Genomic DNA, 54,304 nt, shown 5'->3' with positions numbered 1-54,304 from the left:
GATCGAGGCACTGGGCGAAGACATCGACGAGGCCTTCCTCATCAAGCACGATGCCGTGCTGGCCGCGCGCCCCGCGCGCTGGCTGGAAGTGGCGCTGATCGACGCGCAGGCCGCCAGCGTGTTGGACCTGCGCCCCGTGCTGCCAGCGCAGGCGGCAACGCCGGGTGCTGCGGGTGCCTCCGACGTGGTGCGCGCCGAAGACCATGTGCCCAACCGCGCCGCGCGCAAGCCCATCGACACGCCCGCGCTGCTGCAGCTGGCGCAGCGCGCGCAGGAGCTGGAGCGCCTCTTGGCCACCGAAGGCGAGATGCCCGGCCTGCTCGCGGGGCTGGAGGGCCGTTTCCTCACCGCTGCGTACGGCGGCGACCCGATCCGCAACCCCGAGAGCCTGCCCACGGGCCGCAACCTCACGGGGCTGGACCCGAGCCGCCTGCCCACGCGCCAGGCCTATGCCGTGGCGCAGACGCTGTTCAACGACTGGTTCAAGGACTACCAGGCGCGCCATGGCGGGCAGGTGCCGCAGCGCATGGCGTTGTCGCTGTGGGCGGGCGAAACACTGCGCCACCAGGGGATCATGGAAGCGCAGGCCCTCGTGGCGTTGGGCATGCGCCCGGTGTGGGACGACTCGGGCCGCCCGGTGCGTGTGGAGACCATTGCCGCCGACGAGCTCAAGCGCCCGCGCGTCGATGTGCTCATGAGCATCACCGGCTCGTACCGCGACCAGTTCCCCGCGCTGATGGCACTGCTCGACCGCGCCGTGGCCCAGGCCGCCACGGCCGAGCCCGGCAATGTGATTGCGCGCAATACCGAGCAGATCGGCCAGGAGCTGCGCAAGCAGGGTGTGCCGCGCGCACAGGCCGAGCAACTGGCGCGCGTGCGCTCGTTCGGCAACGCGGTGGGCGACTACGGCACCGGCCTGTCCGACGCGGTGCAGAGCGACGGCCTGCAAACCAACGATGCGCGCCTGGGCCAGATGTTCCTCGAACGCATGAGCCAGCCCTATCTGGAGGGCGAGCCGGTGACGGGGGTTGCTGGCGGCGCGGCCGCGAAGGCGCTGGGGGCCCACCTGCGCCGCACCGACGCCGCCATCCTGTCGCGCAGCTCGAACCTGTACGCCATGGTCAGCTCGGACGACCCGTTCCAGTACCTGGGTGGCCTGTCGGCCGCAGCCCGTGTGGCCGGTCGGCCGCAGGGGCTGGAGCTGCATGTGGCCCAGCTGCAGGATGTGAGCGAGCCCACCACCGAAACTGCACAGCGCGCCATTGCGCTGGAGATGCAGTCGCGCTACCTGCACCCGGGCTGGCTCAAGGCGCAGAAGGCCGAGGGCTATTCGGGCACGCTGCAGGTGCTCAAGGCCGTGCAGTTCGCCTGGGGCTGGCAGGCCGTGGCGCCCGACACGGTGCGCAGCGACCATTGGCAGAGTTTCTACGACGTGCTGGCGCGCGACAAGCACCAGCTGGGCCTGCCCGAGTGGCTCAAAGAGCATCCGCAGGCCTATGCCCAGTCGCTGGAGCGCCTGGTGCAGGCGCAGCGCCAGGGCTATTGGCAGGCCGATGCCGACACGCAAAAACAGCTCGCGCAGATGTACCAGGAGCTCACGCGCGCCGCGCCGCTGGCCGCCGAGCTGCCTAGCGTGCGCCGCTGGGTAGAGCAGGCCGCGCAGGGTTTGCCTGCGGCGGACTCCGCGCCCGTCGGTTTGGCCGTGGCCACTCCACAGTTGCCAGCGGCCCCGGCCCCGGCCCCGGCGCCGCAGCCTGCACCGCCTGCTGCCGACCTGCCTGCACCGCCCGCCCAGGCCGAGGCCCCGCCCGCCGCACCCACCGTGCCCGCCCTGGGCGTGCTGCTGGAGCGCCAGCCCGAGCGCGAAGCCCCCGACACCGCCCAAGAGCCCAGCCCCGTGGAGCGCATGGCCGGCATCGTGGCCCTGCTGGTGATGGCCCTGGTGGTGCTGGCGGGCGCTGCGTGGCAGGCGCGTCGTCCGTTCTCAATCTCCGCTGCGCCCGGCCTGGCCCGCGCGTGAATCGCCCCTTCTAGAAAGCACCCACACCATGCAGATCGAAACCCCACCCACCGAGAAGCGCTACGAAAAACCCGAGGGCGAGCGCCGCGGCATCGTCATCGTCAACACCGGCGACGGCAAGGGGAAAAGCACGGCGGCCTTTGGGCTGGCGCTGCGTGCCCACGGCCGGGGCAAGGCTGTGAAGATCTTCCAGTTCATGAAAGTGCCCACGGCGCGTTTTGGCGAGCACCGCATGTTCGAGCAACTCGGCCTGCCCATCGAGGGCCTGGGCGACGGCTTCAGCTGGAAGAGCAAGGACCTGGAGCACTCGGCGCAGCTGGCGCGCGACGGCTGGGAGAAGGCGCGCGCCGCCATCCTGTCGGGTGAACATTTTCTGGTGGTGCTCGACGAGATCACCTATCCGCTGATCTACGGCTGGCTGCCGCTCGAAGGCGTGCTGCAGACGCTGCGCGACCGGCCCAAGGAGGTGCATGTGTGCCTCACCGGCCGCCGCTGCCCGCCCGAGATCATCGAGCTGGCCGACACGGTGACCGAGATGCAGATGGTCAAGCACGCGTTCAAGGCGGGCATTCCCGCGCAGCGCGGCATCGAGGACTGAAACCTGTAATTCCCGCAGCTGCTTTGGGGGCCCGTCCTTCCACCCCTGTTTTTCTTTTGTTCGTCCTCTTCATGCGCAAACACCTCACCCCCCTGTCGCTGGCCGTGCTCGCCTGCACCACGCAGACCGCCATGGCCCAGGCCACCGCCGAGTTGCCGACCGTCCAGGTCACGGACACGTTGTCCGCGCCCGGCAGCACGCTCTCGCTTGATGCGCCCAGCGCCACGGGCTCGCGCCTGGGCCTCACCGCGCGGGAGACACCGGCCAGCGTGAGCAGCCTGGGTGCGGGCGACATTGCAGAGCGCAGCCTGACCCGCGCCCAGGACGTGGCCGTGCGCATGCCCGGCATCACCGAGGCTCCGGCCCCTGGCAACGGCGGCACCAGCCTGGTGGCGCGGGGCTTTGCGGGCCATAGCTCGGTGGCGCAGATGGTGGATGGCACGCGCCTCATCGTCGCCTCGGGCACCATCACCTACCCGTTCTCGACCTGGCCCATGGAGTCGGTCGAGGTGCTGCGCGGCCCGGCCTCGGTGCTCTATGGCGATGGCGCCATTGGCGCGGCCGTGAACTACGTGACCAAACGCCCGGTCTTCAGTGCCCCGCAGCGCGAAGCGTTCTTGAGCGTGGGCTCCTTCGGCACGGTGCAGGGCGGCGTGGGCCTGCGCGGCCCCATCAACGACGTGCTGGCCTACTCGGTCTATCTCGATGCGGAAAAAAGCGACGGCTACCGCGCGCTGATGGACGTGCAGCGCCACAATTACGCCCTGGCCCTGGCCGTGCGCGCCAGCCGCGACGTGAACATCACCTTGTCGCTCGACGGTGGTGTGAACGACGACGCGCGCTACTTTGGCACGCCGCTGCGCAATGGGGTGCTGGACGACCGCCTGCGCCGCACCAACTTCAACGTGGCCGACTCGGTGGTGAAGTACGACGACCGCATCCTGCGCGCCAAGGTCGACTACCAGGCCGCCGCGGGCGTGCACCTTCGCAACGAGACCTACCACCTGGCCACCGACCGCCACTGGCGCAATGCCGAGGCCTACAGCTTCAACGCCGCAGGCACGGCCGTGAACCGCAGCGACTACCTGGAGATCCTGCACGACCAGGAGCAGACTGGCAACCGCTTCGACGCCACGTTCGACGGCTACCTGGGTGGCATGAAGAACCGCTTCATCGTGGGCCTGGACTGGTACCGCACAGAGCTTGTGCACACCAACAATTCGCCCTACGGCGGCGCGAGCACGGTGGACCCGTTCAACTTCACGCCCGGCGGCTTCATCAGCCCTGTGCTCACCATCCCCGGCCGGCGTTCCAAGCTGCGGGCCTCGGCCCTGTTCGCGGAGAACGCCCTCGACCTCACGCCGGAGTGGAAGCTGGTGGCGGGCCTGCGCAGCGACCACATGGAGCTGGACAACACCGACCTGCGCACTGGAGTGAACCTGGTCAAGAAGTATTCACCCGTCACCGGCCGCATAGGCGCGGTGTGGTCGCCCAGCGATGCGCTCTCGCTCTATGGCCAGTTCGGCACCGGCACCGATCCTCTGAGTGGCGCACTGTCGCTGCCCGGCGGCGGCAACACCCTCGATCTGACCCGAGGCCGCCAGGTGGAAGTGGGTGCCAAGGGCGCCGTGCCTGCACTGCGCGGCGAGTGGACGGTAGCGCTCTACCAGATCGAAAAGCGCAACCTGCTCTCGCGCGATGCCAGCAACCCCAACATCACCCAGCAGATCGGCCGGCAATCGTCTACCGGCATCGAGCTGGCCTTTGCGGCCGAGCCCGTGCGCGGCTGGACCGTCGATGCGAACGCTGCCTTCCTGCGGGCGCGGTATGACAACTTCAAGGAGTTGGTCTCGGGCGCCTTGGTCTCGCGTGACGGCAACACGCCCACGGGCGTGCCCGAGCGCACGGCCAGCATCTGGACGGCCTACCGTTTCCTGCCCCAATGGCAGGCTGGTTTTGGCGCTCGCTATGTGGGAGAGCGCCAGGGCAACACCGCCAACACCGCTCAGCTGCCGTCGTATGTGGTGCTGGATGCCTCGCTGGCCTACGACTATTCGCGCAACCTCAAGCTCGGCCTGGCCGTGAAGAACCTGGCCGACCGCGACTACGCACTGGCCGGCACGGCCACCGCGCGCTGGCTGCTGGGCGCGCCGCGCACCGTGCAGCTGACCGCGCGCGCCACGTTCTGATCTTGGTGAGTCGAGCGAGGAACGGCGCATGGTGAAGAAGCTCGTCATCTTTGTGCACAAGTGGCTGGGCGTGGTGCTGGCGCTGTTCTTCCTCATGTGGTTCGTGAGCGGGGTGGTGCTGTACTTCGTGCCGTTCCCCAGCCTGACGCAGGCCGAGCGGCTGGCGGCCTTGCCGCCGCTGCAGCTGCCTGCCGATTGCTGTCTGGCCGCACCCGATGCCGCCCAGCGCGCGGGCTTGCGCCCGACCGGTGGCGGCGAGGCGCGGCTGGGCATGCTGGGCGATGCGCCTGTGTGGCGCATGCTGGCGGCGTCAGAGGCGGGCGCGGCCCTGCGCTGGCACACGGTGGATGCCCGCACCGGGGCCGTGGTGCCACCACTCAGCGATGCGCAAGCCGCCACCGTGGCCGAGGCCTTCAGCGGGCGCCGTGCCATGGGCACCGAATGGGTGGAGCGGGACCAGTGGACGGTGCCCCAGGGCCTGGATGCGCACCGCCCCCTGGTCAAGGTGCTGCTCGACGGCGACGATGGCCTGGAGCTGTATGTGTCAACCGGCGCCGCTGAGGTGGTGCGCGACACGCGCCGCGCAGAACGCTTCTGGAACTGGCTGGGCGCCGTGCCGCACTGGATCTACCCCACGGTGCTGCGGCAGTTCCCCAAGGCCTGGCACCACGTGGTGGTGTGGCTCTCGATCCCTGGTGTGCTGTTGGCCGCCACGGGCATTGCGCTGGGTATCTGGCAGCTGTTCCTGAACCGGCGGCGCTGGATTCCCTATCAGAAGTTCTGGATGCGCTGGCACCACATCCTGGGCCTGGTGGCGGCGGTGTTCACGCTCACCTGGATGTTCTCGGGGCTGATGTCGATGAACCCCTTTGGCGTGTTTACCGGCCGCGCGGTCGACCCACAGGCGCGCACGCAATGGGCGGGGGAGGCTCCGCGCATGGTGCGCGGCCCGGCCGAGGCCGTGGCGCTGGCGGCGGCCGAGGGGCTGGTGCCGCTGGAGGTGGACACCTTGCGCATGGCCGGCCAGGCCTGGTACCGGGTGCGGGGCCAGGGGGAGGGCGTGGTGCAACGCCTGGTGCGTGCCGACGGGCCCGAGGCCACCGTGGCGCAGGCCGTGCCCGATGCAGCGGTACTGGCTGCCCTGCAGGGCCTGCGCCCGGGCATGCCAGCGCCGAGCATTGAACAAGTCACCCAGTACGACGGCCTGTACTATGCGCGCCACCATGACGCATCCACTTCCTTCCACCGTCCGCTGCCCGTCTGGCGTGCCCACTGGGCTGAGGACGAAGTGACGGTGTACGCCGACGCTGCCTCCGCCCGCATTGTGATGCGTGCCGACGCCTCCACGCCCTGGCAGCGGTTGCTCTACAACGGACTGCACAGCCTCGACTTCGCTCCGCTGCTGGCGCGTCCGGCATTGCGTACCACGCTGATCGTGGGACTGTCGCTGCTGGGGGTGGCGCTGTGTATCACCTCCTGTGTGGTGGCCTGGCGTGTGCTGGTGCCGCGTCGGCGGCGGGCTGCACGGTCGTCATCGGCCACCGTGCGGGCAGCGGAGGGCGCATGGACAGCCTGAGGGCCGTGCTTTTCCCCGGTACGGGTGCGGCCCTGTTCCACGTGCTCTTGTGGTGCCCGTTGCTGGCGCTGGCGGTGGATTGGTGGCTGGGCGAGCCGCCCGTGGCCTGGCACCCCGTGGTGTGGATGGGCAAAGCGCTGCAGTGGTGGGGTGACCGGCTGGCGCCCACGGCGCCTGTGGCCCGTGATATCAAGCTTTTTTGGCGTTCAGCGCTTATCTGGTGTGCGTTAGCAGCTATTGTTTTGATAGTTTCGTGGGTGGCGCAGCATCTGGTGCTGATGTTCCACGAGTTCCTGGCAGTGGCATTGCTGGCGTTGCTCCTCAAGCCGCTGCTGGCCTGGCGCATGTTGCACGACGAGGTGCTGGCGGTGGAGGTGGCACTGGGCCAGTCGCTGCCCGCCGGGCGCGCGCAGCTGGCCCGCTTGGTGAGCCGTGATGTGAGTGCCCTCACCGCTGTGCAGGTGCGCGAGTCGGCCATCGAGTCGCTGGCCGAGAACCTCAACGACTCGGTGGTGGCGCCGCTGTTCTGGTTTGCGCTGCTGGGTCTTCCGGGCGCCGCGCTGTACCGGTTTGCCAACACGGCCGATGCCATGTGGGGCTACCCCGGCATGCGCGGTGGGCGCTATTGGCAATGGGCGGGCAAGTGGGCTGCGCGGGCGGACGATGTGTTGTCATGGGTGCCCGCGCGCATCACGGCCTTGCTGCTGGCGGTGGTGGCCCAGGGCCTGCCGTTTTCAGCGCTGGTGCGACAGGCGCGCAAGACGCCATCCCCCAACAGCGGCTGGCCCATGGCGGCCATGGCACTGGCGTTGGGCGTGCGCCTGGCCAAGCCGGGTGTGTACACGCTGCACAGCAACGGCCGCCGGGCCGGGCCACTCGATACGCGGCGCGCGGCGCGCCTGGGCACCCAGGTGGTTCTGGCCATGGTGCCGGTGGTGGTGGCCATCCAGCTCCTGGTGCTGGTGGCTTTTGCATGGGTGCACGCATGACATCCCCGGTTTCTTTTCCCGTGTCGGTGCCTTTGCACGGTGGGCCGGACGCTGCAGGCATCCCGGTGTTTGATTTTTCGACCAACAGCAATGCGTGCGGGCCCTGCCCTGAGGCACTGCACGCCCTGCAGGTGGCCGACGCTACGCGGTACCCCGACCCGGCTTACACCGCGCTGCGCGAGGCCCTGGGTGCTTTTCACGGCGTGGCGCCGGGCCGCATCGTGCTGGCGGCCAGTGCCAGCGAGTTCATCCACCGCATCACCGCACTCGCCGCACAGCAGGGCGCGGTGCAGGTGGCCGTGCCGCCGCACAGTTATGGCGACTATGCCCAGGCTGCACAGGTGCGTGGGCTGGATGTGCTGCGGGGCGGTGGCGCTGCGGTGGGGTTGCAATGGGCGTGCGAGCCGTCCAGCCCTTTGGGGCTGGAAGATCCCGCAGTACGCGGTTGGCGAGAAGGCGAAGCTGCCAGTGTTTTACGGGTGCTTGATTGCGCCTATGTTCCCTTGTGGCTAGACCCCGATGGCGCGTGGGGCGGTGCACCGTCGCCGCGCCTGCCATCAGCCAGCTGGCAGCTCTGGACCCCCAACAAGGCGCTAGGGCTGACGGGCGTGCGTGCGGCCTATGCCGTCGCACCGGCAGGGGGTGAGGACGCAGTGCAGGCATTGACGGCCCTGGCGCCTTCCTGGCCCGTGGGTGCCCATGGCGTAGCCTTGCTGCAGGCGTGGACAAGTCCAATGGTGCAGCAGTGGCTGGTGCTCAGCCTGGCCACCCTGCGCGACTGGAAGGCACGCCAGCAGGCCCTGTGTACCGACCTTGGCTGGGCCGTGCAGGCAGGCAGCCTGGCCAACTATTTCTGCGCGCAGCCCGCCACAGCCACACTGCAGGGCGATCTGGCGGCGCTGCGCGCCAGTGGCATCAAGCTGCGGGATGCGACCTCGTTCGGGCTGCCCGGTACCGTGCGCCTGGGGGTGCTGCCACCTGATGCACAAGATGCGCTGCACGCCGCATGGCAAGCGCTGCAGGGCCGTAACATCCCGAACAGAGTTTCAACCGGTTCAGGGGAGACCTCGTGAGAATCATCACTGTCAACCGCTACGTCACGCCGCTGCGTGAAGGTGGCTCCATGCCTGCCATCGTCGAGGGCGACGACCTGGGCACCTATGTGCTCAAGTTCCGTGGCGCGGGGCAGGGCGTGCGCGCCCTGCTGGCCGAAATCATCGCGGGCGGCATTGCCCACGCGCTGGGTCTGCCCGTGCCGGAGATCGTGCTGGCGCAGCTCGACACAGCCCTGGCGCAGACCGAGCCCGACCCCGAGATCCAGGACCTGGTGCGTGCCAGCGGCGGCCTGAACGTGGGGCTGGACTACCTCTCGGGCGCGCTCAACTTCGACCCTGCGGTGGATGTTGTGTCCGATGACTTTGCCTCGCGCCTTGTGTGGTTCGATGCGCTGGTGGGCAATGTGGACCGAACCGCGCGCAACACCAACCTGCTCATGTGGCACCGCAAGCCCTGGCTCATCGACCACGGCGCTGCGCTGACCTTTCACCATGCCTGGAACGGCGTGGTGGCCCAGCCTGCAAAACCCTTCGCCCCGATTGCCGACCATGTGCTGCTGGCCCAGGCCACGGCGCTGGCGCAGGTGGATGCCGAGCTGGCGGCGCGCCTTACACCCGAGGTGGTCACGGGCATCCTGGCCGAAGTGCCTGATGAGTTTCTGGCGTTGGCCGGGGCCGAGCATGCCGAAGGCCCGCTGTCGGCGCCCGCAAGCCACCGCCAGGCCTATGTGGACTACTTCTGCGCGCGCCTGGCCGGGCGTGAAACATGGGTGAATGCGGTGAAGGGAGCCGTCGATGCATGTGCCTGAGGTGTATGACTACGCCATCGTGCGCGTGGTGCCGCGCGTGGAGCGCGAGGAGTTCATCAACGCGGGGGTGATCCTCTCGTGCCAGCGCACTGGCTTTCTGCAGGCCGCCATCGCGCTCGACGAGGCGCGCCTGCTGGCCATGGACCCGCACGCCGATATCGACACCGTGCGCCGCCATCTGGCGGCCATTGTGGCCATCTGCGCGGGTGATGAAGGCTGTGGCCCGATTGCGCGCCTGCCGTACCGCCAGCGCTTCCACTGGCTCACCGCCCGGCGCAGCGCCATCATCCAGACATCCCCCGTGCACACCGGCCGCTGCACCGATGCGGCGGCAGCGCTCGAACACATCATGGACCGCATGGTCCGCCCACTGCCTTGACTGAATACTCTGCTTCCAAACTGGCCCGCTGCGTGATGGTGCTGGGCACCACCAGCGGAGCTGGCAAAAGCTGGCTCACCACCGCGCTGTGCCGCTACTACAGCAACCTGGGCCTCAAGGTTGCGCCGTTCAAGGCGCAGAACATGAGCAACAACGCGCGCGTGGTATCGGGCCCGGGCGGCAGTCTGGGAGAGATCGGCAGCGCCCAGTATTTCCAGGCGCTTGCAGCCCGCGCCGAGCCCGAGGTGCGCATGAACCCGTTGCTGCTCAAGCCCGAGGCCGACACGCACAGCCAGGTCGTGCTGATGGGCCAGGTGAGCGCAGAGTTGACCGCCATGCCCTGGCGCGGCCGCAGCGAAAAGGTGTGGCCGCAGATTGCCGCTGCGCTGGATGCGCTGCGCGCTGAAAACGATGTGGTCGTGATCGAAGGGGCGGGCTCGCCCGCCGAGATCAACCTGCATGCCAGCGACATCGTGAACATGCGCGTGGCCCGCCATGCCAATGCGCGCTGCCTGCTGGTGACCGACATTGACCGGGGCGGTGCCTTTGCCCACCTGTATGGCACGTGGGCGCTGCTGCCCGAGGACGAGCGTGTGCTGATCCATGGTTTTGTGCTGAATAAGTTTCGGGGCGATGCCAGCCTGCTGGCGCCTGCGCCGCAGATGCTGCAGGACCTCACCGGCGTGCCCACCGTGGCCACCATCCCCATGCAATGGCGCCATGGTCTGCCCGAAGAGGATGGCGTGTTTGACGACCGCACGCTGTCGGTGGGCACGGTGCACACCACGGTGGCCGTGGTGGCTTACCCGCGCATCAGCAACCTCGACGAATTCCAGCCCCTCAAGAACGTGCCCGGCGTGCGCCTGCTGTGGGCGCGCAGCGCGGCCGACCTGGGGGGGCTGAAACCCTCCGACTGGGTGGTGCTGCCGGGCTCCAAATCCACCGCCGCCGACCTGGCCTGGCTGCGCGCGCAGGGCTTGGACCAGGCCATTGCCCACCACGCAGGGCAGGGCGGCACGGTGCTGGGCATGTGTGGTGGCCTGCAGATGCTGGGCGAGGCGCTGATCGACACGGCGGGCATCGACGGCAATGCGCCGGGCCTGGGCCTGTTGCCCCTGGTCACCACCTTCGAGGTCGCCAAGACCGTGCAGCGCACCCAGGCGCAGTTTGGTGGGGTGCAAGGGGCCTGGGCCGCGCTGGCGGGTGTGCCTGTCACCGGTTACGAAATCCACCACGGCCAGACGGCCCAGCACCCGGCCATGGCCGCCAAGGGTGATGTGGCGCGCGAGGTCATCCCCAGCATTGCGTGGCAAAACCCGGCTGGCAATGTGCTGGGCGTGTATCTGCATGGCCTGCTCGAAGACCCCGCCGCGTTGCAGGCCCTGTTTGGCCGTGCGGGCGCGGCGCCCGTGCCCACGCTCGATGTGGTGTTTGAAGGCCTGGCCCGCATGGCGGAAGCCAGCTTTGCCCCCGGTGCGCTGCAGGGTTTGATCGCGCCAGATCCGGCCACTGCCTGAGCGCTGGTGCCTTCGGCCTTCAGCCCTTCCCGTTTCTTTTTTCTTTTCGCTATCTCACACACCATGCAATCACTGGCCCAGTTCACCTTCCCCGCCATCGCTGACATCACCGATGCCCCCCTGACCGCCCGTTTGCAGCACCTGCTGGACAACAAGACCAAACCACTCGGTTCGCTGGGGCGGCTGGAAGCGCTGGCCCTGCGCATCGGCCAAGTGCTGGGCACTGAGGCCCCCGTGCTCACGCAACCGCAGATGCTGGTGTGTGCGGGCGACCACGGCCTGGCGGCCAAGGGTGTCTCGGCCTTCCCCAGCGACGTGACCTGGCAGATGGTGGAGAACTTTCTGGCCGGTGGTGCCGCAGTGAGCGTGCTGGCCCGCCAGCACGGGCTGCAACTCACGGTGGTGGACTGTGGTGTGGCGCGCACCATTGCCGCGCGCGACACGGCACCCGGTGCACCGCGCCTGCTGGTGCGCAATGTGGCGCCGGGCACCCAGGATGCTTCGGTCGGCCCTGCCATGGCGCCTGAACAATGTGCACAGGCCTTGCTCAACGGCATGGAGGTGGTGCGCGGCCTGCCGGGCAATGCGTTGCTGCTGGGCGAAATGGGCATTGGCAACACCTCGGTGGCCTCGCTGTTGCTGGCGCGGTTGGCCGGGCTGCCCCTGGCCGAGGTGACCGGTGCCGGCACGGGCCTGGATGCGGCCGGTATCGAGCGCAAACGCGCCGTGCTGCAGCAGGCGCTGGACGCGAATGCCGACGCCACCACACCGCTGGCCGCACTGGCCGCGTTGGGCGGCTATGAGGTGGCGACCTTGGTGGGCGCGGTGCTGCAGGCTGCCACGGAGCGCCGCGTGATTGTGGTGGACGGCTTCATCACCAGCGCCGCCGTGCTGGTGGCCAGCTGCTTGCAGCCTGCGGTGCTGCAGCGCTGCGTGTTTGCCCACCGCTCGGGCGAGCGGGGGCACACCCTGATGCTGGCACAGATGCAAGCCGAACCCCTGCTGGACCTGGGGCTGCGCCTGGGTGAAGGCTCGGGTGCTGCGCTGGCTTGGCCGCTGCTGCAGTCGGCCTGTGCGGTGCTGGCCGAGATGGCGAGTTTTGAATCGGCCGGTGTGGCCACTCAGACAGTCTGACCCTACCGGGCATCGCCGCGCTTTTAGGCCACGCTGGTTTGGTTGCGGCCCTGTGCCTTGGCGCGGTACAGCGCCGCATCGGCACGCGACAGCATGGCATCCAGCGTTTCGTGCGATCCCGTCCAGCTGGTGAGCCCAATGCTCACCTGGCAGTCCAGCGCATGTCCGGTGGCCAGCGTGGCGTGGATGCGCTGGGCTACGCCCATGGCAGCTGCCGTGTCCGCGCCTGGCAGCAGCACCAGAAACTCCTCACCCCCGTACCGCCCCAGCCGGTCTGCGCGGCGCAGCACCTGACGGGTGCACTCTGCAAAGTGCACCAGCACGGCGTCACCGTGCTGGTGGCCTCGGGTGTCGTTCACGGCCTTGAAGTTGTCCAGGTCCACCATCATGAGGGACGGGCCGTTGCCGTAGCGCTGCGCCCGCTCCAGCTCGTCCTCGCAGCGTTGCAGCAGGGCACGGCGGTTCAGCGTGTTGGTCAGGGAGTCGTGGGTGGCCAGGTGTTCAAGCTCGGTGCGCAGGCGGTCGGTGGCCATGAGCACCGCCCCGATGGACAGCATGAGCACTGTGATCACATAGGCCCCGATATACAGCGTCTGGAACAGTGAGGGCTCCATCAGGTCTGCACCGGCATTCCCGGTCACGATCGAGACCAGCCGCATGGCCAGCACCACCATGTGCAAGGCCAGCACCACCTCCACCAGCCGCACCGGAAAGTTGCGCCCCCCGTGGCGCAGCATGAAGCGCATCTGTGCGAAGTAGATCATCCCCATGACCACCGTGAAGAAACCGACCCGCAGCGCATAGTGAGGCACCCAGTAGGTGAGCACAATGAACACGAGGGTGGTGCCCACCATCAGCCAGTTCCAGTGGCGCCACGTGGTTGGCTGCCCCATGAAGCTTCGCGTGCCCATGTAGTAGGTCACCGTGCCCAACACCAACAACTGGTTGGCCAGCACCAGGCTGAGCCAGTCCGGGATGGCGCCACGCGCGCCGAACAACACGGTGGACGCGAGCCACAGCAGCGGCGCTGCAGCCCAAGCCCCCACGCCCCGGATCGACGGCGGGTAATAGCGCCGCATGAAAAGCAGCACGATGGCCATGATGGCGGACATGAAGCCCGCCATGGCGATCATGGAGCGTGGGTCGAGGTTCATGCGGCGGGAAGGGGAGGTGGCGCGCCTACGTAAGAAATTGTTTCTTGAGCCCAAGGCCAGTATAGCCACGCACCTGCTCCCGGCGGTACGGTGATTTACTGCACCACAAAGACTGCTGTGCGGACCCTTGGGGTGCAGGCGCATCGTCCTGTTGGTGCAGCCGTGCACGGTACTGGTGCATTTTGTATGCAAAGCAGAAAATGCATTGTGTACAAAGTTGGCATGAGGTTTGCATACATCCTCCCCATGCAAGCTCCAACCCCTGCGCAGACCCCTGCCGCCATCGAGATCATTGCGCTGACCAAACGCTATGCCCACGGCAAACCGGCGGTCGATGCCATCAACCTGCGCATTGCCAGCGGCAGCTACTGCTGCCTGCTGGGCCCTTCGGGCTGCGGCAAGAGCACGACCTTGCGCATGATCGCCGGGCACGAGTCGGTGACCAGCGGCGACATCCTGCTGGAGAACCGCAACATCACCGACCTGCCCGCCGCGGCGCGCGGCACGGCCATGATGTTCCAGAGCTTCGCGCTGTTCCCGCACCTCTCGGCCCTGGACAACGTGGCCTTCAGCCTGAAGATGAAGGGCGTGGCCAAGGCCGAGCGCCAGGCCAAGGCCCGGGATCTGCTCGAGCGCGTGGCCATGGGCCACCTGGCCGAGCGCAAGCCGGCCGAGCTCTCGGGCGGGCAGCAGCAGCGCGTGGCGCTGGCCCGCGCCCTGATCACCCAGCCGCGCGTGCTGCTGCTGGACGAACCCCTCTCGGCGCTCGACCCGTTCCTGCGCATCCAGATGCGCGCCGAGCTGCGCCGCTGGCAAAAGGAGCTGGGCCTGACCTTCATCCACGTGACCCACTCGCAGGAAGAGGCCATGGCCCTGGCCGACACCATGGTGGTGATGAACCACGGTGTGATCGAGCAGGTGGGCTCGCCGCACGAGGTCTACAACCGCCCTGCGAGCGAGTTCGTGGCGCGCTTCATGGGTGGCCACAACGTGATCGATATGCCCGAAGGCAAGGTCGGCGTGCGCACCGACCACCTGCAGGTGCTGCCGCAGGGCACGCCGCTGCCCTGGGGCGCCCTGCACATGCAGGCGGTGGTGACCGACGTGGAGTACCAGGGCACCTACGTGCTGCTGGGCCTGCAAAAGCAGGGCGTGGCGCTGTCGGCGAATTCCACGGCCGCGTATTCGGTGATGGTCTCCGAAGCCGCCTTTGCGGCCCAGCCCTACGCGGTGGGGCAGGGCGTGCAACTGCACTGGACGCCCGAGCAGGCCCACCCCCTCTACGCCCGTGCGGCGCCTGCGCCGGCACCCGTGGCGACGGCCACTGCGCAGGCCGTGCCGGCCTGAGCCCGTATTTATTTGTTGTCCGCTGTCTGTCTGTTCGTTTTCAACCCCTCCACTTTGCAAACCAAGGAGCTTTCCCATGTCCGACGACTCTCGTGCTGATTCCCCCGCTGTTGCCGCATCCGACACCACCGGCGGCGTGCAGCGCCGCTCGCTGCTCAAGGGCACGGCAGGCATCCTGGCCGCAGGCGTGTTCCCGGCCGTCCATTCGCAGGAGAAGATCGTGCTGCGTTACCTGGGCACGGCGGTGAACCAGGACAAGGCCATTGCCGAAAAATTCAAGGCCGACACCGGCATCGAGATCCAGTACGTGGCCGTGACCACCGACGACGTGACCAAGCGCGCCGTGACCGCGCCCAACAGCTTCGATCTGATCGACACCGAGTACTTCTCGCTCAAAAAGATCGTGCCCACCGGCAACCTCAAGGGCATCGACACCAAGCGCATCAAGAACGCCGACAAGATCACCACGCTGTTCACCAACGGCATGGTGGCCGGCAAGGCCGTGGGCGACCAGGGCACCGCGCCCAAGAAGGTGATCTACCTGGAGGGCGAGAAGTCCAAGAAGTTCGCGACCGCGCCCACGCAGTTCATGTCGCTGATCCCCACCGTGTACAACGCCGACACGCTGGGCATCCGCCCCGATTTGATCAAGCGCCCCATCAGCTCCTGGGCCGAGCTTCTGAACCCCGAGTTCAAGGGCAAGACCGCGATCCTGAACATTCCTTCGATCGGCATCATGGACGCCGCCATGGTGGTCGAGGCCATGGGCATCTACAAGTACCCCGACAAGGGCAACATGACCAAGAAGGAGATCGACCTCACGATCAAGACCCTGATCGAGGCCAAGAAGCAAGGGCAGTTCCGCGCGCTGTGGAAGGACTTCAACGAGTCGGTGAACCTGATGGCATCGGGCGAAGTGGTGATCCAGTCGATGTGGAGCCCCGCCGTCACCGCCGTGCGCACCAAGGGCATCGCCTGCAACTTCCAGCCGCTCAAGGAAGGCTACCGCGCCTGGGCCGCCGGCTTCGGCCTGCCGGCCACCCTGTCGGGCAAGAAGCTCGATGGCGCCTACGAGTTCATCAACTGGTTCCTGGACGGCTGGGCCGGTGCCTACCTGAACCGCCAGGGCTACTACAGCGCCGTGCTGGAGACCGCCAAGTCCAAGATGGAAGCCTACGAGTGGGCCTACTGGATGGAAGGCAAGCCCGCCACGCAGGACATCAAGAGCCCCAACGGCGACGTGCTGGCCAAGACCGGCGCGGTGCGCGACGGCGGCAGCTACGAGTCGCGCATGGGCGGCATCGCCTGCTGGAACGCGCTGATGGACGAAAACAACTACATGGTCCAGAAGTGGAACGAGTTCGTCGCGGCATAGGAAGCACCCCCTGAGGCGCTGCGCGCCTTCACCCCTCTCTCGAACCGCTGCGCAGTTCGGGAGGGGGACGCTCCCAGCGCGGCGGGGCGGCCCTTGCGCGGGAGCACTGGCCTTCGGCCGCGGCAGTTTCGACGGCTGTCGTCCGATGGATATCTGATTTGCAAACACCATGAGCACTACCAACACACCGACCTTGCCTGCTGCAGCCGTTCCCGGGCGCGGCATTGCCGCCTGGTGGCAGGCCGCGCCGTTCACGCTGGTGTTCGCGCTGTTCTTCCTGGTTCCACTGGCGCTGATCGTGATGGTCAGCTTCTGGGACTTCAACGAGTACGAGCTGTTGCCGGGCTTCACGTTCAAGAACTACGTGTCGATCTTCGCGGGCTGTGGCGATGCGTCGGAGGGCCTGTGCGTCACGCTCAAGACGTACTACTCGACGCTCAAGTTCAGTTTTCTGGTGTGGCTGATCACGCTGGTGATCGGCTTCACCGTGGCCTATTTCCTGGCCTTCCACGTGCGCTCCTCGGGCATGCAGACGCTGCTGTTCGTGCTGTGCACCATCCCCTTCTGGACCTCCAACGTGATCCGCATGATCTCGTGGGTGCCGCTGCTGGGGCGCAACGGCCTGGTGAACCAGAGCCTGGTGGGCATGGGGATGGTCGAGCAGCCGGTGGAGTGGCTGCTGTTCTCGGACTTTTCGGTGGTGCTGGCCTTCGTGCACCTGTACACCATGTTCATGATCGTACCCATCTTCAACAGCATGATGCGCATCGACCGCAGCCTCATCGAGGCCGCCAGCGACAGCGGCGCCAGCGGCTGGCAGACGCTTTGGAGCGTGATCATCCCGCTGTCGCGCACCGGCATCATCATCGGCTCCATCTTCGTGATCACCATCGTCATGGGCGACTTCGTGACCATCGGCGTGATGGGCGGGCAGCAGATCGCCTCCATCGGCAAGATCATCCAGGTGCAGACCTCGTACCTGCAGTTTCCGCTGGCGGCGGCCAACGCGGTGATCCTGTTGGCGGTGGTGCTGATGATCATCTGGGGCCTCACTCGTCTGGTCGATATCCGAAAGGAGCTGTGATGGCAAACCGCATCCGCGAATCCCGCCCCGCCAGCTTCTGGCTGCTGGCCATCGTGTTCAGCCTGTTCGTGTTGTTCATGTACGGGCCCATGTTCGTCATCTTCATCCTGAGCTTCCAGGGCCCCGAGGGCGGGCTGACCTTCCCCATGCGGGGGGTGTCGCTGCATTGGTTCTACAAGCTGGCCGAAGGCCTGGGCGTGGTGGACATCGGCGCGGCGCTGTGGCGCTCGCTGGGCCTGGGCCTGGCGGTGATGCTGTGTACGGTGGTGCTGTCGGTGCTGGCGGGCCTGGCCTTTCGCAAGCGGCTGGCGGGCGGCAACACGCTGTTCTTCATCGTCGTGGCCAGCCTCATCATGCCGTCCATCATCGTCTCGCTAGGCATCGGGCTGGAGTTCCGGCTCATCGACAACGGCATCAAGGCCGCCCTCGAATGGCTGGGCATGGAAAGCACGCTCGAAGGTTACGGCACCTCGCTGGGCCTGTTCACATCGGCCCTGGGCGCGCACCTGACCTGGACGTTGCCCTTCGGCCTGCTCATCATGTTCGCGGTGTTCAACCGCTTCAACCCCGCGTACGAAGAGGCGGCGCGCGACCTGGGCGCCACCCCCTGGCAGGGCTTCGCCCACGTGGTGCTGCCGCTGATCGCGCCCTCGGTCGTGGGCATCGGCATGTTCGGCTTCACGCTCAGTTGGGACGAGATCGCCCGCACCTCGCAGGCCATCGGCGACGTGAACACGCTGCCGCTGGAACTGCAGGGCCTGACCAGCACGGTGACCACGCCGTCCATCTACGCGCTGGGCACGCTGACCACGGTGGTGTCGTTCATCGTCATGGGCATCACGCTGGCGCTGGTGTGGGCTTTGGGCCGCAGGCGCAAAGGTCGTTCGGGGTAAAAACGGCACCCTTATGACGACCACCATTCCCAAGCCCCGGCGCGCACGCGCTGCGGCCGCCGAACCGACCGCTCAGCCCGAGGCCCCAGGCCAGCTCAGCGACAACGATATGTACGACCGCATGGTGTCGGCCATCCTCGACCACCGGCTACCACCCGGCACCAAGCTGGTGGAGGACAAGCTGGCGGCGGCCTTTGGCGTGTCGCGCACGCGCGTACGGCCCGTGCTGGTGCGGCTGGCCAATGAGCAAGTGGTCACGCTCACGCCCAACCGTGGCGCATCCATTGCCCAGCCCACGCCGCAGGAGGCGCTGGAAGTGTTCGAGGCCCGCCGCCTGCTGGAGCCACGTTTGGTGGAGCTGTTCATCGCCAACGCCACCGATGCCGATATCGCCGCGCTGCGCACCTGCATCGACGACGAAGAGGCCGCGCGCGCCAGTGGCGACATGCGGCGTGCCATCCGCCTGTCGGGCGACTTTCACCTACACATCGCGCAGGCCGCCGGGCACCAGACGCTCGGGCGCATCCTGCGCGAGCTGGTGTCGCGCACCTCGCTCATCCTCATGACCTACAGCCCTAGCCACGCACAGACCCGCGAAGAGGCCACGGCCTGCGGCTGCCGCGAGCACCGCGCGCTGATCGACGCCATCCGCCTGCGCGACGCGCGCGAGGCGCCCCGCCTCATGCTGGCGCATCTGGCGCGCATCGAAACGCAGCTGGAGTTCACCCCGCCGGCCAGCGATGTGCCCGATCTCGCGCAACTGCTGGGCGCCTGAATCCCGACACGTCGCCATGCGCCAGCTGCTCGTCATCAACCCCAACACCTCGGCCAGCGTCAGCGCCTTGCTCCAGCGGCATGTGCAGGCAGCCGCAGGCTCGCATGTGGCGGTGCGCACGGCCACGGCGCGTTTTGGCGCCCCCTATATCGCGTGCGAGGCCAGCTACGCGGTGGCGGCGCATGCGGCGCTCGATGCCTGGGCGCACGACCTGGCGCAGCCCCATTCCCGGCCCGATGCGGTGCTGATCGGCTGCTTTGGCGACCCGGGCCTGATGGCGCTGCGTGAAAGCAGCCCGGTGCTCGTGACCGGCCTGGCCGAAGCGTCTTTTATCGAAGCGGCGCGCCATGGCCGCTTTGCCATCGTGACCGGCGGCGAGCGCTGGGGGCCCATGCTGCAGCGCCTCGCGCAGGCGCTGGGCCACGCGCATGGGCTCGCGGGCATCCACACGGTGGCCCCGACAGGCGCCCAGCTGGCTGCAGACCCAGAGGCCGCGCGCGCGTTGCTGACCCAGGCCTGCCGCGATGTGGTGCGGCAGATGGGCGTGCAGGCGGTGATTCTGGGCGGAGCGGGGCTGGCCGGTATGGCCGCTGCCGTGCAGCCGCAGGTAGCGGTGCCGGTGATCGACAGTGTGGTGGCTGGTGCCACCTGGGCCCTGCGGGCTCACCCCGTGCCGCCAGAGCGCAAAGTGCCCGGCTTCGATGTGGCATGGGCGGGGGTGTCGGGGGAGATGGCGGCCTTGGGCACAGCCGGGGTTGTTTGACACTGCTGGGCAGACCACCTGGTCTACGACGGCGCTGGGAGGGCCGTTGGCTCTCAAGTTATACGTATTTTTGGCATCTGGCGCTTATCCAGTAAGCGCGAGTAGCTATAAAAATAGAAGCAGCCTGCGTTCAAGGCGCCAGCGTCTTCGGCTGGTAGTCGCAATACTCACTCACCACACACTCCCAGCAACGCGGCTTGCGTGCCTGGCACACATAGCGGCCCAGCAGGATGAGCCAGTGGTGCGAATCCACTGCGTAGGCTGCAGGCACGCGCTTCATCAGCTGCAGCTCCACCGCCAGCGGGTTCTTGCCCGGCGCCAGGCCTGTGCGGTTGCTCACGCGAAAGATGTGTGTGTCCACCGCCATGGTGGGCTCGCCGAAGGCCACATTCAGCACCACATTGGCCGTCTTGCGGCCCACGCCGGGCAGGGCTTCCAGTGCCTCGCGGGTGCGCGGCACCACGCTGCCGTGCTGCTCCACCAGGATCTGGCAGGTCTGCAACAGATGGCGGGCCTTGCTTTTGTACAGGCCAATGGTCTTGATGTAGCGCTCGAGCCCCTCAAGCCCCAGGTCCAGGATGGCCTGCGGCGTGCCCGCTACGGGGAAGAGTTTGCGTGTGGCCTTGTTCACGCCCACGTCGGTGGCTTGGGCCGACAGCAGCACGGCGGCCAGCAGCTCGAACGGGGTGGTGTATTCCAGCTCCGTGTTGGGCATCGGGTTGGCCGCCTTCAGGGTGGCGAAGAAGGGTTCGATCTGCGCGGTCTTCATGGGAAACGTGGGTTGGGTGCGAGTGGTAGGTGCGGCATTGTCCCGTGCTGCCCTGCAGAATTCCCAGGAACTTGCGCGCGGCGGCTAGCGGCGGCGCGCCAGCTCAGCGTCTGCGGTTACGCAGTGCGCTTCACCGCCAGGCACAGCCAGCAGGGAAACGCGCCCGTGGCAGGGTTGACGGCGAAGTGCTCGTCATAGACCTCGATGGCGGGCCGGGGGGCAACCTCCCAGCCTGCGGGGATCTGCCCCGGGGCCACCATGCCCGCCCAGGCCGCGCCGATCTCGGGCCCGGTGCCGACGAACTGCAAACAGGCGTAGTCGCCACCCGGAAAGTCCTGCACCAGGGCCTCGGTGCCCGTGCGCAGCCCGACGCCCACCTGCACGCAGGCATCATAGCGGCATTGCTCGGGCGGCGTGCACGCGGGGTTGTCGTGGCTGATGCCGTAGTACTTGGGGCGTGGCTCGCTCAGGCCGCGATCACTGCACCACTGGCCAAAGCGCTCCCAAAGCTGCGTGAGGGCCGGGCCGTAAGGGCCGGTCTGGCGCATGTAGGCGAGGCGCATGGCGGGCAACTGGCGGATTTCTAGGGGCATGGTGGTTTGCCTGAGAAGGATTGGGGGACGGTGGGGGACAGGGCTACAAGTCTAAGCCGCAGGAAACCTGCACGCCAATTAGCGACAATGCGAAATTCCTAGTCTGCCAACCACACCGCCGCCATGCAATTTGCCGACCGCCTGAACAACGTAGAAACCTCCGCCATCCGTGAGCTCTTCAAACTGCTGGGCAAGCCCGGCATCATCAGCTTTGCGGGCGGCTTTCCGGACAGCGCCATGTTCGATGTGGAAGGCATCCGTGCCGCCAGCAACGCAGCGCTGGATGAAGAACCCGGCGGCGCGCTGCAATACGGAGCGACCGAGGGCTACAACCCGTTGCGCGAGCAACTTGCCGCCTTCATGGCATCCAAGGGTGCCAAGGCAGTCGCCGCCGACAACCTCATCGTCACCACCGGCAGCCAGCAGGCGCTGGATCTTTTGGGCAAGACGCTCATCAGCCCCGGCGACAAGGTCATCGTGGAAGGCCCGACCTTCCTGGCCACCATCCAGTGTTTCCGCCTGTATGGCGCAGAACTGATCAGCGCCCCCATCGACGGCAACGGCGTGAAGACCGACGAGCTGGAAAAGCTCATCGTCGAGCACAAGCCCAAGTTCGTCTACCTGATTCCCACCTTCGGCAACCCCAGTGGCGCCATGCTGAGCGCCGAGCGCCGAAAGGCCGTGCTGGAGATGGCCGTCAAGCACAACACCCTGATCGTCGAGGACGACCCCTACGGCGACCTGTACTTCGGTGACGCGCCACCCCCCAGCCTGCTCAACCTGTCGGCCAGCGTGCCCGGCAGCCGCGAGCTGCTGGTTCACTGCGGGTCCTTGAGCAAGGTGCTCTCGCCCGGCCTGCGCGTGGGCTGGATGATCGCCCCGGCCGAGCTGCTGGCCAAAGCCACCATGTGCAAGCAGTTCAGCGACGCGCACACCAGCACCTTTGCGCAGGCCACCGCCGCCCAGTACCTCAAGGCCGGCCGCATGCCGGCCACGCTGGCCCATGTGCGCAAGGTGTACGGGGAACGCGCCCAGGCCATGGGCGACGCGCTGCGCAAGGAGCTGGGCGATGCCGTCGACTTTGTGCAGCCCCAGGGCGGCCTCTTTGTGTGGGCGCGCCTGACCGGCGCAAGCGGCAAGGTGGCCGACGGCAACGTGCTGGCCAAGCGCGCGATTGAAAAGGGTGTGGCCTTCGTGCCCGGCACGCCGTTCTTCTGCGCCAACCCAGACCACGCCACCTTCCGCCTGTCGTTTGCCACGGCCGATGTGGACAAGATCCGCGAAGGCGTGGCGCGGCTGGGCCAGGCGATCTGACGCATCAATGTCTGATACAAACGATCTTGCCAACGTTCTCCAGCGCCTCGAAAGCCTGGAGATCAAGGCCAGCTTTACCGAAGACCTGCTGGACCAGCTCAACATGACGATCTACCAGCAGCAGCAACTGATCGACCGGTTGACGCACGAGGTCATCCAGCTGCGCCAGCAGGCGCCCGAAGGTGGCTCGAACGGCCCGCGCAATCTGCGCGACGAGCTACCGCCGCATTACTGATCTGATTTTTCGATCTAGGCCTTCACGGCCCGCAACGCCGCGTCCGCCAGCTCTGCGCGGTACGTGGTGGGCGAGGGTAGGCCACCACCCAGACCTGAACGTTCGGACAGCCACGCCCTGCAATAACTCTGCACCGGCCCCATCACCAGCGATGGCATCAGCTCGCAAGGCAGGTCGCGCAGCGCGCCCGACTGGCGGTGGGGCTCGAACCAGGCCACCAGTGCCTGGTTGCGGCGCCGTGCCGCCTCGGCCAGGTCGGGCGTGCGTTGGCCGGCCGCCACGGCGCCGCGCGCCTGGAACAGAAAACGCGCCCGCTCAGGCTGCGCCACCACCCAGTCCAGATAGCCCGTAACCAGGGCCTGTACGCCCGCTTCGACGCCCTGGGCTGCGTCCAGCTGTGCCTGCACGCTGCGCGACTGGTCGTGAAAGATGTCGAAGAACAGCGCGGCCACGATGCCGTCGCGGTTGCCAAAGTGGTGATAAATGCTGCCAACGCTGGCCCCACAGCGGGCGCGCACACCGTCGATGGAAACGGCATCCACACCACCTTCGGCCGCGCAGGCGAGGGCGGCGTTCAGGATGTCCTGACGGCGGTCGGTGCTGGCTTCGGCGGGAACGGCGGAGGGGCTGGGGGTGATTCGGCTTGCCATGGAACGGGATTCTAGAATAAAGTTCTAGAAAAACCTTCTACTCCCTACGCAACACCATGTATTCCTCTGTCACCACCGCGCCCGTGCCTTCTGCACCCATGCCGCCCGCCCCCGGCGCCGCCCTGTATCCGCACCTGCTTGCCCCTTTGGACCTGGGCTTCACCACGATCAAGAACCGCGTGCTCATGGGCTCGATGCACACGGGGCTGGAGGACGGGCGCGACCTTTCGCGCATGGCGGCGTACTTCCGCGAGCGGGCCGAGGGGGACGTGGGGCTGATCGTGACCGGTGGTTTTGCGCCCAACATCGCGGGCTGGGCCAAGCCGTTTGCGGGCACGCTGGCGACCTCGGGTGCGGCCAAGCGCCACCGCGTGGTGACCGACGCGGTGCACGGCGCGGGCGGCAAGATTGCACTGCAGATCCTGCACACCGGCCGCTACGCCTACCACCCGCTGGCCGTGGCGCCCTCGCGCCTGCAGTCACCGATTTCGCCGTTCACGCCGTTTGCGCTGTCGGCGCGGGGTGTGGAGCGCCAGATCCGTGCCTTTGTGAACTGCGCCGTGAAAGCGCGCGAGGCCGGCTACGACGGCGTGGAGGTGATGGGCTCGGAGGGCTACTTCATCAACCAGTTCCTTTCGCAAACCACCAACCTGCGCACCGACGCCTGGGGCGGCGACTACAGCCACCGCATGCGCCTGCCGGTGGAGATCCTGGCCCGCATGCGCGAGGCCGTGGGGCCTGACTTCATCATCATCTACCGCCTGTCGATGATCGACCTGGTCCCTGGCGGCAGCGCCTGGGACGAGATCGTCACCCTGGGCAAGGCCGTGGCCACCGGTGGGGCCAACATCGTCAACACCGGCATCGGCTGGCATGAGGCGCGGGTGCCCACCATTGCCACCAGCGTGCCGCGCGCAGCGTTTGCCTGGGTCACGCAGAAGATGAAGGCCGAGTTCGCGGCCGCAGGCATTGCCACGCCGCTGGTCACGTCCAACCGCATCAACACGCCCGAGGTGGCCGAGCAGGTGCTGGCGGATGGCTGCGCCGACATGGTATCGATGGCGCGGCCGCTGCTGGCCGATGCTGCGTTTGTGAAGAAGGCTGTAGAGGGCCGGGCCGACCGCATCAATACCTGCATTGCTTGCAACCAGGCCTGCCTGGACCATGTGTTCCAGAACAAGACCAGCAGTTGCCTGGTGAACCCGCGTGCCTGCCATGAGACGGAGCTGGTCTACCGCCCGGTGTCGTCGCGCAAACGTGTGGCGGTGGTGGGCGCGGGGCCTGCGGGATTGACCGCTGCCACGGTCGCCGCCGAGCGCGGGCACGAGGTGCATCTGTTCGACGCGGCCCCGGCCATCGGCGGCCAGCTCAACATGGCCAAGGTGGTGCCGGGCAAGGAAGAGTTCCACGAAATGCTGCGCTACCTGGCCACGCGGGTGGAGGACACGGGCGTGCAACTGCACCTGAACCAGCGCGTGCAAGCCGCCGACCTGGCGGGCTTTGACGAGGTCATCGTCGCTACCGGCGTGGAGCCACGTGACCCGAAGATCCCTGGCCAGGACCACCCCAAGGTGCTGAGCTACATCGACGTGCTGCGCCACGGCAGGCCGGTGGGCGAGCGCGTGGCCATCATCGGCGCAGGTGGCATTGGCTTTGACGTGGCCGAATTCTTGACGCATGGTGACCATCCTTCCACCACGCTGGACCTCCCGGCCTGGAAGGCCGAATGGGGCATCACCGACCCGGCTGCGGCGCGCGGCGGCCTGGTACCCACGGGGCCACGCGCTACGCCACCCGCACGGCAGGTGACGCTGCTGCAGCGCAAGAAGGGCAAGCTTGGCGCGGGCCTGGGCAAGACCACGGGCTGGATCCACCGGACCACGCTGAAGATGAAAGAAGTGCAGATGGTGAGTGGCGTGAACTACGAGCGCATCGCCGACGAGGGGCTGCTGGTGTCATACGGCGACAAGCGCGAGGACCCCACTTGGATCGCTTGCGACACCGTGGTGTTGTGCGCTGGGCAGGTGCCCCTCTTCAGCCTGGCGCAGGATCTGGAGGCTGCGGGCCACAAGCCCCATCGGATTGGCGGCGCGCTGGAGGCCGGGGAGCTGGATGCCAAGCGCGCCATCGACCAGGCGGCGCGGTTGGCGGCCCGGCTCTGACAGGTAGGGCTACCTGGGCGTGTTGCGCTCCCGCACCAAGCGGATGTGCGCCATCAGGTTTGGGTAGAACATGCGCGAGCCGGGCGCCTTTGGGTCGCTGCCCAGCGCTTCCAGTTCGTCGCATAGTTCCAGGATGCGCGGGTTGCCCGCCGCCTCGGCGGTGGACAGAACGAACCGGTTGAACGGCTCGGTGTACAGGATCGATTCCGACAGCGGGCGCGTGCAGCGCACGGCATCGAGGCCCTGCACCGTGGCCAACTGGTCCAGCAGGGGGCCGAGCACGGTTTCGCAGCGCCGGGCCAGCAGGAGCACTGTCCTTGCAAGGCCCTGGGGTCCCCGCATCGCTAGCAAGCTGGCGCCATCGTCATCCGCTTCAATGATGAGCTCCGGGTCTGCGCGCAGCCAGTGCGCCAGCCGCAGCAGGGCGGTGTAGGGCAGGGGGCTATCGGCCGTGTCGTTGAAATACTCGGGCAGGCCGTGGTTGCGTATGCGCTCGGCCACTGTATCAAGGCGCGATGCCACCGTCAGCGACAGCGTGACGGTGTTTTGCGGCGTGGACCTGACGACCACCAGCAGCCAGTGCTTGCCGCCGGAGAAATCGCTGCAATACAGGTGCCCGACCCGGCTGGGCGACGGCGCGTCGGTCATGGTCGGCTCGTTGACGGGGTCGTGCACGAAGCCCTGGGATTGCATGAAGGGCCGCAGCGCGCGCAGCACTGCCGCATACACTCTGTCCAGAGTGGGCAGTACGGGCCATTCCACCTGGTCGCGCCGGGCCCGCCAGTCCAGCAAGCGGCGGTTCAACGTCAGGGCGAGGCGGTCGAAGTTGTGCCAGCTGCAGGCAATGCTGCAGGAGTCGTCCAGCTCGTGGCCGGTACGGCTGAATTCACCGGCAAAGACGGCGTCGTAGTCGTTGTCGAACTGCTCCCGGTAGTAGTGTTCGGTGAAGGCCCTGCCTTCCTCGTTCACATCATCTGTGCTGAACTTGCCGTCACACGCATCGAACAGAAAGTCTGCACAGGAGATGCGCCTCGCGCGCAGGTCATCCAGATAGTCATTGAGCCCTTCGCCACCTAATCTGCGCAAGGTGAGCCAAGCGACATACATCCCGATGCGCGTGCCTGCGGCCTCCTTGGGCAGATCAGTCTGGAAATCGATGAAGTAGTAATCCGCAGAGTCGAAGATCACGGAGGGCCGCTACAGGAATTTTCCTGCCGCAGTGTAGCGATGCCGAAGATGCTCAGGCGCTGGCCGACAGCCCCAGCGCATGGTACACGCGTGCTGCCGCATAGGCATCGTTGGCAGCGTACACCAGCTGCGATTCGGTCAGCAGGGGGTTGGCCCAGTTGGAGGTGGCAGCCTTTTTGGATTTGATGAAGCGCCGGTTGAACAGCACGGCCACCGCGCCCTTGACGCCCATCTCCTTGCGGTAGCCCTGCTGGCGGAACACGTGGTTAAGCTCCAGCACGCCTTCGGGCACTACGCCCAGCTTGGCCTGTATGCGCTTTTTGTCATCCCCCAGGCCAAAGCCCGCTTTGGTCACGCCGCGCAAAGCCAGCAACTCGGCCACGCGGGCGCGGCAGCCGGGGTCGTGCAGCTGGAATACCCAGGCCGTGTCGAGCGTGGCCAACTGCACGATGTGGGGTCCGTCGGATTCCTCGCCCTGCACGAAGGTGGGTTTGGATTCGGTATCAAATCCCCAGGCGCTGGCCGCCGCCAGGGCGTTGCAGGCCTTGTCGGCCTGCTCCGGGGTCGAGACGAGGGTGATGCGGTCCGTGCCCAGCCGCTCGAAAGGGTCCAGCAGGGCGATCTGGTCTTTGTCGGGGGTGGCGTGGTGGGCGGTGCGCGAAGGCGGGTGGGGGCGCCGGGGAGGGGGGGATGCCGTCATGGGCCCATTGTGCCGTGCCCGCTTGGGAGCCCTGCCGTGCCCCACGCCGGGGCAGGGGCGCATCCGCCTCTGTGGCAGCGCTCTCAACGCTGGGCCGTCTTGTGCAGGTGGGGCATGTCGGCAATGTGACCCAGGGCCTCTTGGCAGGCTGCTATGGTCAATGCCTGCCGTGCAGTCAGCCAGCCTACGCCAAACCAGGCCCTTGGGTCGGTGGCGGCAACCTGACCATACAGCGTACAGGCCACACGTTCGTCGCCCAGCCGGCCCATGGCCGTCAATGCGGGCTGCAGGCTGGCGAGGAAAGCGTGCCCCTCTGCGTCCAGCGCAGGCTCCACAAATTCCGTGAGGTAGCGCAAACGCTTGAGTCGTTTGCGCAGGCGGTGTTGTTCCTCCGCCGGCAGCGCTGCAAAGCCCTGGGCGCCTTCGCGCACCTTGGCATGCAGGCTGCGCATTCTTTTTTGCAGCAGGCGGCGGGCGTCCTTGGCATCCAGGGCCTCTCCCCCGGTCGCGGACGGGGCATCGAGGCCCCGGGCTGTGAACGCCATGAGGGAGATCAACGCCGCTTGGAACGCTGGTGTGCGCACGATGGCAGCGGCGCAGGGGCCGGGGGCTTCCTTCATCGCCGCACGCACCTCCAGCGCGGGTGCGCCTGCATCGCGCATCTCGGCAACGATGGGCTGCAGGGCCTGGCCCCGATCGCGCAGCTGGCCCAGGCGCTGGAACACCTCTACCAGCGTCGGCTCCCAGGCGGGGTCGAACGCGCCGGGGGCCAAAGGCGCCAACTCGCGCAAGGCCGTGCGCAGCCGGCGGATGCCGATGCGCAACTGGTGCACGTGCTCTTCATCGCCCCCGCCTTCCACGATCTCGCTGGCATTGCCCAATATTTGCTGGAGGCAGTGCGCCACCACAGTGCGCTGCAATTCGCGCCCCTGCAGAAAGTGCTTTCGGGGCACACTGGCCTTCATCGGGGCGGCCTTGGTGGCGGGCCGGGCCCATTGCGGGGCCAGCAAGCGTTCGCCACGCTCTGCCTTGGACACCGTGCTCAGAAACAGCCCATGCCGTGTGGCCCACCGGGTGGCGAGGGCCGCCAGGCCTGCCAGCGGCCCGGCTTTGAGCTCCAGCTCCAGCTCGCAAATGCGCGCCTCTTTCTGCTGCTGCGTGCCGCGATGGGCAATAACCCGTCCGGTGTCCAGGGCCAGCTCCACCACACCGCCCTTGAAGGCGATGTCCCGCGTCACGCGGTCCATCTCGGTGCCATAGGTTTCGGTCAGCGGGCCGGAGGCTGCCTGCAGCGCGTGAAGCAGCCGAGTGCCTGCCACGGTGCCGGCGTGGAGTTCAGGCTGCGGCTCCGGGGCAGGGCCGGTGGCGTGGGCTTGGCCCCGGTCCACGTTGTGCTCCTCGCGGTCCAGCGGGCCGTCGCCCAGGGCCTTGACGGTCTGCACCCACTGGTTGCCTTCGCGGCGCAGCCGAAAGGCAATGCCGCGCGACGACAGCGCTGCATCGGGCGTGTCGAAGTAGCGGGCCTCCATGCGGATTTGCGCATGTGTGCCCCGGCGCGCTGCGGCCTGCACTGCCGCCAGGCGCTCAGGGGGGATGCAGAACTTGAACTCGATTTCCATGAAGAATGCGCGCTGTGAGGGGGAGGGCAGAACCGGTCAATGAAGGATTATAAATATTTCAAATGAATGGCCGGAATGGCGATATTCATGGGTATTGGATTATTGCTGCGAAGGTGCGGACGATGAAATCAGGCTCATCCCCAGCGGGGTGCCATTTTTATCGCGAACGGAGGTAATCGCCTTGAACGCCGATGCCTGAACCCGGTCTGGTAAGCGCACAAAGTTGTTTTCATGGACGAGGGTGTCGCCGTTGAGAAACGACCAGATAATGAATTTGAGGGCCTGCGTGGTTTGCTCCGGGTTCTGGGTGACCTTGGGGAACACCACAAACGTGCCCATGGTGATGGGCCACACGGATTTGCCGGGCTTTTGCGTCAAGGTGTTGTTGAAGGTGCCAGTGGCCGGCCATTCGCTGTTGGCCAGCGCGGATTTGAACGCATCGATGGAGGGTTTCACAAAAACCCCCTCGGCATTCTTCATCTGCACCGATGCCAGGCCGTATTCGGCCACATACCCAAAATCCACATAGCCAATGGCGCCCACCGTGTCGCGCACGCTCTTGGCGACACCCTCACTGCCTTTGAACGCCAGAAATCCTTCGGGCCACTTGATGCTGGTTTTGGCCCCGTGGGCTGCCTTCCATTTCGGGCTGACCTTGCCCAGGTAATCGGTGAAGTTGTAGGTGGTGCCCGAGCCGTCGGCGCGCACCACCACCTTGATGGGCATGTCGGGCAGTGGCGTCTCGGGATTCAGCGCGGTGATCTCCGGGGCATTCCAGCGGCTGATCTCGCTCATAAAGATGCGGCTCAGCACTTCGCCAGTCAGTCGCAGCTGCGTGTTGTGCACCTTGGGCAGGTTGACGATGGGGCTGATACCGGTGATGGCCACGGGCAGGGCGAGCAAACCATGTTCGATGAGGTCCTTGTCGGGCGGGTAGACATCGGTGGCGCCGAAGCCCACGGCCTGTTGCTGGATTTTTTTCATGCCTGCGCTGGAGCCCACTGGGTCGTAGTCCACGCTGGAACCCGTGGCCTTGGCGTAGGCCTTGGCCCAGCTGCGGTAGATGGGCGCTGCGGCCGATGAGCCAGCGCCTGTCACGGCCTGTGCGCTGGCCTGGCCCAGTTGTAAAAGCGAAAGAGCCAGGGTGAATATGGCATAAATATATTTCATGTTTTTGGTGTATTGATTTTTATGAATAAAAATATATCAAGGAAATTTCAATCCCAGGCTGGTGCCGGTCAGCGCCAATCTGGGCGATTTCCGGTGCGAAGCATATCAAAGCGGAGGTGATTTTAACTATGGCAATGCGGTGGCAAGGTTTCTGCAATCGTCATTATTTTGTCATTTGAAACAATTAGTATCTTTCGTGGTGGGGTAGAACCTTGCGGGCAAGGCACAACCAGCAACCCTTGTTGTGGCGTAGGCCCCAGTCGCCACCCTGTGGACCTTCACGAGAGATTCAGATGCTTCAAAAAATCAAGATTGGCACCCGGCTTTTCCTGGCGTTTGCAGTGCTTTTGCTGCTGATTTCAGCCTTGGCCGCCGGGGGCATCAGCGGCGCCAAGCGCCTCACGGAGCGCAGTGCGGCGCTGTATGGCGACCGGACGGTGCCCTTGGGCGTGTTGGCGGAGATCAGCCACCTCACGCAGCGCAACCGGGTTCTGGTGATGGACATGCTGATGGACCCGGGCACCAGCAACCTGCAGGCCAGCCACGCCGCGTTGACCGCCAACGTTGAGCGCATCCACACGCTGTGGACGGCCTACTCCGGCAAGGCGCTGGGCACCGAGGAGCAAGGCCTGGCGCAGGCCTTTGCCGATGCCAATGCCAACTACCTGGACAAGGGGTTGATCCCTGCGGCCTCCGCACTGCTGGCCGGCAAGTACGACGATGGCTCGGAGCTCTACATCAACCAGATTCGGCCCAATGCGGCCAAGGTGCAGGACGCCATCGAGCAACTGGTGGCACTGCAGATCAACGTGGCGGCGGCGGAGTTTGCGGGCGCGCGGGAGATGAGCAACACCATTCACTGGTGGATGCTGGCGGCCACCGGCCTGGCCCTGGTGGTGGGGGCTGCGATGGCCTGGGTCATCACCCGCTCCATTTCGCGCCCCTTGCGCCAGGCGGTGGTGCTGGCCCGTACCGTGGCGGGCGGAGATCTGAGCGCGCAGATCGATGTGCGCGGCACGGATGAAACTGCGGAATTGCTGGGCGCCCTGCGGGAGATGAACCACCAGCTGGTGTGTGTGATCACCGAGGTGCGGGCCAGCACCGAGACGGTGGCGCAGGATGCTGTGCTGATTGCGGGGGGCACGGAAGACCTTGCGCGCCGCACCGAGGTGCAGGCGGCCAACTTGCAGGAGACGGCGGCTTCGATGGAGCAGCTCACCATCACCGTGCAGCACAACACCGACAATGCCCACCGCGCCACCGAGCTGGCCCAAGAGGCTGCCAAGGTGGCGAATGAGGGTGGCAGCGTGATGCGCGACGTGATTGCGACCATGCAGGAGATCAGCATGCAGTCGCAGAAGATCACGGACATCATCAAGGTGATCGACGACATCGCGTTCCAGACGAACCTGCTGGCCCTCAATGCGGCGGTGGAGGCTGCCCGTGCGGGTGAGCAAGGGCGCGGCTTTGCCGTGGTGGCGGGGGAGGTTCGTGGGCTGTCCCAGCGCAGCAGCACAGCCGCCCGTGAGATCCGGGGCCTGATTGGCGCCAGTGTGCGCGGTGTCGAGCGCGGGTCCCTCTTGGTAGGCCAGGCCGGCGAACGTGTAGCCCGCACCGTGCAACGGGTGGACCAGGTGATGGAGCTGATCAGCGAGATCAAGGATGCAGGGCAGGAGCAGGCCCGTGGCATCGCGCAGATCGGCGAGGCCGTGCGGCAACTGGACGCCGCCACGCAGAAAAATGCCGTGTTGGTGGATGACAGCTCGTCGGCATCCGCTGGCATGAAGAACCAGGTCCGGCGCCTGCTGGAAGTGATCCACCAGTTCAGGTTGGCGCCCGACGGCTCTGGGGGGGCCGCAGCGGCGCCGCACCGGAGTGGGCGGCAACTGCCTGCTCTGCAAGCGGGAGTGACATCCCCGAAGCAACTTTCCATGGCTGCGCGTTAGGGTGAAACACTGCACTGGCACGGCGCAGGTCACCAGACGTCTTCGTGGTGGAGCCACCATCCCATGAACCGCACGGATGTACTGATCGCCATTGCCGAGGTAGCGCGGACGGGTGGCGCTTCCGCGCCCGAAGACGCCATCTCGCAACTGGCCGTGATCATCGATGGCCTGGAGCTGTCGAGCCGTGGCTCCGAACAGGTGATGGAGATGCTGCTGCGAATTGGTGCCTGCCTGTGGAACCTTCAGCAGGACCGCATGCGCTTGTGATACGCCACCGCTATTCGCCCAGGGGTTCCAGCGAAGCGATCTGGTTGCGCCCCTGGTGCTTGGCCAGGTACAGCGCCTGGTCAGCGCGGTCGAGCATGTCGCGCAGGCTGCGGTCCGCCTGGCGGAAGGTGCTCAGGCCCAGGCTGGCCGTGATGCCGTAGGTGTGGCCTGTTTCATCGCCGAGCTGCAGGGCGCGAACGCCGTGCAGGATGCGCCTTGCCACTTCCAGGCCCTCGTCCATGCTGGTCAGCGGCAGCAACACGCCAAACTCTTCGCCGCCCAGGCGCCCCACGGCGTCACTGGCGCGCAGCTGGCTTTTGACGGCTTGGGAAAAGGCCACCAGGGCGCGGTCGCCTTCCAGATGGCCAAAGCGGTCGTTGATGGATTTGAAGTGGTCAAGGTCCATCATCAGCAGCGCGAGTGGCTCGCCGTTGCTGCGTGAGTGTTCATACACCGACTCGGCGCATTCCAGAAACGCGCGGCGGTTGGCCATGCCGGTGAGCATGTCGGTCGTGGCCAGGCGGTGCAGCTCGCGCTCCAGGTTCTTGCGCTGCGTCACGTCACGGTAGATGCCCTCGACCCCCGCAAAATTTCCGGTATGGTCGTACAGGGCATGGCTGCTGATGGAGATATCGATCACGGTGCCGTCACGCCGCACCATCTGGCCCGGAAAGTCCGATACCTCGCCGTTTTTCAGGATGGCGGCCTTGAATGCGTCGCGGTCGGAGCTCTGCGGGTAATAGGACTCGGCCGTGCGGCCTTCGATCTCGTGGGGCTCGTAGCCCAGTACCCGCCGCACGCCAGGGCCTACATGTTGCACCACGCCTTGGGCATTGGTGCGGTAGTAGACATCCTGCAGGTTCTCGAACAGGCGGCGGAAGTTCTGCTCACTCTCACGCAGCTGGGCCTCGATCTCGCTCTGGTGGGTCATGTCCAGGCCGCACATCAGCACGGCGGGGGCTCCCTCCCACTCAATGGCCACGCTGGTGATCAGCACCATGCGCAGATTGCCATGCACAGTGCGAATGCGGAACTCCGACGGCTTGTTGGGCTGGCCGGCCTGCGGGGGCTCGGCCACCTGCTGAACGCGGTTGCTGGAGCGTTGCAAGTCCACGGGGTGTACGAATTCGCCATACGGTCGCCCGATGAGGATGTCGGTGCTGTGGGCCTCCAGCAACTGCGCACTGGCCACATTGGCAAAGCGGATGGTGCCCTCCTGCGTGACGAGCAAAGCCGCTGGCAGCATTTGCAGCAGACGGAGGTCGTGGAACATCGGGCTTGGTGGTAACCAAAAGTAATGTTCCATTGTGGCACTTGGGTGCCTGGATTGGAATCCATGTCTGCGGCAGGCGGTACCATCGCCCATGAGAAAAACTTTCCAACTCCACGTTGAAGGCAAGAACCGCGACCGCGTTCTGGATGCCGTCAAGCACGAAATCCGCAAGTACATCAAGCGCGAACGGCGCCGCGACCTCCCCGAAGGCGCCGACTTCTGGGACTTTGACTGCCAGTTTGGCCGCACCAAAGAAGAGGCTGTGGTTGCACACCTGTCGGCCCTCACCGGCCTCATCAATGAGGTGGCGGCCGAAGGCGGTGCCCAGTTTTATGTCGAAGTCCTGGCCAAGCCCGCCAAGCGCAAGCCACGGCTGCCGGGCGAGGCGCAAGGCGCTGAGGGGGATGGCATGGACGAAGGCGACGAAGCGGCCTGAACCTGCCGGCACCTTGGCGGCCGCCCTGCACCGTTCTTCCAAAGGCTCCTTTCAGGAGCCTTTTTTGTGGGCGGTGGGGGCGGATTCCGCCGTGGCTGCTGCTGTGGCCGTTGCGGCGCGCAGCTTGTCTTTCTTGCTGGGCCGTTTGCCTTTGATGCCGCCGGTGCCCTGGGGATCGGTGGCCGATGCGGGCGGAGGGGCCTCGGTGGGTTCAAAGCCTGCAATCTGTTCGCGCGGCAGGCTCAGATGCTGGCGCTTTTCGATCAGGCGGAAATGCGCTTCGGCATCGGCCGTCACAAAGCTCACGGCCATACCACTCTCACCCGCGCGGCCCGTGCGGCCGATGCGGTGCACGTAGTCCACTGCCGAACGGGGCAGGTCGTAGTTGACCACGGCAGGCAGCTGCGCAATGTCGATGCCGCGTGCCGCCAGGTCGGTGGTCACCACCACCTGCCAGCGTTCGTCCTTGAACTCCTGCAGCACCTGTTTGCGCGCGCCCTGGCTCAGGCCTCCGTGAAAAGGCGTGGCAAAGATGCCCGCCTTGTAGAGCTTTTCGGCCACGTGCTCGGCCGCGTATTGCGTGGCCACAAACACCAGCACGCGCGACCAGCTGTGTTCCTTGACCAGGTGCCGCAGCAGCTGGGTGCGGCGCACCGCGTCCACCGCAATGGCGCGTTGCTCGATGGCGGGCTCGTAGCCTGGGGTGTGGGGCACCTCCACGCGCACCGGGTTTTTCAGCAGGCCATCCGCCAGCGCCTGCACGGCGGTGGGAAAGGTGGCTGAAAAGAACAGGTTCTGCCGCTGGGCGGGCAGTAGCGCCAGCACACGCGTCAACTCTTCGGCGAAGCCCAGGTCCAGCAGGCGGTCGGCCTCGTCGAGCACCAGGTGTGCCACTGCGGACAGTCGCAGCGCGTTGTGCTCCACCAGGTCCAACAGGCGGCCCGGGGTGGCCACCACGATGTCGGCGCCGCCGCGCAGGCCGAGCATCTGCGGGTTGATCGATACGCCGCCGAACACGATGGCCACCTTCAGCGGCTGCTGCAGGTGCTGGGCCAGGCTGCGCAGCACCTCGCCCACCTGGGCGGCCAGTTCGCGCGTGGGCACCAGCACCAGGGCGCGCACGCGGCGCGGGCCGCTGGTGGCGCTCAGCTGCAGCTGCTGCAGAAGGGGCAGCGCGAAAGCGGCGGTTTTGCCCGAACCCGTTTGTGCTGCGCCCAGCAGGTCAGCCCCTTGCAGGATGGCCGGGATGGCCCCCGCCTGGATGGGCGTGGGCGCTAAAAAGCCCGCTTTTTCGGCAGCGTGGACAAGGGCAGGGGACAGACCGAGGGAGGCAAAGGGCATGGGGGCGGCGCTGGAGCGGCGTTGAAAAGGCAACGCACGACAGCGCGAACGGGAAAAGATGGGGAGATTGTCGCCGCAGTTGCCACTGTGGCCTGCGCATGGGGCCAGCAGTTGCCGCGCCGCGGGCGCATCGCGGGGCGTTGGGCTCACTGGGATTGGTTTTCGTCCTGTGCGGTCGCCACCGATAATCGAGCCACCGGCGGTTCGCCGACCTTTCCCCATTTTTCTACACCCATGGCTCTGACCCTCGACTCCTCTGCCATCACCCACGGCATCCAGCTGGCGGTGGCCCCTGTGTTTTTGCTCACGGCCGTGTCCGGCATGATCGGTGCCGTTGCGGGCCGGCTGGCCCGCATCATCGATCGGGCCCGCGTGGTGGAAGACCGCGCCCGCGCCAACACCGAGCCCGAGTTTCTGGCCCGCGCCTACAACGAGCTGGCCGACCTGCGGCTGCGCGGGCGGTTGGCAAACGGCTGTATCGGGTTGCTCACGTTCTGCGCGTTCCTGATTGGCACCACCATCATCCTGCTGTTCCTGGGGGAGACGACCGACTTTCAGTCCAGCCGGTTCGCCGTGGGGGGCTTTCTGGCAGGCGTAGCGTCGTTTTTGCTGGCGCTGGTGTGTTTTCTGACCGAGACGCTGCTGGCCACCCGGTTGCTCAACTTTCACATGTTGCAGCAAGAGGTGGAAGGGAAAAAGCCATGAAGTCGTTTGCCGACCTGGGCGGCCTGGTGTATTCCACCGAGTCGGGCCGCATGTGCCCCGGCTGCCGCCAACCCGTGGCGCAGTGCACCTGCCAGCAGAACCAACCCCTGCCCACGGGCGATGGCATTGTGCGTATCTCGCGCGAAACCAAGGGCCGTGGCGGCAAGGCCGTGACCTTGGTCAAGGGCGTGCTGGTGGACGGGGCCGCGCTTGAGCAACTGGGCAAGCAGCTCAAGGCCGCCTGTGGCAGCGGCGGCACGGTGAAGGACGGCGTGATCGAAGTCCAGGGCGACCATGTGGAGCGCGTGATGGCCGCCCTGCAGAAGCTGGGCCACAAGGTCAAGCGCGCGGGCGGCTGATGCGCGGGCTGCGTGAGAAGGCCCGCAAGGAGGCACCGTGATGGACACCGAAAAACTCCAGCGTCTGGTCACCCTGCAGATGCCCTATGGCAAATACAAAGGCACGGTGTTGGCCGATTTGCCGGGCAACTACCTGAACTGGTTTGCGCGCGAGGGTTTTCCCAAAGGCGAGCTGGGCCAGTTGCTGGCGCTGATGCATGAGATTGACCACAATGGTTTGTCAGACCTGCTTAAACCGTTGCGTGGGGCGCGCGGGCTGGACAATTGATCGTTGGTTGCGCGGGGCGCGCGCCTGCGTGATGCACGATGCGCATCGGCCCGTGCCTTGGCCAGGGAACGCGGAGGATCTGCCAAGCCCGTGCAGGTCCTTGCACCAGCCACAAGCACCACGCGGGATGGGGCTGCGCGCCCGTCAGACCTTTTGTTGGCCTGTGTTGCTGTACAAGCCAGCGTAGTTGATCGCAATGAGTTGCGCGATGGCGAGAATATCGGCGCGCGAGTGGTCGGCTCCGGGAAACAGATCCTTCGCCAGGCTCTGGGCTTCTATCACCTGTTTCCTGGCGAGTTCGCTGGCGCGATAGAGCTCCCGCGCAAGGACGATGTCCGCGTTTTGGGTCATGCTGTTCTCCTGATTTTTTGAGAGCCTCAGTATGAACTCTCACCCGCGTTCGGGGCGTGGAGGCATGCCATTGGCGCCGCCGGTGGCGCGCTGCTGCCAGCTTCACAGTCTTGAGCTTTCGGGCCTCCAATGCAGTCTGCATGCCGCCATAATCGCATTCCATACCAACTCACCACTCCGAGGGAATACACATGAAGGGCAATATTGCTGCGATCGTTCTGGTCGTGCTGGGCGTGTTTTTTCTGCTGACCAATCTCGGGCTGATCAGCATCAGCCTGCGCGAACTGCTGCGGGTGTGGTGGCCTGTGGCGCTGATTGCGGTGGGCCTGGCGTTGTTTTTCACACCGGGGACCAAGGGCAAATAGGCCTTGGCACAGGCGCGAAGATGTCGACGGGGTAAAGCCCCCTTGCCTTTCAGCCGTCCCGAGGCTGCGGCCCGTGCTCGTTATCTTCGCTGCGGGTCGGCGCAAACGCCGGATCGCTGCCAAAGTAGCCCCGGAACAAATTGCGCGCAATCCCGTGTGCTGCCACTTGCAGGTCGCGCGCCACCTCGGGGGCAAACAGGCGGCTGGTGTGCTGCTGCCAGAGTCCCACCCAGGCGGCAAAGTGGGCGGGCGTGACGCCCTCCAGCGCCATGTGTTTGCCAAACACGTCGCCCTTGAAGCTGCGCGTGCCAAGTGCCACGGTGCTCCAGAAGTCCACCAGCCGCTGCAGGTGGGTGTCCCACTGGCCGTGCAGGGCCTTTTCAAACACAGGCCCCAGCAGCGGGTCCTGGCGCACATCTCCATAAAAACCATGCACCAGCCGCGTGATGCTTTCCACGCTGGGTGGTGCGTGTGCCCCAAGACCCTCGGGTGACGTGGTTTGCAGGTTCATGCCTGCAGTGTGCCCCCACCGCTGCAGGCGCAACCTGACGGACCACAACCCTGCGAGGGGGCCGCGCTGGCTTCAAACTGGGGGAACAGCACGTTGTTTTCGAGGTGGATGTGGTTGATGAGGTCATCGCCCAGCTGGGCAATGCCCGCATACAGCGCGCGCCAGGTATTGCAGGCGCCTTGGGGGGGCGTGGCGTCGTTGGTCAAGGCGTTGAGCTTGTCCAGTGCTTCGCCGTGGTCCACATGTTCGGCGCGCATCATGCCAATGGGTTGGCCCACAAACGGGTTGCTGCCGGCCTTGAGCATGGGGAACAGCACCTGTTCTTCCTTGAGCATGTGCGACAGCAGTTCTTCGTGCATTTCTTCGAGGTGGTCGGCCAGCCCGGCGGGCACATGCGGGTTGTCGCGGTGCACGGCTTCCACGCGGCGGGCCATGCGGATCAGTTCGGGCAATTGGGCCCGGTGCACCTCGTGGTAGCGGACCAGGATGTGGTCGATGAGCGCGCTGGGCGAGGCGGCTTCGGGCACGGCATCGCTGCGTTGCAGGGCTGCCAGTTCTGCCAGCACGGCGTTGGCATCCAGCCCCTTGTCGGCAGCCGCCTTGGCCAGGCTGACCTGGCCGCCGCAGCAAAAGTCGATCTTGAGCCGCCGGAACACGGCGGTGGCGCCCGGCAGTTGCACCGCGATCTGGCCGATCTGCTGCTCGGTGCTGAGGGGGGCGGGGGCGAGAGGGGCGGCTTCCAGATGATCAACGCGGGCGTTCATGGTGGTCCTTTAAAGATTCATTTGATGTGAATATTTTATCCAATAAAATTCCAACGAGATACATCTTTTAATTGACCTGGGGCAAATTCCATGCGCCTGACCCAATGGACGGACTACACGCTGCGCGTGCTCATGTACTGCGCGGCCACCGAAGGCCGCGAGCAGCCGGTGACCATCACCGAGGTGGCCGAGGGCTACGGCATTTCGCGCAGCCACCTGATGAAAATCGTGCAGCAGTTGTCTGCACAGGGCCTGCTGGAGACCACCCGCGGGCGGGGCGGCGGCATGCGGCTGATGCTGCCCGCTTCCGCCATTAACATCGGTGCGGTGGTGCGCGCCACCGAAACCGATTTCAACCTGGTGGAGTGTTTTGACCCTGCCACCAACCAGTGCCGCTTGAGCAGCCATTGCCGCCTCAAAGGCGTGCTCTGGCAGGCCATGCAGGCCTATCTGGCGGTGCTGGATGGCGTGACGCTGGAGGATCTGATGGCCCCCCCTGCTGGGCCTGCATCTGCGGGCGGGGGCGCTGTGCGTGCCCTGCTGCCCACCGTGGCGCTGCCACGCAACGGCGCCACGCCGCGCCGGCGCTTGCCGGTGGCGGGGTTGCCATCGGCAGCATCAGAAATTGAATAAAAATGGCTGCTAGCGCTTGATGGGTATGGGTTTTTAGCTATTTAATTTGTAGTTACCCACCGCCGGACGCGATGACCCCTGCAAAGGCCTGCCGATAGCGGGCGGGTGTCAGGCCCACGTGGCGGGCGAACTCGCGCGTGAAGTGGGGCTGGTCGGCAAAGCCGCAGGCGAACCCGATTTCTGCCAAGCCATGTGGGCTGTCCAGCAGCCACTGGGCCGCCAGACGCGCGCGTGCCTCGGTCACGATGTGGCGGCAGCTCAGGCCGCGTTCGGTCAGCGCCCGCTGCAGGCTGCGGCGGGCCAGGCCCGTGTGCTGGGCCAGTGCATCCACCGTGTGCTGCGCTGCCAGGTCCTGCAGCACATGGCGCGCCAGCTGGTGCGCCAGCGGCGGCCAGGGCAGGGCGTCGCACAGGTGGGTGGCGGGCTGGGGCTCCAGGGCGGGGGCGATGGGGGCCTTGCCTTCGTCTGTGTGCACTTCCCAACGCAAGGTCCAATGGCCCATCCGCCCTTGCGCGGCCAGCGGTGCCAGTTGCGCGTGCAGCTCGGTTGGCGCGGTGGCAGGGACTCCAATCCGCAGGTTCACGCGTTGAGCAGGGGCCTCGGGTGCACCGAGGTCCACTTGCAGCCCCCGGACGCCCATGGCGTGGCTGGCGCCCATCAGCACGCCGAGCACGGCGAGGCTTTCCGTGGGCAGGGGCGTTTCAAGCACATCAGGGCGCGCGTGGTGGTGCAGCGCCAGGGTGCCGGGTGCGCTGGCCAGGATGCTGACTTGGTGGCGCGAATGTACGTACCGCTCCAGCCGTTGCCAGCGTGTCAGCAGCTCGGGCACGCAGGTCGCGCCCAGCAGGGCGCGGTGCACGGGGTCGCCCGCGAGCAGGTCCACCCGCTGTGCCAGCTGCAGCAGTGTGCCCAGGCCGCCCTGGTGCAACACGGCTTCGACCACGCTGCGTTTGTAGACCAGCGGTACATGGCTGCCTTGCAGCCCGTCCATGCCTGGCGGCGGCGGGTCCAGGCCCTGCGCGCGCATGGCGCGCACCAGCAGGCGGACCATGGCGGCGCTGGCAAAGTCTTGCATGGGCGGATTGTGCCGTTGCTTGTTGGGGCGTTCAGCCCTGTGCGCCCAGGGCACGGAGTACATCCTCGCTGCGCACCGGCAGGCGGGTAAAGCGAACGCCGGTGGCGTCGCGCAGCGCGTTGGCCATGGCGCCGGTCCCGGCCACCATGGCGGTTTCTCCGGCGCCTGTGGGTGGCGCGCTGCTGTCGATCAGGTGCACATGCAGCAGGGGCACGTAGCCCATGCGTGGCAGCGGGTAGTCGGCAAAGCTGGCGGCGGCCACGCCCGAGCGGGCCACGGGCAACTGCTCGTGCAGCACCATGCCCAGGCACCACACGAGGTTGCCCTCGGTCTGCGCGCGCACGCCGTCGGGCTGCAGCACCAGGCCGCAGTCGTGCGCGCACCACAGCGCCACCACACGCACCTGGCCGGTGGCCCGCTGCACCTCCACGTCGGCCACGGCGGCGGCGTAGCTCACGCCCTTGTAGATGCCGCCTGCGATGCCGCGCCCGCGCAGGGTGGTGGCGTCGCTGGCGGGGCGCTCGGGCCAGCGGGCCTCGGCGGCGGCGCGGCGCAGCACCTGGGCCAGGCGCTCGTCGGTAGTGTGCAAAAGGCGCCAGGCCAGGGGGTCGGCCCCGGCGTGGCGCGCACATTCGTCCATGGCGCTTTCCACCACCAGGGTGTTGGGCCCCGCGCCCAGGCCGCGCCAGGGGCCGGTGTGCACGGGCAGGCGCTGGGCGGTGAACTCGATGCGCTGCTGGGGCACGTCGTATGGCATCTGCGCCCCGCGCGCCACGCCGCTGTCGCCCACCAGGTCGGCCAGGTTCTGCATCCACACCGGCATGGCGGCGGGTGTGAGCAGGATGTGGCTGCTGGCAAAGGCGTGCCACCAGTGCGTGATGCGCCCGCCTTGCACCCGTGCCCGCACACGGTGGCTGGAGGGCGGGCGCTGGAAGCCCTGGGCGAACTCCTGCGCACGGCTCCATTGCACCTTGACGGGTGCCCCTACAGCCTGGGCGAGCACGGCGGCCTCCAGCTCCACCGTGCACAGCGTGCGGCCGCCAAAGCCGCCGCCGATGCGGCAGGCCTGGACCTCGATGCGTTCCGCATCCAGGCCCAGCTGGCGAGCGAGCACGTCGCGCACGTAGAACAGGTCCTGCGTGCCCGCCCATACCTTCAGGGTGATGCCTTTGTCTGCAGCGGCCAGCCACTGCGCTGTGGCGCTGCGCGGCTCGATGGGGGCGTGGGCGGCCAGGGGGATGTCCATGCGCAGGTCCAGCGTCCATTCAGTGTCTGTGGGCAGCTCGTCCTTGCGCAGGCGGTGCTGCAGCGCGCCCCGGCGCAGGTGGGTGTCGATGTCGATGCGCTCGTCGATGGCCGCCTGCTCGAAGGCGCTGCCATCTTCCACCTGCCACTGCACGGCCAGGGCGGCCTCGATGCGGTCGAGCGCCGAGGGGGTGCGCGCCACGATGCCGAGGCCTAGGCTGCCCATCTGCGCGAGGCGCGGGTGCTGCACCACGGCCACGCAGGCCGGGTCGGCGCGGGCGGTTGCCGCGTCCCATGCCTGCGGGCGCGAGGTGATTTCGGCCGACACCGGTGCGCGCAGCACGCGGCCGTAGAGCAGGCCGGGCAGGCGCGTGTCGCCTGCAAACAGCGGCTGGCCGGTGACGAGGGCGTGCAGCTGACCGGGTGCGGGAGGCGTGGGCCGGTGCGTCCCTGTGGGCGGTTGCAGGCTGCGCAGTGCGCCGACCGGGATGTCGCGCGCCGCCAACGTGCCCATGGTCTGGCCTTGCGCCAGAGCCTCGCGCAGCGTGGCGCAGGCGCGTGCCAGGGGCAGTGCAAAGTCCTGCACGCTGGCGCTGCCCACGGTGGCGCGCACGCGGGCGATGTGGCGGGTGCTGGGCAGTTGCAGATGGACCTGCGCGGGAGGCACACCCAGCTCGGCGGCTGCCAAGCCCTGCAGTGCGGCACTGATCTGCTGGCCCATTTCGGCGCTGGGCAGCCACAGGGTGTAGCGGCCCTCTTTGTGGCGTATCCAGCCCAGCGCGTCATCGGCGGTGGATGTGGGGCGCTTGGGGATCACCGGCACCAGGCTGCAGCCCGCGAGCGTGACGGTGAGTACCCCGGCGCCTGCCGCTGCCAAAAACTGGCGGCGCTTCATGGCTTCGCACCCTCGGCAGCCTGGTGGATGGCCGCGCGCACCCGGTGCTGGGTGCCGCAGCGGCACAGGTGTGCCGACATGGCGGTGTCGATCTGCGCATCGGTGGGGCGGGGGGTGGCGCGCAACAGGGCCACGGCGCCCATGATCTGGCCGCTCTGGCAGTAGCCGCACTGGGGCACGCGCAGGTCCAGCCAGGCCTGTTGCACGGCGTGCAGCGTGCCGTCGGGCGCGGCCAGGCCTTCGATGGTGGTGATGGTGCGCCCTTGCAACCCGCGTGCCGTGTGCAGGCAGGCGCGCTGCGCCTGGCCGTCGATGAGCACGGTGCAGGCGCCACATTGGCCCATGCCGCAGCCAAAGCGGGTGCCCGTCAGGCCCAGGGGCTCGCGCAGCAGCCAGAGCAGGGGTTCGTCCTCCCAGCCGGGGGGCACCGGCTGGGTTTGTTGGTTCAGGGTGATGTGCATATGGCCTCCGTGGGTGTGACGGGGCCAGTGTGCAAAGGACGGGGGTGACGGGTCTTGAAGATTTGCGCCACACGCAGCGCGGCGCATTAGGGCATAGGGCGCCCGGTGGAGCAAAAAATAGTGGTAAAAATTGCCGTCTGCGCGCGTCCATAAAGCGCAAGCAGCTATTGTTTTGGAAGCAATGCTTTCCACTGCGGCATGGTCTGCGCCCACCACAGCCGCAGGCGCATGGCCCATTCGGGCGTGTAGCCCGAGGTGGCAAACCGCACCTGGCCGTGCGCGTCGATCACCACCAGCGCGGGCACGGAGCGCACGCCCCAACTGCGCGACAGGGTGGCCTGCGGGTCCACCGCCGTGGGCCAGGCCATGCTGCGCTGGCGCTGCACCTGCGCCACCCGCTCGGCGTTGCCCGACTGCATGGCCACGCCCAGCAGGGGCCAGTCGGAGGAGAGGCTGGCGATGCTGGGCTCTTCGAGCTTGCAGACTGCACACCATTCGGCCCAGAAATGCACGGCCACGGCCTGGCCGGGGTGCTGGGCGCGCCACTGGGCCAGGGTGGTGGGGGCGGTGGCGCCAGCGCTGGGGGCCATCACCAGCGCCACATCGGGCGCAGGGCCCTGGGGCAGGTCGCGCATGCGCCAGGTGTCTACCGCCACGATGGCGATCCAGGCGAGCGCGAGGGTCGCCAGGTGCTGCTTCCAGTTTTTGCGCAAGGACTGTGCAGCGCGTGAGGCGAGGGCCTTCAGCATGGCGGGGCCGTGGTGTTGCGAATCAGCGCAGCACTTCCAGCAGCCGGTCCAGCCCGCCCTGGTTGATGGCCACCTTGGCCTGCGCGCGCACGGCGGGCTTGGCGTGGTAAGCCACCGACAGGCCGGCCGCGCCCATCATGGGCAAGTCATTGGCGCCGTCGCCCACGGCAATCGCCTGCTGCGGCGAGATGCCCATGAGCGAAGCCACTTCCAGCAGCGTGCGGCGCTTTTCGGCGCCATCACAGATGTCGCCCCAGGCCTGGTCCACCATGCGGCCGGTGAGTTGGCCATCTTGCACTTCGAGCATGTTGGAGCGGGCGAAATCAATGCCCAGCCCGGCCTTCACGCGGTCGGCAAAAAAGGTGAAGCCGCCCGATACCAGCAGCGTGGTCAGGCCTGCGGCCTTGGCGGCGGCGATCAGCTCCTTGGCACCGGGGTTGAAGCGCAGGCGCTCGGTGAACACCTGTTCCATGTGCTGCACCGTCACGCCCTTGAGCAGGGCCACGCGCTGGCGCAGGCTCTCTTTGTAATCGGTGATCACGCCCTGCATGGCCGCTTCGGTGATGGCAGCCACCTCGGCCTTGCGGCCTGCGGCGTCGGCGATTTCGTCCACGCACTCAATGTTGATGAGGGTGGAGTCCATGTCAAACGCGATGAGCTTGTAGCTCGAGAGGGACAGCGGGGGCACGATGCCCTGGACAACAAGGCCGGGCGCGAATTCGGTAGCGTGGGTCATGGCAGAACGTGGGGTTCGTTTTTATCGGGGGTGCACAACCCGCAATGGTATCGCCCGCGCCGATTGCCACAGGCGGCGGCGGGCGAAGGTCGGCATCTGCGTCCGGGTGCCCGCTACCTGCCCTTCGGTCTGCAATGTGTGCCCTGCTACAGCACGCTGGGCGGGAGCTTCAGGCGCAGCTCCAGGCGCGAAGCCCGTTCGCTGATGGCGCGGATGCGCTGGGCTTTCTCGGCCTCGGACAGGTCCTTGCTGCGATTGACCTGCTGCCACGCCACGAACATGTCGATGTCGCCAGCGGTGATGAGCTGGGAGTTTCGGGATTTTCTGAAGGCTGAAAGGTTGTTGACCTGTTTCAAGACTTCCTCGTCCAGCGCGTTGTGCTTTCCGAAAGACGTAATGACCTGCTGAATCCTGCGGCGTAAATCCAGCGAAAGGGATGTCGACCAGATCAGCGGAGATTGTGGTATTACCGGCGATGTCCACAGGATATTCAGTTGACTGGCCAGGTCCGGATCTTTGGTCTTGAACATCTTGAGTTCTTCATCATTGGCGGTGGCCAGGTCCACCTTGCGTTGCGCGGCCAGGGTCAGATTGTCGATGTGGCTGCCGCGCCGCACCTCCTTGTAAAGGCTGGCCGGGTCGTTGATACCCCGCTTGACGAAGGCGTAGTACAGCGGCACCAGGTGGCCCGAGAAGCTCTTGGTCTCGCCATCGGCAAAGACCAGGCCCTTGCCGGGCTGCTGGGCCGCGTCCAGGGTCTTGAGGCCGCTGTCCTTGTGCGTCACGATGATGGCGTGGTAGCCGGTGCTGCCGGTGTCGGTCACCATCTGGGCAAAGACCTCGCCCACACCCCGCTCCACCACCGCCAGTGCTGCGGAGTTGCCCACCCAGGCCAGGTCGATCTCGCCATTGGCAAATGCGTTCGCCAACGCGGCTGAGTCGGGCGATACCCATGCCTTGAGGGTGATGGGCTGCCCCAGCTCCTGCGACACCCTTTTCACAAAGGATGTCCAGGCCGCCACAGCGGCGTCGGAGCCTCTGGGGGTGATCACTGCAAACACGAGTGGCGATTTGCGCGTGTCGCCTGTCGCAGCGGTGGCAGATGGCGACGATGGAGCGGCGTGGCCCCAAGGCGGCACCAACGGCAACAGCCCGCCGGCAACCAGCCAGCGTCTGCGGCTCCAATGCGCGTCGACATGCACCATTGAAAATCTCCTCAAGATTATTTTCTGAAATCCGGCACGCCGGATAATGACTGCTTTAAATCCGTTGATCAGGTTTTTGGCATTGGTGTGGAATATAGTGGCAGTGGCGCCATGCGCGCAAATCGGTGAGAACCCTTGGGTAATGGTTATCTTTCAATTGGCTTTCAATAATGCTTGGTATAAATACTGTGGTGGAGATATTGGCGATTATGGGATTAATGATTGCCGCTCAATGCCGGCGGCGAGGGGCTGAGCGATTCGGCCGGGCTTGAGATCGACGCTGCGGACAGCATGTTTGTCAGGTAGCCTCCGCGGTGGTCCATGGGGGCCAGCCCCTACCAACCAACAAGCTAACAAGCCCCGATGAAGACCATTGACGAAATGCTGAACCTGGATTTGCTGACGAGCGAGCAGCACGGGGAGATCAGTGCATGGATCGCACGCTCTGCATCGCCCGAAGAGATTCTTCAGATGCCCGCGCCGCTGTGGCAGGCCGTGGAGCGTGCCAGCCGGGTGATGGGCATCGACGAAGACCTGTTGCGCCCTCCGGCGCTGGATGCCGGCAGTCTGGCGCTGGGTTGACGCAGCCCGCCCTGTCGCCGGCGGGTTGACGCGCGCACCGGCGCCGCCTGCCACGGGGGTATTCGCCACGTGGCTGTGGCCGTTTGCGCGGTGCTTTCGGCGGCAGGGCGGAGGTTTAGGCAGCCGCCGTTTCTGCTGGGGCATCGGCCGCTGCGAACACCTCGCGCGCCGCTGCCAGCCCGTTGAGTGCCGCCGGGAATCCCGCGTAGACAGCCATCTGCATGATGACTTCCACAATTTCCTCGCGTGTGACGCCCACGTTCAGCGCCGCCTGCAGGTGCACTTTGAGTTGGGGTGCTGCGTTGCCGAGCGCCGTGAGCGCGGCAACCACCGCGATCTCGCGGCTGCGCAGGTCCAGCCCGGGGCGGGAATAGATGTCGCCGAAGGGGAACTCGATCAGATAGCGGGCGAAGTCGGGGGCAATGTCGGCCAGGCTGGCAATGACGTGCTCACCGGCTTGTCCGTCGATCTCGCGCAACTTGGCGAGGCCCTGGAGATAACGTGGATTGGTTTCGGGGGACATGGGTGCTTCCTTGGCTGGGTGACGGTTGTGGCGTGTGGCGAAGGGAAGCTTCCAGATCCCGGTAGTGCGCGATCTTGGCTTGAAGCGCCTGTGCGGACTGCTGCATGGCACTGATCGTGGCGAGCACTTGCGCGAGATGCTGCTCCAGCAGCTCGCGCCGCTCGGGGGTGGTTGTGTTCCCTTCGCTGCGCAGCCGCGCGAAGGCCTGCATCTGCCCGATGGGCATCTGGGTCTCGCGCAGGCGCAGCAGGAATCCGATCCATTCCATGTCCGAAGCCGCATAACGGCGCTGGCCACCGGGCGCACGCGCTACGGGCGCGATCAGGCCTGCGCGCTCGTAGTAGCGCAGGGTGTGCGCGGTCAGGCCGGTGCGTTTTGCGACTTCGGCAATGGTGAGGAGGGATGCCATGGGAACATTCTGAAAGTTGGAGCGCACTCTAAGTCAAGCGCTCATTGACGGCTTGTCCCGTCGCTGTCGACAAGTGTTGAGGGTGCACGGGGCCAGGTCTTCGTGACGGTGCAGGCAGCTGGCACAGCCGCTGCCCGGTGATTGCCGCCGCCAGAACAGGTTCTTACCGCAGCGCGGCTTCCAGGTCGCATGCCGCCCGCACACCCAGCGGCAGCACACACAGCGTGACGCCGTCGAGCGTGAGCACCAGGCCCAGCTGGCCGCCCATCTGCACCACGCCGCTGGTGGTGGTGGTGGTGGTGGTGCGTGGAGCCACCGCGTCGGGCACTGCCATCGCGTGGAACCCCGCCAGCGCGCTGATCGGCGGCTGGTTGAGCATGGCCCACAGCGTTTGTGGGTCTCGCCATTGCAGTGACTGCAGGTACCGCCGCAAAACCGTCTCTTCACCGGAGTCGATCTCGGGCTGCGGTGTGTCGCCCGACTGCCGCAGCCGCAGCAAGGCCCGCCGCAGTTGTTGGCGGCTGGCGGCCTCGGTCTTGCCGCTGGCCAGGGCGATCTCTGCATGGCTGGCCTCGAACACTTCGTGCAGCAGCACGGCGGCGCCCTCGGCCGGTGCCAGGTGGGCGGCCAGGTGGCGCAGCGCTCGGGTGGCTTCTTGCGCCAACGCTGCATCCTCTTCGGCAGAGGTGTGCGCGGGTTCAACGCCGTTGCGGGCATCGTTGGCCTCCGCCAGCCAGTGCTGCATCCACTGGCGCCGCCGCAGGCGGTCGATGGCCAGGTTGCGCACCACCGTGAGCAGCCAGGCCTGTGCGGCGTTGAGTTCGGTTGTGGCGCCCGCCTCCAGTGCGCGGACATAAGCGTCCTGCACGGCATCTTCTGCCTCTGCCGGGCCCAGCAGGCGGGTGGCGGCGCGCACCAGGCGGTGGCGGTTGGCTTCGATCAGGGGACGCAGGCGGTCATCGTGCATCGGCAAATCTTGCCATAGGCCAGCGGGCTGTGTGTCACGCAAGCCGCGTCTCGTTCGTCAAGGCAGTTCAACTCCCCGAACCTTTCCATGAACACCACCCCAGACACTCCCGAGCCATCCCGCAGCACCGAGCCACGCACGTCTTACCTGGAAGAAAAAGCCTTCAAGGCGCGCACCCTGTTGATCTTTGGCACCGTCACCGACGCCATGGCGGCGGATGTGACGCGCCGGCTCATTGCGCTGGACGCTGAAAGTGCCGATCCCATCGATGTTTTGGTGAGTTCGCCCGGAGGCCATCTCGAATCGGGCGATGCCATTCACGACATCCTGCGCTTTATCGCTGCGCCGGTGAACATGATCGGCACTGGCTGGGTCGGCAGCGCGGCCACCCATCTTTTTCTGGCGGCGCCCCGCGAGCGGCGGTATTGTCTGCCCAACACGCGCTTCCTGATCCACCAGCCCAGTGGTGGCACGGGTGGTCCCGCCAGTGACATCGCCATCCAGGCGCAGGAGATCGTCAAGGCCCGCGAGCGCATCGCACGCACCATCGCGCGCGAGACCGGCAAGCCGCTGGAAGTGGTGCTGGTCGATATCGAGCGGGACCGCTGGCTGCCGGCCGAGGAGGCGGTGGAGTATGGGTTGATCACGCGCATCATCGAGCGCAAGACCGAGCTGCGGGGCGCTTGAGTCTTTGCCGCGTAGGACATCTCTTGTCCTCTTGTCGAGAGGTGCCCGCCGGCCCGGTGCCATGCGGGGCCATCCACAAGTCCCGTGTCCGTCTCGGCGGGCGTGGCCCAGGGCCGGTTTTGGCCGGTGCAGGGGCCGGGCGGCTCAGTCCTGCTCGGCCGCCGCCAGCAGGGCGGCGATGCGCTGCTGCAGCGCCAGGGCCGCCACGGGCTGGGCCTGCAGCCAGGCGTGCAGGGCGTGGCCCGCGCCGGGCAACTGGACCACATCCACGCTGCGTGCGGCGGTGGCGACCTGGCCGTAGCCTTGGATGACGGCGGGCGGGATCACCACATCCTGCGCACCCCAGACCAGCAGCAATCGGCCGCGAAAACGCCGCAATGCCGCCCAGGCCAGAGCGTCGGCGAAGTCCGTGGTGGTGCGCAGGGTCTGCTGGAAAGCCGGACCGAAGGGCTGGTGCTCGGCCACCGGCGTGTAGGCCGCGGGGCAGAACAACACCAGGGCGCGGGGCCGCAGCGCATCCAGCAGTTGGCAGGCCGTGTGGCCACCCATGCTGGAGGCGATCAGGGCCAGGGGCGGTCGTGCTGCCCCCAGGTCCAGATGGTCCGCCACGGCCTGCGCCTGGGCCTGGCGGTCGGCCAGGCTGGAGCCCAGCAGGCTGCCGCCCGTGGCGCCATGGCCCACGAAGTCGAAGGCTGAGCCGGCCCAGCCTTGGGCGGCCAGGGGCTGGAGCAGGTAGTCCATGCGCCGGTGGTCGGTGGCCGCACCGCCGCCGTGCAGGGACACCAGGCGCGGCACCGCAGCGGCCGTGCGGCCCCAGGTGCTGCCATGCAGCCAGTGGGCGCCATAGGCCACGGTAAAAGCCGTGCGCACGGCGGCTGGCGCAGCTGCCTCCCGGGCGTCAGTTTTTTTCGCCATGGAGGTACAGATCGTCCGACCAGGTAGCCAGCCATTCGGGCTTGAACGCCACGAACACCGCGCACAGCATGCCGGTGACCACCGCGTCCCCCCAGGCCATCAGCCAGCGCGCCACGAGCGAGAGCTGGCCACCCACGCCCGGCAGCGTGTGGCCGTTCCATTGCGACAGCGTGCCTGCCGCGAACAGGCACAGCGCCGTACCCAGAAAGCCCCTCCCTAGCACATAGACGAAGGCGCGCACGCCCGCAAGCGATCGTGCCCCGGCCAGACGGCGCAGCGCCACCCCCAGCAGCAGCGCCAGCGTGGCAGGCACCACGCCCTGCCACACGGCCATGCCCAGTGCATCCCACACGCCTAGGCCGGGTGAGACCAGCGCCGCGATGGCGCCCACCGCCAGCAACGTCGGCACGGCCAGCGGCCAACCCAGCATGAGCAGCACCAGGCATGCGCCCGACCACTGCAGTTGCAGCGGCATGTGGTGCAGCGTGGGCAGGGCCCACATCCAGGGCAGAAACACCAGCGTGGCCAGCAGCGGTGTCCACAACGCAGATGGCGTGCCAAAGGCCTCGGGTGCCAGGGGCTTGCGGCTGGCCAATATGCGCCAGGGCCGCGCCGCCAGGGCGGCAACCAGAGCGACGAGGGCGAGGGCGGCTTCCAGCCACATGGTTCTGTTTACTACGCTATTGATAGCTAGAAGCGATTTATGGATAAGCGCTAGAGGCCAATTTGATCCAAAAACCTTTAGGCAGCAACCACCGGCTGCCCCAGCGACCGCAGGATGTCCCGCACCATCTGGGCACGGTCCTTCGGCTCCTTCAATTCGCGCTCGATGCGCAGCTTCTCGTTGCCCGCCAGCTTGATGTGCTTGTTCTTCTGGATCAGCTCGATGATGCGCATCGGGTCAATCGGCGGCTGGGGCTTGAAGGTGATGTTGATCACACCCGGGGCGGCGTCGACCTTCACCACGCCGTAGGGCTGGCTCAGCACGCGCAGGCGGTGCACGTCGATGAGGGTCTGGGCCTGCGGCGGCAGTTTGCCGAAGCGGTCCACGATCTCTTCGAGCAGGCCGTCGATCTGGTCGGGCGTCTTGGCGGTGGCCAGCTTCTTGTAGAACGACAGGCGCAGGTGCACGTCGCCGCAGTAGTCGTCGGGCAGCAGGGCGGGGGCGTGCAGGTTGATGTCGGTGGTGACGCTCAGCGGGCTGAGCAGGTCCGGCTCCTTGCCGGCCTTGAGCGCCTTGACGGCTTCGTTCAGCATCTCGTTGTACAGCTGGAAGCCTACTTCCAGCATGTTGCCGCTCTGGTTCTCGCCCAGCACCTCGCCGGCTCCGCGGATCTCCAGGTCGTGCATGGCCAGGTAGAAGCCGCTGCCCAGCTCTTCCATCTGCTGGATGGCATCGAGGCGCTGGGCGGCCTGCTTGGTCAGGCCCTCGGTGTCGGGCACCATCAGGTAGGCATACGCTTGGTGGTGGCTGCGGCCCACGCGCCCGCGCAGTTGGTGCAGCTGCGCCAGGCCGAACTTGTCGGCGCGGCTCATGATGATGGTGTTGGCCGTGGGCACGTCGATGCCGGTCTCGATGATGGTCGAGCACAGGAGGATGTTGTAGCGCTGGGCCACGAAGTCCCGCATCACGCGCTCCAGTTCGCGCTCCGGCATCTGGCCGTGGGCCACGGCGATGCGGGCCTCGGGCAGTATCTCTTCGAGCTTCTGGCGGCGGTTCTCGATGGTCTCCACCTCGTTGTGCAGGAAGTAGACCTGCCCGCCGCGCTTCAGTTCGCGCAGCACCGCCTCGCGGATCACGCCGGTGCCCTCGTTGCGCACAAAGGTCTTGATCGCCAGGCGCCGCTGCGGCGCGGTGGCGATGACCGAGAGGTCGCGCAGCCCTTCGAGCGCCATGCCCAGCGTGCGCGGGATGGGCGTGGCTGTCAGCGTCAGCACGTCCACTTCGGCGCGCAGGGCCTTCATCTGCTCCTTGTGGCGCACGCCGAAGCGGTGCTCCTCGTCGATGATCAAGAGGCCCAGGTTGTGGAACTTGGTGGACTCAGACAGCAGCTTGTGCGTGCCGACCACGATGTCCACCGTGCCGTCGCCGATGCCCTTGATGGCGGCGGTGATCTCCTTGCCCGAACGGAAACGCGAGACCTCGGCTACCTTCACCGGCCACTTGCCAAAGCGGTCCACCAGGGTCTGGTAGTGCTGCTCGGCCAGCAGGGTTGTGGGCGCGAGGAAGGCCACCTGCTTGCCGCCCGTGACGGCGACGAAGGCCGCGCGCAGCGCCACCTCGGTCTTGCCGAAGCCCACGTCGCCGCAGACCAGGCGGTCCATGGGGCGGGGGCTGATCATGTCCTGGATCACCGCGTGGATGGCGGCGTTCTGGTCGGCGGTCTCGTCAAAGCCAAAGTCGTTGGCAAAGGTCTCGTAGTCCTGCGGGCTGTAGCGGAAGGCATGGCCCTCGCGTGCCGCGCGGCGGGCGTAGATGTTGAGCAGCTCGGCCGCGCTGTCGCGCACCTGCTCGGCGGCCTTGCGCTTGGCCTTTTCCCACTGGCCGCTGCCCAGTTTGTGCAGCGGCGCCTCGTCGGCGCTCACGCCGGTGTAGCGGCTGATCAGCTGCAACTGGCTCACGGGCACGTAGAGCACGGCCTTGTCGGCGTACTCCAGGTGCAGGAACTCCTGCATGGCGGGCGTGCCGTCGGGGTTCTTGTTGCCCACGTCCATGTTGACGAGGCCCCGGTAGCGGCCGATGCCGTGCGCGCTGTGCACCACGGGGTCGCCCACGTTGAGCTCGGCCAGGTCCTTGATCAGGGCCTCGACGTCGCTCACCTGCTCCTGCTTCTTGCGCCGGCGCGTGGTGGGGCCGGCGGCGAACAGCTCGGTCTCGGTGACGAAGTCGATGCCGTCCTCGATCCAGCTGAAGCCCACGGTGAGGCCCGCGGTGGCGATGCCCACCTTTTCGTCGGCCGTGCCCTGGAACTCGGCCAGCGAATCGAAGGCCGGCGGGTTCACCCCGCTCGCGCGCAGAAAGTCGAGCAGGCTCTCGCGCCGGCCGGCGCTCTCGGCCAGCAGCAGCACGCGGTGCTGGGTGTTGCGGATGTGGGCGTGCAGCCGGGAGAGCGGGTCTTCGGCGCCGCGCACCACCGACAGGTCGCCCAGCTTCTGGAAGTGCGGGTTGTCGGCGATGTCTTCCACACCGGGGCGGATGGACAGCTGCGCATGCTCCTTGGCGCGCGTGTAGAACTGGTCGGCCGAGAGAAACAGCTCTTCGGGCGGCAGCACGGGGCGCTCGGGGTCGCCCTGCACCAGGCGAAAGCGGTCTTTCGTGTCCTGCCAAAAGCGCTGGAAGGCGGGCTCCAGGTCGCCGTGCAGCACCACGGTGGCCTCGCCGCCCAGGTAGTCGAACACCGTGGCCGTCTCGTCGAAGAACAGCGGCAGGTAGTACTCGATGCCGGCGGTGGCCACGCCCGAGCCCATGTCCTTGTAGATGCGGCTCTTGGTCGGGTCGCCCTCGAGCATCTCGCGCCAGCGGCTGCGGAACTTGGCGCGCGCGTCGTCGTCCATGGGGAACTCGCGGCCGGGCAGCAGGCGCACCTCGGGCACGGGGTACAGGCTGCGCTGGCTGTCGGGGTCGAACGTGCGGATGCTGTCGATCTCGTCGTCGAACAGGTCCACCCGGAAGGGCACCAGCGAGCCCATGGGGAACAGGTCGATCAGCCCGCCGCGCACCGCGTATTCGCCGGGGCTGACCACCTGCGAGACGTGGCTGTAGCCTGCCAGCGTGAGCTGCGCCTTGAACTTCGCCTCGTCGAGCTTTTGCTTGACCTTGAAGTGGAAGGTGTACCCCGCCAGAAAGGACGGCGGCGCCAGCCGGTACAGCGCCGTGGTGGCAGGCACCAGCACCACGTCGGCACCAGTGTCCTTGTCTTTTTGGCTGATGCGCCAAAGCGTGGCCAGCCGCTCGCTGATCAAATCCTGGTGCGGCGAGAACGTGTCGTACGGCAACGTCTCCCAGTCCGGGAACAGCGCACAGCGCAGCCCGGGCGCGAAGAACGCCATTTCCTCGATAAGGCGCTGCGCATCGGTGGCGTCGGCCGTGACGATGGCGGTGGTGCGCCCTGCGGCCTTGTCGCGCTCGGCCAGGCGGGCCAGCAGCAGCGAATCTGCGCTGCCCACGGGGCGGGGCAGGGTGAAGCGTTTTCCGGGGGAGAGTTTGGGCAGTTCCATGCGGACGGTGTGTGTCGTCTGGGCCCGCCGCATCCCCAGGGGCGCAAAACGCGCACGGGCTGGATGGGTAGGCAACGGGAGATTTTAGAATGAGCGATCCATGACTGCTCCCTTGTTGCACCCCCCGCTCGCTCCTTTGTCTGCCCACGGGCGATTTTGGGCGCTGGTGCCCTGCGCCGGCATGGGCTCGCGTGCTGTTCCGGCTGGCGCCGCTTTGATGGCCCCGGCGCCGGCTTCAGGCAATGCTGTGCCATTGACATCGACGTTGGCCGCTTTCTCGGCCGTGGACGCTGCGCCAACCACGGCCCCGGCACCCCTGCCCAAGCAGTACCACCTGGTGGCGGGGCAGCCCATGGTGCTG

At 66.8% G+C, this 54,304-nt stretch carries 55 protein-coding genes (2 of these 55 cut by a window edge); 30 read left to right on the top strand and 25 right to left on the bottom strand.

Annotation, left to right across the window (positions count from 1 at the left end; genetic code table 11):
• The 10 genes from cobN to cobT all read left to right on the top strand — a co-directional run.
• Positions 1 to 2,020, top strand: partial view of a cobaltochelatase subunit CobN gene (cobN, locus tag IB243_RS18095; RefSeq protein WP_192428613.1) — the end only. 2,225 nt of this gene lie to the left of the window's left edge; only the last 2,020 of its 4,245 coding nucleotides appear in the window; its start codon lies beyond the left edge, outside the window; the stop codon is at positions 2,018 to 2,020.
• A gap of 28 nt (positions 2,021 to 2,048) precedes the next feature.
• The gene (gene cobO, locus IB243_RS18090) at positions 2,049 to 2,618 is read left to right on the top strand and encodes a cob(I)yrinic acid a,c-diamide adenosyltransferase (RefSeq protein ID WP_192428612.1); all 570 of its coding nucleotides are present in this window, start codon (positions 2,049 to 2,051) and stop codon (positions 2,616 to 2,618) included.
• A 71-nt stretch (positions 2,619 to 2,689) separates the two neighbouring features.
• Entirely contained in the window at positions 2,690 to 4,807 is a 2,118-nt protein-coding gene (locus IB243_RS18085; RefSeq protein ID WP_192428611.1) for a TonB-dependent siderophore receptor, read from the top strand.
• A gap of 28 nt (positions 4,808 to 4,835) precedes the next feature.
• Entirely contained in the window at positions 4,836 to 6,383 is a 1,548-nt protein-coding gene (locus IB243_RS18080) for a PepSY domain-containing protein (RefSeq protein WP_192428610.1), read from the top strand.
• On the top strand, positions 6,371 to 7,372 hold the full coding sequence (gene cbiB, locus IB243_RS18075; RefSeq protein WP_192428609.1) for an adenosylcobinamide-phosphate synthase CbiB: 1,002 nt from the start codon (positions 6,371 to 6,373) through the stop codon (positions 7,370 to 7,372). The genes IB243_RS18080 and cbiB overlap by 13 nt, the downstream gene beginning before the upstream one ends.
• Positions 7,369 to 8,445, top strand: a complete 1,077-nt coding sequence (locus IB243_RS18070) for an aminotransferase class I/II-fold pyridoxal phosphate-dependent enzyme (protein ID WP_225585033.1) — start codon at positions 7,369 to 7,371, stop codon at positions 8,443 to 8,445. The genes cbiB and IB243_RS18070 overlap by 4 nt, the downstream gene beginning before the upstream one ends.
• Complete coding sequence (locus IB243_RS18065) at positions 8,442 to 9,236, top strand: HipA family kinase (protein ID WP_192428608.1); 795 nt, start codon at positions 8,442 to 8,444, stop codon at positions 9,234 to 9,236. The genes IB243_RS18070 and IB243_RS18065 overlap by 4 nt, the downstream gene beginning before the upstream one ends.
• On the top strand, positions 9,223 to 9,615 hold the full coding sequence (locus IB243_RS18060) for a DUF3037 domain-containing protein (protein ID WP_192428607.1): 393 nt from the start codon (positions 9,223 to 9,225) through the stop codon (positions 9,613 to 9,615). The genes IB243_RS18065 and IB243_RS18060 overlap by 14 nt, the downstream gene beginning before the upstream one ends.
• A gap of 35 nt (positions 9,616 to 9,650) precedes the next feature.
• Positions 9,651 to 11,132 (top strand): cobyric acid synthase, encoded by a 1,482-nt coding sequence (locus tag IB243_RS18055; RefSeq protein ID WP_192428801.1) that lies wholly within the window; start codon positions 9,651 to 9,653, stop codon positions 11,130 to 11,132.
• Positions 11,133 to 11,195: 63 nt separating this feature from the next.
• Entirely contained in the window at positions 11,196 to 12,266 is a 1,071-nt protein-coding gene (gene cobT / locus IB243_RS18050; RefSeq protein WP_192428606.1) for a nicotinate-nucleotide--dimethylbenzimidazole phosphoribosyltransferase, read from the top strand.
• Positions 12,267 to 12,289: 23 nt separating this feature from the next.
• On the opposite strand, the gene IB243_RS18045 is transcribed toward cobT, so the two are convergent.
• Positions 12,290 to 13,399, bottom strand: coding sequence for a GGDEF domain-containing protein (locus IB243_RS18045; protein WP_010460723.1), 1,110 nt, complete (start codon positions 13,397 to 13,399; stop codon positions 12,290 to 12,292).
• A gap of 267 nt (positions 13,400 to 13,666) precedes the next feature.
• Between IB243_RS18045 and IB243_RS18040 the strand changes: the two genes are divergently transcribed.
• The 6 genes from IB243_RS18040 (at position 13,667) to IB243_RS18015 (ending at position 19,657) form a co-directional block, all read left to right on the top strand.
• A complete protein-coding gene (locus IB243_RS18040; protein ID WP_192428605.1) occupies positions 13,667 to 14,767 on the top strand; it encodes an ABC transporter ATP-binding protein in 1,101 nt (366 codons plus the stop codon).
• 76 nt (positions 14,768 to 14,843) lie between these two features.
• Positions 14,844 to 16,142, top strand: coding sequence for a PotD/PotF family extracellular solute-binding protein (locus tag IB243_RS18035; RefSeq protein WP_192428604.1), 1,299 nt, complete (start codon positions 14,844 to 14,846; stop codon positions 16,140 to 16,142).
• A gap of 169 nt (positions 16,143 to 16,311) precedes the next feature.
• Positions 16,312 to 17,226 (top strand): ABC transporter permease, encoded by a 915-nt coding sequence (locus IB243_RS18030; RefSeq protein ID WP_192428603.1) that lies wholly within the window; start codon positions 16,312 to 16,314, stop codon positions 17,224 to 17,226.
• A complete protein-coding gene (locus tag IB243_RS18025; protein ID WP_192428602.1) occupies positions 17,226 to 18,119 on the top strand; it encodes an ABC transporter permease in 894 nt (297 codons plus the stop codon). Before IB243_RS18030 ends, IB243_RS18025 begins: the two co-directional genes overlap by 1 nt.
• 13 nt (positions 18,120 to 18,132) lie before the next feature.
• Positions 18,133 to 18,894, top strand: a complete 762-nt coding sequence (locus tag IB243_RS18020; protein WP_010460732.1) for a GntR family transcriptional regulator — start codon at positions 18,133 to 18,135, stop codon at positions 18,892 to 18,894.
• Between the two features lie 16 nt (positions 18,895 to 18,910).
• Positions 18,911 to 19,657, top strand: coding sequence for an aspartate/glutamate racemase family protein (locus tag IB243_RS18015; RefSeq protein ID WP_057272498.1), 747 nt, complete (start codon positions 18,911 to 18,913; stop codon positions 19,655 to 19,657).
• 130 nt (positions 19,658 to 19,787) lie between these two features.
• On the opposite strand, the gene nth is transcribed toward IB243_RS18015, so the two are convergent.
• Positions 19,788 to 20,426 carry an endonuclease III gene (gene nth, locus IB243_RS18010; protein ID WP_192428601.1) on the bottom strand — a complete coding sequence of 213 codons (639 nt, stop codon included), beginning with the start codon at positions 20,424 to 20,426 and terminating at the stop codon, positions 19,788 to 19,790.
• 116 nt (positions 20,427 to 20,542) lie between these two features.
• Positions 20,543 to 21,019, bottom strand: coding sequence for a GyrI-like domain-containing protein (locus tag IB243_RS18005; RefSeq protein WP_192428600.1), 477 nt, complete (start codon positions 21,017 to 21,019; stop codon positions 20,543 to 20,545).
• Between the two features lie 123 nt (positions 21,020 to 21,142).
• Here IB243_RS18005 and IB243_RS18000 point away from each other — a divergent pair, with 123 nt between their 5' ends.
• Positions 21,143 to 22,333, top strand: a complete 1,191-nt coding sequence (locus IB243_RS18000; RefSeq protein WP_192428599.1) for a PLP-dependent aminotransferase family protein — start codon at positions 21,143 to 21,145, stop codon at positions 22,331 to 22,333.
• Between the two features lie 7 nt (positions 22,334 to 22,340).
• The gene (locus IB243_RS17995) at positions 22,341 to 22,568 is read left to right on the top strand and encodes a SlyX family protein (protein WP_008906148.1); all 228 of its coding nucleotides are present in this window, start codon (positions 22,341 to 22,343) and stop codon (positions 22,566 to 22,568) included.
• Between the two features lie 14 nt (positions 22,569 to 22,582).
• Here IB243_RS17995 and IB243_RS17990 read toward each other — a convergent pair whose 3' ends face one another.
• Positions 22,583 to 23,218: a TetR/AcrR family transcriptional regulator gene (locus IB243_RS17990; RefSeq protein WP_192428598.1), complete on the bottom strand. Its 636-nt coding sequence runs from the start codon at positions 23,216 to 23,218 to the stop codon at positions 22,583 to 22,585.
• 98 nt (positions 23,219 to 23,316) lie between these two features.
• Here IB243_RS17990 and IB243_RS17985 point away from each other — a divergent pair, with 98 nt between their 5' ends.
• The gene (locus IB243_RS17985; protein ID WP_192428800.1) at positions 23,317 to 25,380 is read left to right on the top strand and encodes an NADPH-dependent 2,4-dienoyl-CoA reductase; all 2,064 of its coding nucleotides are present in this window, start codon (positions 23,317 to 23,319) and stop codon (positions 25,378 to 25,380) included.
• A gap of 9 nt (positions 25,381 to 25,389) precedes the next feature.
• On the opposite strand, the gene IB243_RS17980 is transcribed toward IB243_RS17985, so the two are convergent.
• From IB243_RS17980 to pstS, 4 genes are all read right to left on the bottom strand, one after another.
• The gene (locus IB243_RS17980; protein ID WP_192428597.1) at positions 25,390 to 26,568 is read right to left on the bottom strand and encodes a hypothetical protein; all 1,179 of its coding nucleotides are present in this window, start codon (positions 26,566 to 26,568) and stop codon (positions 25,390 to 25,392) included.
• A 52-nt stretch (positions 26,569 to 26,620) separates the two neighbouring features.
• Positions 26,621 to 27,268: a 3'-5' exonuclease gene (locus IB243_RS17975; RefSeq protein ID WP_192428596.1), complete on the bottom strand. Its 648-nt coding sequence runs from the start codon at positions 27,266 to 27,268 to the stop codon at positions 26,621 to 26,623.
• An 83-nt stretch (positions 27,269 to 27,351) separates the two neighbouring features.
• The gene (locus IB243_RS17970; RefSeq protein WP_192428595.1) at positions 27,352 to 28,887 is read right to left on the bottom strand and encodes a CYTH and CHAD domain-containing protein; all 1,536 of its coding nucleotides are present in this window, start codon (positions 28,885 to 28,887) and stop codon (positions 27,352 to 27,354) included.
• Positions 28,888 to 28,986: 99 nt separating this feature from the next.
• The gene (gene pstS, locus IB243_RS17965; protein WP_192428594.1) at positions 28,987 to 30,057 is read right to left on the bottom strand and encodes a phosphate ABC transporter substrate-binding protein PstS; all 1,071 of its coding nucleotides are present in this window, start codon (positions 30,055 to 30,057) and stop codon (positions 28,987 to 28,989) included.
• 293 nt (positions 30,058 to 30,350) lie between these two features.
• Here pstS and IB243_RS17960 point away from each other — a divergent pair, with 293 nt between their 5' ends.
• The gene (locus tag IB243_RS17960; RefSeq protein ID WP_192428593.1) at positions 30,351 to 32,003 is read left to right on the top strand and encodes a methyl-accepting chemotaxis protein; all 1,653 of its coding nucleotides are present in this window, start codon (positions 30,351 to 30,353) and stop codon (positions 32,001 to 32,003) included.
• A 63-nt stretch (positions 32,004 to 32,066) separates the two neighbouring features.
• Positions 32,067 to 32,270 (top strand): hypothetical protein, encoded by a 204-nt coding sequence (locus tag IB243_RS17955; RefSeq protein WP_057223430.1) that lies wholly within the window; start codon positions 32,067 to 32,069, stop codon positions 32,268 to 32,270.
• Positions 32,271 to 32,280: 10 nt separating this feature from the next.
• On the opposite strand, the gene IB243_RS17950 is transcribed toward IB243_RS17955, so the two are convergent.
• Entirely contained in the window at positions 32,281 to 33,543 is a 1,263-nt protein-coding gene (locus tag IB243_RS17950) for a sensor domain-containing diguanylate cyclase (RefSeq protein ID WP_192428592.1), read from the bottom strand.
• A gap of 91 nt (positions 33,544 to 33,634) precedes the next feature.
• Between IB243_RS17950 and IB243_RS17945 the strand changes: the two genes are divergently transcribed.
• A complete protein-coding gene (locus tag IB243_RS17945) occupies positions 33,635 to 33,979 on the top strand; it encodes a DUF6172 family protein (RefSeq protein WP_010460762.1) in 345 nt (114 codons plus the stop codon).
• Positions 33,980 to 34,030: 51 nt separating this feature from the next.
• Here IB243_RS17945 and IB243_RS17940 read toward each other — a convergent pair whose 3' ends face one another.
• Positions 34,031 to 35,320: a DEAD/DEAH box helicase gene (locus IB243_RS17940; protein ID WP_192428591.1), complete on the bottom strand. Its 1,290-nt coding sequence runs from the start codon at positions 35,318 to 35,320 to the stop codon at positions 34,031 to 34,033.
• 234 nt (positions 35,321 to 35,554) lie between these two features.
• Here IB243_RS17940 and IB243_RS17935 point away from each other — a divergent pair, with 234 nt between their 5' ends.
• The 3 genes from IB243_RS17935 to IB243_RS17925 are packed head-to-tail and all read left to right on the top strand — an operon-like array spanning position 35,555 to position 36,652.
• Positions 35,555 to 36,025, top strand: a complete 471-nt coding sequence (locus tag IB243_RS17935; RefSeq protein WP_010460766.1) for a DUF2721 domain-containing protein — start codon at positions 35,555 to 35,557, stop codon at positions 36,023 to 36,025.
• A complete protein-coding gene (locus tag IB243_RS17930) occupies positions 36,022 to 36,384 on the top strand; it encodes a translation initiation factor Sui1 (RefSeq protein ID WP_010460769.1) in 363 nt (120 codons plus the stop codon). Before IB243_RS17935 ends, IB243_RS17930 begins: the two co-directional genes overlap by 4 nt.
• A 40-nt stretch (positions 36,385 to 36,424) precedes the next feature.
• Positions 36,425 to 36,652, top strand: a complete 228-nt coding sequence (locus tag IB243_RS17925; RefSeq protein WP_192428590.1) for a DUF3820 family protein — start codon at positions 36,425 to 36,427, stop codon at positions 36,650 to 36,652.
• A 144-nt stretch (positions 36,653 to 36,796) separates the two neighbouring features.
• On the opposite strand, the gene IB243_RS17920 is transcribed toward IB243_RS17925, so the two are convergent.
• Complete coding sequence (locus tag IB243_RS17920) at positions 36,797 to 37,003, bottom strand: hypothetical protein (RefSeq protein WP_192428589.1); 207 nt, start codon at positions 37,001 to 37,003, stop codon at positions 36,797 to 36,799.
• A 191-nt stretch (positions 37,004 to 37,194) separates the two neighbouring features.
• On the opposite strand from IB243_RS17920, the gene IB243_RS17915 reads away from it, so the two are divergent.
• Positions 37,195 to 37,368, top strand: a complete 174-nt coding sequence (locus IB243_RS17915) for a LiaI-LiaF-like domain-containing protein (RefSeq protein WP_010460774.1) — start codon at positions 37,195 to 37,197, stop codon at positions 37,366 to 37,368.
• Between the two features lie 49 nt (positions 37,369 to 37,417).
• On the opposite strand, the gene IB243_RS17910 is transcribed toward IB243_RS17915, so the two are convergent.
• A complete protein-coding gene (locus tag IB243_RS17910) occupies positions 37,418 to 37,879 on the bottom strand; it encodes a group III truncated hemoglobin (RefSeq protein WP_192428588.1) in 462 nt (153 codons plus the stop codon).
• Positions 37,876 to 38,643, bottom strand: coding sequence for an iron-sulfur cluster repair protein YtfE (gene ytfE / locus IB243_RS17905; RefSeq protein WP_192428587.1), 768 nt, complete (start codon positions 38,641 to 38,643; stop codon positions 37,876 to 37,878). The genes IB243_RS17910 and ytfE overlap by 4 nt, the downstream gene beginning before the upstream one ends.
• Before the next feature lie 90 nt (positions 38,644 to 38,733).
• On the opposite strand from ytfE, the gene IB243_RS17900 reads away from it, so the two are divergent.
• Positions 38,734 to 39,276, top strand: a complete 543-nt coding sequence (locus IB243_RS17900) for an Rrf2 family transcriptional regulator (RefSeq protein ID WP_192428586.1) — start codon at positions 38,734 to 38,736, stop codon at positions 39,274 to 39,276.
• Positions 39,277 to 39,328: 52 nt separating this feature from the next.
• Here the strand turns inward: IB243_RS17900 and IB243_RS17895 are convergent, their stop codons facing one another.
• The 6 genes from IB243_RS17895 to phnD form a co-directional block, all read right to left on the bottom strand.
• Positions 39,329 to 40,351: a helix-turn-helix transcriptional regulator gene (locus tag IB243_RS17895; protein WP_225585032.1), complete on the bottom strand. Its 1,023-nt coding sequence runs from the start codon at positions 40,349 to 40,351 to the stop codon at positions 39,329 to 39,331.
• Positions 40,352 to 40,382: 31 nt separating this feature from the next.
• On the bottom strand, positions 40,383 to 42,491 hold the full coding sequence (locus tag IB243_RS17890) for a xanthine dehydrogenase family protein molybdopterin-binding subunit (RefSeq protein ID WP_192428584.1): 2,109 nt from the start codon (positions 42,489 to 42,491) through the stop codon (positions 40,383 to 40,385).
• Entirely contained in the window at positions 42,488 to 42,952 is a 465-nt protein-coding gene (locus IB243_RS17885; RefSeq protein WP_192428583.1) for a (2Fe-2S)-binding protein, read from the bottom strand. Before IB243_RS17885 ends, IB243_RS17890 begins: the two co-directional genes overlap by 4 nt.
• A 164-nt stretch (positions 42,953 to 43,116) precedes the next feature.
• Positions 43,117 to 43,701 (bottom strand): redoxin domain-containing protein, encoded by a 585-nt coding sequence (locus IB243_RS17880; protein WP_192428582.1) that lies wholly within the window; start codon positions 43,699 to 43,701, stop codon positions 43,117 to 43,119.
• A gap of 22 nt (positions 43,702 to 43,723) precedes the next feature.
• On the bottom strand, positions 43,724 to 44,437 hold the full coding sequence (gene serB, locus IB243_RS17875; RefSeq protein WP_192428581.1) for a phosphoserine phosphatase SerB: 714 nt from the start codon (positions 44,435 to 44,437) through the stop codon (positions 43,724 to 43,726).
• Positions 44,438 to 44,583: 146 nt separating this feature from the next.
• Entirely contained in the window at positions 44,584 to 45,642 is a 1,059-nt protein-coding gene (gene phnD / locus IB243_RS17870; RefSeq protein WP_192428580.1) for a phosphate/phosphite/phosphonate ABC transporter substrate-binding protein, read from the bottom strand.
• Positions 45,643 to 46,005: 363 nt separating this feature from the next.
• On the opposite strand from phnD, the gene IB243_RS17865 reads away from it, so the two are divergent.
• Positions 46,006 to 46,224 carry a hypothetical protein gene (locus tag IB243_RS17865; protein WP_010460793.1) on the top strand — a complete coding sequence of 73 codons (219 nt, stop codon included), beginning with the start codon at positions 46,006 to 46,008 and terminating at the stop codon, positions 46,222 to 46,224.
• Positions 46,225 to 46,339: 115 nt separating this feature from the next.
• On the opposite strand, the gene IB243_RS17860 is transcribed toward IB243_RS17865, so the two are convergent.
• The 3 genes from IB243_RS17860 to IB243_RS17850 all read right to left on the bottom strand — a co-directional run bounded on the left by IB243_RS17860 (position 46,340) and on the right by IB243_RS17850 (position 48,123).
• The gene (locus IB243_RS17860) at positions 46,340 to 46,747 is read right to left on the bottom strand and encodes a carboxymuconolactone decarboxylase family protein (RefSeq protein WP_010460796.1); all 408 of its coding nucleotides are present in this window, start codon (positions 46,745 to 46,747) and stop codon (positions 46,340 to 46,342) included.
• Positions 46,674 to 47,156, bottom strand: a complete 483-nt coding sequence (locus IB243_RS17855; RefSeq protein ID WP_057223467.1) for a MerR family transcriptional regulator — start codon at positions 47,154 to 47,156, stop codon at positions 46,674 to 46,676. Before IB243_RS17855 ends, IB243_RS17860 begins: the two co-directional genes overlap by 74 nt.
• A 163-nt stretch (positions 47,157 to 47,319) precedes the next feature.
• Positions 47,320 to 48,123 carry a sigma-70 family RNA polymerase sigma factor gene (locus IB243_RS17850; protein ID WP_192428579.1) on the bottom strand — a complete coding sequence of 268 codons (804 nt, stop codon included), beginning with the start codon at positions 48,121 to 48,123 and terminating at the stop codon, positions 47,320 to 47,322.
• 87 nt (positions 48,124 to 48,210) lie between these two features.
• Between IB243_RS17850 and IB243_RS17845 the strand changes: the two genes are divergently transcribed.
• A complete protein-coding gene (locus IB243_RS17845; RefSeq protein ID WP_057223471.1) occupies positions 48,211 to 48,810 on the top strand; it encodes an ATP-dependent Clp protease proteolytic subunit in 600 nt (199 codons plus the stop codon).
• Positions 48,811 to 48,954: 144 nt separating this feature from the next.
• On the opposite strand, the gene IB243_RS17840 is transcribed toward IB243_RS17845, so the two are convergent.
• The 3 genes from IB243_RS17840 to mfd form a co-directional block, all read right to left on the bottom strand.
• Positions 48,955 to 49,725, bottom strand: a complete 771-nt coding sequence (locus IB243_RS17840; protein ID WP_192428578.1) for an alpha/beta hydrolase — start codon at positions 49,723 to 49,725, stop codon at positions 48,955 to 48,957.
• On the bottom strand, positions 49,709 to 50,389 hold the full coding sequence (locus tag IB243_RS17835) for a hypothetical protein (protein ID WP_192428577.1): 681 nt from the start codon (positions 50,387 to 50,389) through the stop codon (positions 49,709 to 49,711). The genes IB243_RS17840 and IB243_RS17835 overlap by 17 nt, the downstream gene beginning before the upstream one ends.
• A 77-nt stretch (positions 50,390 to 50,466) precedes the next feature.
• The gene (gene mfd, locus IB243_RS17830) at positions 50,467 to 53,943 is read right to left on the bottom strand and encodes a transcription-repair coupling factor (protein ID WP_192428576.1); all 3,477 of its coding nucleotides are present in this window, start codon (positions 53,941 to 53,943) and stop codon (positions 50,467 to 50,469) included.
• A gap of 100 nt (positions 53,944 to 54,043) precedes the next feature.
• Here mfd and IB243_RS17825 point away from each other — a divergent pair, with 100 nt between their 5' ends.
• Positions 54,044 to 54,304: the 5' portion of a 2-C-methyl-D-erythritol 4-phosphate cytidylyltransferase gene (locus IB243_RS17825; protein WP_140426119.1), read on the top strand. Its footprint extends 660 nt past the window's final position; only the first 261 of its 921 coding nucleotides appear in the window; the start codon lies at positions 54,044 to 54,046; its stop codon lies off the right edge, out of view.

This window comes from Acidovorax sp. ACV01 (assembly GCF_014851495.1).
Taxonomy (GTDB): Bacteria; Pseudomonadota; Gammaproteobacteria; order Burkholderiales; family Burkholderiaceae_C; genus Acidovorax; species Acidovorax radicis.
Note: the sequence above shows the minus strand (reverse complement) of the source record. Positions and strands in the feature narration are given on the sequence as shown.

Excerpts from the sequence above, each read along its gene's own strand:
- serB (WP_192428581.1), bottom strand. The coding sequence starts at position 44,437 with ATGACCCACGCTACCGAATTCGCGCCCGGCCTTGTTGTCCAGGGCATC.
- mfd (WP_192428576.1), bottom strand. The coding sequence starts at position 53,943 with ATGGAACTGCCCAAACTCTCCCCCGGAAAACGCTTCACCCTGCCCCGC.
- IB243_RS18030 (WP_192428603.1), top strand. The coding sequence starts at position 16,312 with ATGAGCACTACCAACACACCGACCTTGCCTGCTGCAGCCGTTCCCGGG.
- IB243_RS17995 (WP_008906148.1), top strand. The coding sequence starts at position 22,341 with ATGTCTGATACAAACGATCTTGCCAACGTTCTCCAGCGCCTCGAAAGC.
- IB243_RS18045 (WP_010460723.1), bottom strand. The coding sequence starts at position 13,399 with ATGATCGCCATGGCGGGCTTCATGTCCGCCATCATGGCCATCGTGCTG.
- IB243_RS17855 (WP_057223467.1), bottom strand. The coding sequence starts at position 47,156 with ATGGCATCCCTCCTCACCATTGCCGAAGTCGCAAAACGCACCGGCCTG.
- IB243_RS18000 (WP_192428599.1), top strand. The coding sequence starts at position 21,143 with ATGCAATTTGCCGACCGCCTGAACAACGTAGAAACCTCCGCCATCCGT.
- IB243_RS17900 (WP_192428586.1), top strand. The coding sequence starts at position 38,734 with ATGCGCCTGACCCAATGGACGGACTACACGCTGCGCGTGCTCATGTAC.
- cobO (WP_192428612.1), top strand. The coding sequence starts at position 2,049 with ATGCAGATCGAAACCCCACCCACCGAGAAGCGCTACGAAAAACCCGAG.
- IB243_RS17950 (WP_192428592.1), bottom strand. The coding sequence starts at position 33,543 with ATGTTCCACGACCTCCGTCTGCTGCAAATGCTGCCAGCGGCTTTGCTC.
- IB243_RS18060 (WP_192428607.1), top strand. The coding sequence starts at position 9,223 with ATGCATGTGCCTGAGGTGTATGACTACGCCATCGTGCGCGTGGTGCCG.
- nth (WP_192428601.1), bottom strand. The coding sequence starts at position 20,426 with ATGAAGACCGCGCAGATCGAACCCTTCTTCGCCACCCTGAAGGCGGCC.
- IB243_RS17960 (WP_192428593.1), top strand. The coding sequence starts at position 30,351 with ATGCTTCAAAAAATCAAGATTGGCACCCGGCTTTTCCTGGCGTTTGCA.
- IB243_RS17850 (WP_192428579.1), bottom strand. The coding sequence starts at position 48,123 with ATGCACGATGACCGCCTGCGTCCCCTGATCGAAGCCAACCGCCACCGC.
- IB243_RS17840 (WP_192428578.1), bottom strand. The coding sequence starts at position 49,725 with ATGGCGAAAAAAACTGACGCCCGGGAGGCAGCTGCGCCAGCCGCCGTG.
- IB243_RS17890 (WP_192428584.1), bottom strand. The coding sequence starts at position 42,491 with ATGAAGCGCCGCCAGTTTTTGGCAGCGGCAGGCGCCGGGGTACTCACC.
- IB243_RS17925 (WP_192428590.1), top strand. The coding sequence starts at position 36,425 with ATGGACACCGAAAAACTCCAGCGTCTGGTCACCCTGCAGATGCCCTAT.
- phnD (WP_192428580.1), bottom strand. The coding sequence starts at position 45,642 with ATGGTGCATGTCGACGCGCATTGGAGCCGCAGACGCTGGCTGGTTGCC.
- IB243_RS17970 (WP_192428595.1), bottom strand. The coding sequence starts at position 28,887 with ATGGAAATCGAGTTCAAGTTCTGCATCCCCCCTGAGCGCCTGGCGGCA.
- IB243_RS17860 (WP_010460796.1), bottom strand. The coding sequence starts at position 46,747 with ATGTCCCCCGAAACCAATCCACGTTATCTCCAGGGCCTCGCCAAGTTG.
- IB243_RS17955 (WP_057223430.1), top strand. The coding sequence starts at position 32,067 with ATGAACCGCACGGATGTACTGATCGCCATTGCCGAGGTAGCGCGGACG.
- IB243_RS17865 (WP_010460793.1), top strand. The coding sequence starts at position 46,006 with ATGAAGACCATTGACGAAATGCTGAACCTGGATTTGCTGACGAGCGAG.
- cobT (WP_192428606.1), top strand. The coding sequence starts at position 11,196 with ATGCAATCACTGGCCCAGTTCACCTTCCCCGCCATCGCTGACATCACC.
- IB243_RS18070 (WP_225585033.1), top strand. The coding sequence starts at position 7,369 with ATGACATCCCCGGTTTCTTTTCCCGTGTCGGTGCCTTTGCACGGTGGG.
- IB243_RS18055 (WP_192428801.1), top strand. The coding sequence starts at position 9,651 with ATGGTGCTGGGCACCACCAGCGGAGCTGGCAAAAGCTGGCTCACCACC.
- IB243_RS17985 (WP_192428800.1), top strand. The coding sequence starts at position 23,317 with ATGCCGCCCGCCCCCGGCGCCGCCCTGTATCCGCACCTGCTTGCCCCT.
- IB243_RS17845 (WP_057223471.1), top strand. The coding sequence starts at position 48,211 with ATGAACACCACCCCAGACACTCCCGAGCCATCCCGCAGCACCGAGCCA.
- IB243_RS18020 (WP_010460732.1), top strand. The coding sequence starts at position 18,133 with ATGACGACCACCATTCCCAAGCCCCGGCGCGCACGCGCTGCGGCCGCC.
- ytfE (WP_192428587.1), bottom strand. The coding sequence starts at position 38,643 with ATGAACGCCCGCGTTGATCATCTGGAAGCCGCCCCTCTCGCCCCCGCC.
- IB243_RS17930 (WP_010460769.1), top strand. The coding sequence starts at position 36,022 with ATGAAGTCGTTTGCCGACCTGGGCGGCCTGGTGTATTCCACCGAGTCG.
- IB243_RS17835 (WP_192428577.1), bottom strand. The coding sequence starts at position 50,389 with ATGTGGCTGGAAGCCGCCCTCGCCCTCGTCGCTCTGGTTGCCGCCCTG.
- IB243_RS18040 (WP_192428605.1), top strand. The coding sequence starts at position 13,667 with ATGCAAGCTCCAACCCCTGCGCAGACCCCTGCCGCCATCGAGATCATT.
- IB243_RS18025 (WP_192428602.1), top strand. The coding sequence starts at position 17,226 with ATGGCAAACCGCATCCGCGAATCCCGCCCCGCCAGCTTCTGGCTGCTG.
- IB243_RS18085 (WP_192428611.1), top strand. The coding sequence starts at position 2,690 with ATGCGCAAACACCTCACCCCCCTGTCGCTGGCCGTGCTCGCCTGCACC.
- IB243_RS17975 (WP_192428596.1), bottom strand. The coding sequence starts at position 27,268 with ATGACGGCATCCCCCCCTCCCCGGCGCCCCCACCCGCCTTCGCGCACC.
- IB243_RS17990 (WP_192428598.1), bottom strand. The coding sequence starts at position 23,218 with ATGGCAAGCCGAATCACCCCCAGCCCCTCCGCCGTTCCCGCCGAAGCC.
- IB243_RS17895 (WP_225585032.1), bottom strand. The coding sequence starts at position 40,351 with ATGCAAGACTTTGCCAGCGCCGCCATGGTCCGCCTGCTGGTGCGCGCC.
- IB243_RS17920 (WP_192428589.1), bottom strand. The coding sequence starts at position 37,003 with ATGACCCAAAACGCGGACATCGTCCTTGCGCGGGAGCTCTATCGCGCC.
- IB243_RS17945 (WP_010460762.1), top strand. The coding sequence starts at position 33,635 with ATGAGAAAAACTTTCCAACTCCACGTTGAAGGCAAGAACCGCGACCGC.
- IB243_RS18035 (WP_192428604.1), top strand. The coding sequence starts at position 14,844 with ATGTCCGACGACTCTCGTGCTGATTCCCCCGCTGTTGCCGCATCCGAC.
- IB243_RS17885 (WP_192428583.1), bottom strand. The coding sequence starts at position 42,952 with ATGCACATCACCCTGAACCAACAAACCCAGCCGGTGCCCCCCGGCTGG.
- IB243_RS18015 (WP_057272498.1), top strand. The coding sequence starts at position 18,911 with ATGCGCCAGCTGCTCGTCATCAACCCCAACACCTCGGCCAGCGTCAGC.
- IB243_RS17915 (WP_010460774.1), top strand. The coding sequence starts at position 37,195 with ATGAAGGGCAATATTGCTGCGATCGTTCTGGTCGTGCTGGGCGTGTTT.
- pstS (WP_192428594.1), bottom strand. The coding sequence starts at position 30,057 with ATGAAATATATTTATGCCATATTCACCCTGGCTCTTTCGCTTTTACAA.
- IB243_RS17940 (WP_192428591.1), bottom strand. The coding sequence starts at position 35,320 with ATGCCCTTTGCCTCCCTCGGTCTGTCCCCTGCCCTTGTCCACGCTGCC.
- cbiB (WP_192428609.1), top strand. The coding sequence starts at position 6,371 with ATGGACAGCCTGAGGGCCGTGCTTTTCCCCGGTACGGGTGCGGCCCTG.
- IB243_RS17935 (WP_010460766.1), top strand. The coding sequence starts at position 35,555 with ATGGCTCTGACCCTCGACTCCTCTGCCATCACCCACGGCATCCAGCTG.
- IB243_RS17880 (WP_192428582.1), bottom strand. The coding sequence starts at position 43,701 with ATGCTGAAGGCCCTCGCCTCACGCGCTGCACAGTCCTTGCGCAAAAAC.
- IB243_RS18005 (WP_192428600.1), bottom strand. The coding sequence starts at position 21,019 with ATGCCCCTAGAAATCCGCCAGTTGCCCGCCATGCGCCTCGCCTACATG.
- IB243_RS18080 (WP_192428610.1), top strand. The coding sequence starts at position 4,836 with ATGGTGAAGAAGCTCGTCATCTTTGTGCACAAGTGGCTGGGCGTGGTG.
- IB243_RS17910 (WP_192428588.1), bottom strand. The coding sequence starts at position 37,879 with ATGAACCTGCAAACCACGTCACCCGAGGGTCTTGGGGCACACGCACCA.